Origin of the sequence: Pseudomonas sp. LTGT-11-2Z (genome assembly GCF_003691445.1) — a bacterium.
Lineage (GTDB): Bacteria > Pseudomonadota > Gammaproteobacteria > Pseudomonadales > Pseudomonadaceae > Aquipseudomonas > Aquipseudomonas monteilii.
The window spans coordinates 283,759-341,429 of the sequence record NZ_CP033104.1 but is presented as its reverse complement, the minus strand read 5'-3'; the positions used below and the strand labels follow the sequence as shown (position 1 = coordinate 341,429).

Annotated in this window: 43 protein-coding genes and 2 pseudogenes (1 of these 45 running past the window's edge); 22 read left to right on the top strand and 23 right to left on the bottom strand. The window is 59.8% G+C overall.

The annotated features are described in order from the left end of the window. Positions 1 to 155: 155 nt before the first annotated feature. The 3 genes from sutA to glnK all read right to left on the bottom strand — a co-directional run bounded on the left by sutA (position 156) and on the right by glnK (position 2,632). Entirely contained in the window at positions 156 to 485 is a 330-nt protein-coding gene (gene sutA, locus D8767_RS01595) for a transcriptional regulator SutA (RefSeq protein WP_016712639.1), read from the bottom strand. Positions 486 to 915: 430 nt separating this feature from the next. Then, the gene (locus D8767_RS01590) at positions 916 to 2,247 is read right to left on the bottom strand and encodes an ammonium transporter (protein ID WP_016712640.1); all 1,332 of its coding nucleotides are present in this window, start codon (positions 2,245 to 2,247) and stop codon (positions 916 to 918) included. 46 nt (positions 2,248 to 2,293) lie between these two features. Then, positions 2,294 to 2,632 (bottom strand): P-II family nitrogen regulator, encoded by a 339-nt coding sequence (gene glnK, locus D8767_RS01585; RefSeq protein WP_002555808.1) that lies wholly within the window; start codon positions 2,630 to 2,632, stop codon positions 2,294 to 2,296. A 370-nt stretch (positions 2,633 to 3,002) separates the two neighbouring features. Here glnK and D8767_RS01580 point away from each other — a divergent pair, with 370 nt between their 5' ends. After that, positions 3,003 to 3,269, top strand: coding sequence for an accessory factor UbiK family protein (locus D8767_RS01580; RefSeq protein ID WP_026020301.1), 267 nt, complete (start codon positions 3,003 to 3,005; stop codon positions 3,267 to 3,269). Next, positions 3,270 to 3,623: a gamma-glutamylcyclotransferase family protein gene (locus D8767_RS01575; RefSeq protein ID WP_016712642.1), complete on the top strand. Its 354-nt coding sequence runs from the start codon at positions 3,270 to 3,272 to the stop codon at positions 3,621 to 3,623. 1 nt (position 3,624) lies between these two features. Here D8767_RS01575 and D8767_RS01570 read toward each other — a convergent pair whose 3' ends face one another. Next, entirely contained in the window at positions 3,625 to 5,643 is a 2,019-nt protein-coding gene (locus D8767_RS01570; RefSeq protein ID WP_016712643.1) for a DUF4034 domain-containing protein, read from the bottom strand. A 257-nt stretch (positions 5,644 to 5,900) separates the two neighbouring features. Here D8767_RS01570 and D8767_RS01565 point away from each other — a divergent pair. The 5 genes and pseudogenes from D8767_RS01565 to D8767_RS01550 form a co-directional block, all read left to right on the top strand. Beyond that, a pseudogene (locus D8767_RS01565) lies at positions 5,901 to 6,995 on the top strand (YifB family Mg chelatase-like AAA ATPase); the annotation flags it as partial. A gap of 462 nt (positions 6,996 to 7,457) precedes the next feature. Then, the gene (locus D8767_RS01560) at positions 7,458 to 8,303 is read left to right on the top strand and encodes a site-specific integrase (RefSeq protein ID WP_231115648.1); all 846 of its coding nucleotides are present in this window, start codon (positions 7,458 to 7,460) and stop codon (positions 8,301 to 8,303) included. Then, complete coding sequence (locus D8767_RS28600; RefSeq protein WP_161551515.1) at positions 8,296 to 9,999, top strand: site-specific integrase; 1,704 nt, start codon at positions 8,296 to 8,298, stop codon at positions 9,997 to 9,999. Before D8767_RS01560 ends, D8767_RS28600 begins: the two co-directional genes overlap by 8 nt. Beyond that, positions 9,999 to 12,047 carry a hypothetical protein gene (locus tag D8767_RS01555; protein WP_220460690.1) on the top strand — a complete coding sequence of 683 codons (2,049 nt, stop codon included), beginning with the start codon at positions 9,999 to 10,001 and terminating at the stop codon, positions 12,045 to 12,047. Before D8767_RS28600 ends, D8767_RS01555 begins: the two co-directional genes overlap by 1 nt. Next, the gene (locus D8767_RS01550) at positions 12,028 to 12,465 is read left to right on the top strand and encodes a hypothetical protein (protein ID WP_029380251.1); all 438 of its coding nucleotides are present in this window, start codon (positions 12,028 to 12,030) and stop codon (positions 12,463 to 12,465) included. The genes D8767_RS01555 and D8767_RS01550 overlap by 20 nt, the downstream gene beginning before the upstream one ends. A gap of 233 nt (positions 12,466 to 12,698) precedes the next feature. Here D8767_RS01550 and D8767_RS01545 read toward each other — a convergent pair whose 3' ends face one another. Beyond that, positions 12,699 to 14,129, bottom strand: a complete 1,431-nt coding sequence (locus D8767_RS01545) for a DUF2971 domain-containing protein (RefSeq protein WP_080578091.1) — start codon at positions 14,127 to 14,129, stop codon at positions 12,699 to 12,701. Positions 14,130 to 14,648: 519 nt separating this feature from the next. Between D8767_RS01545 and D8767_RS01540 the strand changes: the two genes are divergently transcribed. The 3 genes and pseudogenes from D8767_RS01540 to D8767_RS01530 form a co-directional block, all read left to right on the top strand. After that, complete coding sequence (locus D8767_RS01540; RefSeq protein WP_016712650.1) at positions 14,649 to 15,668, top strand: hypothetical protein; 1,020 nt, start codon at positions 14,649 to 14,651, stop codon at positions 15,666 to 15,668. Positions 15,669 to 16,049: 381 nt separating this feature from the next. Further along, positions 16,050 to 18,101, top strand: coding sequence for a hypothetical protein (locus tag D8767_RS28595; RefSeq protein ID WP_163002505.1), 2,052 nt, complete (start codon positions 16,050 to 16,052; stop codon positions 18,099 to 18,101). A 216-nt stretch (positions 18,102 to 18,317) separates the two neighbouring features. After that, a pseudogene (locus tag D8767_RS01530) lies at positions 18,318 to 18,773 on the top strand (ATP-binding protein); the annotation flags it as partial. Here D8767_RS01530 and D8767_RS01525 read toward each other — a convergent pair. The 3 genes from D8767_RS01525 to D8767_RS01515 form a co-directional block, all read right to left on the bottom strand. After that, complete coding sequence (locus D8767_RS01525) at positions 18,770 to 19,207, bottom strand: DoxX family protein (protein ID WP_016712654.1); 438 nt, start codon at positions 19,205 to 19,207, stop codon at positions 18,770 to 18,772. The pseudogene D8767_RS01530 and the gene D8767_RS01525 sit on opposite strands and share 4 nt — an antisense overlap. A gap of 141 nt (positions 19,208 to 19,348) precedes the next feature. Beyond that, on the bottom strand, positions 19,349 to 19,717 hold the full coding sequence (locus D8767_RS01520; RefSeq protein WP_174244657.1) for a response regulator transcription factor: 369 nt from the start codon (positions 19,715 to 19,717) through the stop codon (positions 19,349 to 19,351). Continuing rightward, entirely contained in the window at positions 19,714 to 20,706 is a 993-nt protein-coding gene (locus D8767_RS01515; protein ID WP_121757857.1) for a response regulator, read from the bottom strand. Before D8767_RS01515 ends, D8767_RS01520 begins: the two co-directional genes overlap by 4 nt. A gap of 240 nt (positions 20,707 to 20,946) precedes the next feature. On the opposite strand from D8767_RS01515, the gene D8767_RS01510 reads away from it, so the two are divergent. Then, the gene (locus tag D8767_RS01510) at positions 20,947 to 25,992 is read left to right on the top strand and encodes an ATP-binding sensor histidine kinase (protein ID WP_016712657.1); all 5,046 of its coding nucleotides are present in this window, start codon (positions 20,947 to 20,949) and stop codon (positions 25,990 to 25,992) included. A 57-nt stretch (positions 25,993 to 26,049) separates the two neighbouring features. On the opposite strand, the gene ycaC (D8767_RS01505) is transcribed toward D8767_RS01510, so the two are convergent. Both ycaC (D8767_RS01505) and D8767_RS01500 read right to left on the bottom strand, forming a co-directional pair. Further along, a complete protein-coding gene (gene ycaC, locus D8767_RS01505) occupies positions 26,050 to 26,676 on the bottom strand; it encodes an isochorismate family cysteine hydrolase YcaC (RefSeq protein ID WP_016712658.1) in 627 nt (208 codons plus the stop codon). A 72-nt stretch (positions 26,677 to 26,748) separates the two neighbouring features. Beyond that, entirely contained in the window at positions 26,749 to 27,111 is a 363-nt protein-coding gene (locus tag D8767_RS01500; protein ID WP_016712659.1) for an AraC family transcriptional regulator, read from the bottom strand. A 137-nt stretch (positions 27,112 to 27,248) separates the two neighbouring features. On the opposite strand from D8767_RS01500, the gene D8767_RS01495 reads away from it, so the two are divergent. Then, positions 27,249 to 28,220 carry a GlxA family transcriptional regulator gene (locus tag D8767_RS01495; protein ID WP_016712660.1) on the top strand — a complete coding sequence of 324 codons (972 nt, stop codon included), beginning with the start codon at positions 27,249 to 27,251 and terminating at the stop codon, positions 28,218 to 28,220. 156 nt (positions 28,221 to 28,376) lie between these two features. Then, complete coding sequence (locus D8767_RS01490) at positions 28,377 to 30,164, top strand: monovalent cation:proton antiporter-2 (CPA2) family protein (RefSeq protein WP_016712661.1); 1,788 nt, start codon at positions 28,377 to 28,379, stop codon at positions 30,162 to 30,164. A 391-nt stretch (positions 30,165 to 30,555) separates the two neighbouring features. Here D8767_RS01490 and ycaC (D8767_RS01485) read toward each other — a convergent pair whose 3' ends face one another. Beyond that, positions 30,556 to 31,185 carry an isochorismate family cysteine hydrolase YcaC gene (gene ycaC / locus D8767_RS01485; RefSeq protein WP_016712662.1) on the bottom strand — a complete coding sequence of 210 codons (630 nt, stop codon included), beginning with the start codon at positions 31,183 to 31,185 and terminating at the stop codon, positions 30,556 to 30,558. 135 nt (positions 31,186 to 31,320) lie between these two features. On the opposite strand from ycaC (D8767_RS01485), the gene D8767_RS01480 reads away from it, so the two are divergent. The 3 genes from D8767_RS01480 (at position 31,321) to D8767_RS01470 (ending at position 35,188) form a co-directional block, all read left to right on the top strand. After that, entirely contained in the window at positions 31,321 to 32,232 is a 912-nt protein-coding gene (locus tag D8767_RS01480) for a LysR substrate-binding domain-containing protein (protein ID WP_016712663.1), read from the top strand. A 93-nt stretch (positions 32,233 to 32,325) separates the two neighbouring features. Continuing rightward, positions 32,326 to 33,588: an OprD family porin gene (locus D8767_RS01475; protein WP_016712664.1), complete on the top strand. Its 1,263-nt coding sequence runs from the start codon at positions 32,326 to 32,328 to the stop codon at positions 33,586 to 33,588. A 1-nt stretch (position 33,589) separates the two neighbouring features. Further along, a complete protein-coding gene (locus D8767_RS01470) occupies positions 33,590 to 35,188 on the top strand; it encodes an MFS transporter (protein ID WP_025755060.1) in 1,599 nt (532 codons plus the stop codon). Between the two features lie 70 nt (positions 35,189 to 35,258). On the opposite strand, the gene D8767_RS01465 is transcribed toward D8767_RS01470, so the two are convergent. The 4 genes from D8767_RS01465 to ycaC (D8767_RS01450) form a co-directional block, all read right to left on the bottom strand. Next, positions 35,259 to 37,100 (bottom strand): amidohydrolase, encoded by a 1,842-nt coding sequence (locus D8767_RS01465; RefSeq protein WP_162998298.1) that lies wholly within the window; start codon positions 37,098 to 37,100, stop codon positions 35,259 to 35,261. Positions 37,101 to 37,407: 307 nt separating this feature from the next. Further along, positions 37,408 to 38,226, bottom strand: coding sequence for an alpha/beta fold hydrolase (locus tag D8767_RS01460; protein ID WP_016712667.1), 819 nt, complete (start codon positions 38,224 to 38,226; stop codon positions 37,408 to 37,410). Between the two features lie 39 nt (positions 38,227 to 38,265). After that, complete coding sequence (locus tag D8767_RS01455) at positions 38,266 to 38,574, bottom strand: hypothetical protein (RefSeq protein WP_016712668.1); 309 nt, start codon at positions 38,572 to 38,574, stop codon at positions 38,266 to 38,268. A 120-nt stretch (positions 38,575 to 38,694) separates the two neighbouring features. Next, positions 38,695 to 39,324: an isochorismate family cysteine hydrolase YcaC gene (ycaC, locus tag D8767_RS01450; protein WP_016712669.1), complete on the bottom strand. Its 630-nt coding sequence runs from the start codon at positions 39,322 to 39,324 to the stop codon at positions 38,695 to 38,697. Positions 39,325 to 39,526: 202 nt separating this feature from the next. Between ycaC (D8767_RS01450) and D8767_RS01445 the strand changes: the two genes are divergently transcribed. Then, the gene (locus tag D8767_RS01445) at positions 39,527 to 40,954 is read left to right on the top strand and encodes a mechanosensitive ion channel family protein (protein ID WP_028699244.1); all 1,428 of its coding nucleotides are present in this window, start codon (positions 39,527 to 39,529) and stop codon (positions 40,952 to 40,954) included. 45 nt (positions 40,955 to 40,999) lie between these two features. Here the strand turns inward: D8767_RS01445 and D8767_RS01440 are convergent, their stop codons facing one another. Further along, a complete protein-coding gene (locus tag D8767_RS01440) occupies positions 41,000 to 42,286 on the bottom strand; it encodes an FAD-binding oxidoreductase (protein ID WP_016712671.1) in 1,287 nt (428 codons plus the stop codon). A 181-nt stretch (positions 42,287 to 42,467) separates the two neighbouring features. Continuing rightward, positions 42,468 to 43,958 (bottom strand): aldehyde dehydrogenase family protein, encoded by a 1,491-nt coding sequence (locus D8767_RS01435; RefSeq protein WP_016712672.1) that lies wholly within the window; start codon positions 43,956 to 43,958, stop codon positions 42,468 to 42,470. Between the two features lie 136 nt (positions 43,959 to 44,094). On the opposite strand from D8767_RS01435, the gene D8767_RS01430 reads away from it, so the two are divergent. After that, complete coding sequence (locus D8767_RS01430) at positions 44,095 to 44,985, top strand: LysR family transcriptional regulator (protein WP_016712673.1); 891 nt, start codon at positions 44,095 to 44,097, stop codon at positions 44,983 to 44,985. Positions 44,986 to 45,125: 140 nt separating this feature from the next. Further along, entirely contained in the window at positions 45,126 to 46,520 is a 1,395-nt protein-coding gene (locus D8767_RS01425; protein WP_016712674.1) for a VOC family protein, read from the top strand. A gap of 51 nt (positions 46,521 to 46,571) precedes the next feature. Here D8767_RS01425 and D8767_RS01420 read toward each other — a convergent pair whose 3' ends face one another. Further along, positions 46,572 to 47,498 carry a LysR substrate-binding domain-containing protein gene (locus D8767_RS01420; RefSeq protein ID WP_028699247.1) on the bottom strand — a complete coding sequence of 309 codons (927 nt, stop codon included), beginning with the start codon at positions 47,496 to 47,498 and terminating at the stop codon, positions 46,572 to 46,574. A 157-nt stretch (positions 47,499 to 47,655) separates the two neighbouring features. On the opposite strand from D8767_RS01420, the gene D8767_RS01415 reads away from it, so the two are divergent. Next, on the top strand, positions 47,656 to 49,044 hold the full coding sequence (locus D8767_RS01415; RefSeq protein ID WP_016712676.1) for a NorM family multidrug efflux MATE transporter: 1,389 nt from the start codon (positions 47,656 to 47,658) through the stop codon (positions 49,042 to 49,044). A 42-nt stretch (positions 49,045 to 49,086) separates the two neighbouring features. On the opposite strand, the gene D8767_RS01410 is transcribed toward D8767_RS01415, so the two are convergent. Continuing rightward, positions 49,087 to 50,751 (bottom strand): bifunctional diguanylate cyclase/phosphodiesterase, encoded by a 1,665-nt coding sequence (locus tag D8767_RS01410; protein WP_016712677.1) that lies wholly within the window; start codon positions 50,749 to 50,751, stop codon positions 49,087 to 49,089. 296 nt (positions 50,752 to 51,047) lie between these two features. On the opposite strand from D8767_RS01410, the gene rep reads away from it, so the two are divergent. After that, complete coding sequence (gene rep / locus D8767_RS01405; RefSeq protein ID WP_016712678.1) at positions 51,048 to 53,057, top strand: DNA helicase Rep; 2,010 nt, start codon at positions 51,048 to 51,050, stop codon at positions 53,055 to 53,057. A gap of 64 nt (positions 53,058 to 53,121) precedes the next feature. Next, a complete protein-coding gene (locus tag D8767_RS01400; RefSeq protein ID WP_003253535.1) occupies positions 53,122 to 53,694 on the top strand; it encodes a xanthine phosphoribosyltransferase in 573 nt (190 codons plus the stop codon). Between the two features lie 111 nt (positions 53,695 to 53,805). Here the strand turns inward: D8767_RS01400 and D8767_RS01395 are convergent, their stop codons facing one another. The 4 genes from D8767_RS01395 to D8767_RS01375 form a co-directional block, all read right to left on the bottom strand. After that, positions 53,806 to 55,665 carry an acetyl-CoA hydrolase/transferase C-terminal domain-containing protein gene (locus tag D8767_RS01395; RefSeq protein WP_016712679.1) on the bottom strand — a complete coding sequence of 620 codons (1,860 nt, stop codon included), beginning with the start codon at positions 55,663 to 55,665 and terminating at the stop codon, positions 53,806 to 53,808. Positions 55,666 to 55,799: 134 nt separating this feature from the next. Further along, on the bottom strand, positions 55,800 to 56,720 hold the full coding sequence (locus D8767_RS01390; protein ID WP_162998290.1) for an RHS repeat-associated core domain-containing protein: 921 nt from the start codon (positions 56,718 to 56,720) through the stop codon (positions 55,800 to 55,802). Positions 56,721 to 57,027: 307 nt separating this feature from the next. Next, positions 57,028 to 57,432: a cytochrome c5 family protein gene (locus tag D8767_RS01380; protein ID WP_033693936.1), complete on the bottom strand. Its 405-nt coding sequence runs from the start codon at positions 57,430 to 57,432 to the stop codon at positions 57,028 to 57,030. 154 nt (positions 57,433 to 57,586) lie between these two features. Beyond that, positions 57,587 to 57,671 carry the end of a cupin domain-containing protein gene (locus tag D8767_RS01375; RefSeq protein WP_012274808.1) on the bottom strand. It continues 464 nt past the right edge of the window, so the window shows 85 of its 549 coding nt (coding positions 465–549); the start codon falls outside the window, past its right edge; the stop codon is at positions 57,587 to 57,589.

Genomic DNA, 57,671 nt, shown 5'->3' with positions numbered 1-57,671 from the left:
CGGGCACGCCCGCTCCCACAGGGACATCGCAAGGCTTAGGCCTACGGTAATCTTGTGGGAGCTGGCTTGCCGGCGATAGGGCCAGTACAGGCAACCCGAATCTTGCAGACACAAAAAAGCCCGCAGCGACGGCGGGCTTTTTTGCGATCAGCCACTCAAATAGGGCGGCTGCCGTACTTGTTGTCCGGCTTCTTGGGCGGGTCGGCGACCACGTTGGCCTCGACTTCCTGCACCTTGCCACCGCGAGAAAGGAATTCTTCCATCGCCTTGGCCAATGCATCACGCTCTTTCTGCTTGGCTTCCATGCTCGGCATCTCGTCTACCGAGACCGCCGCCTTGGATTTGCCCTTGGCAGTGGGTGCCGGGCTGCTGTCGTCATCGCCAGCGTCTTCGGCGCCGTCGTCAGCTGCCACTTCGAGGCCTTCATCACCCTCGTCTTCGTCGCCTACTTCGAGGTCGTCGTTTTCCAGATCGTCGTCGCTCATGTTCTACCTCATGACTTGCGAAAAGCAGGTTAGTTATAGACCAGTGCAGCCGTAGACCGGCAGCCACCAGTGAAAATTCAACTGGCCGTGGGTTAGGCCACTGCCCTTGGGTCGGCGCTCCTGATGGGAGGCGGCACCCAGCAGGCCCTGCTCCTGGCAGGACCTGACAAAATCCATAAGCCCCTGCTGGCCACACGCTATTGGCAAGCCTAGCAAAGGCTGGAGAAGTGTGTGGACTACTCGTAAAACACCCTTCGGCGCGCATTCTAGCGCGCCCGTGGAAAAAGCAAAGCACCATAAATACCCTACGACTTGTAAGTTTTCTACCTACGTCGCGAACGTGATGGATAAACCGTTTGCCATGCGGGAAATGCTAAAAATCTGGCAAAAAAATGCCCGGCAAGCCGGGCAAATTTTTACCGCGTCGCAGTTACAGGTTGTAGCCGCGTTCGTTGTGTTGAGCCAGGTCGAGGCCGACCGACTCTTCTTCTTCGTTGACCCGCAGGCCCATCACCACATCCAGCACCTTGAGGATCACGTAGGTGACGATGGCGGTGTAGACCACGGTGAAGATCACGCCCTTGGCCTGGATCCAGACCTGCATGCCGATGTCGGTGACAGTACCGAAGCCGCCCAGCGCCGGGGCTGCGAACACGCCGGTGAGAATGGCACCGATGATGCCGCCGATACCGTGCACGCCGAAGGCGTCCAGCGAGTCGTCATAACCCAGCTTGCGCTTGAGGGTAGTCGCGCAGAAGTAGCAGATCACACCCGAAGCCAGGCCGATCACCAGGGCGCCCATCGGGCCCACGGTGCCTGCAGCCGGGGTGATGGCGACCAGGCCGGCAACCACACCCGAGGCAATGCCCAGGGCACTTGGCTTACCGTGGCCGATCCACTCGGCGAACATCCAGCCCAGTGCAGCAGCGGCAGTGGCGATCTGGGTGACCAGCATGGCCATGCCGGCGGTGCCGTTGGCGGCAGCAGCGGAGCCTGCGTTGAAGCCGAACCAGCCGATCCACAGCATGGCCGCGCCCATCAGGGTGTAACCCAGGTTGTGCGGGGCCATCGGGGTGGTCGGGTAGCCCTTGCGCTTACCCAGCACCAGGCAGCAGACCAGGCCTGCGATACCGGCGTTGATGTGCACCACGGTGCCGCCCGCGAAGTCCAGTACGCCCCAGTCCCACATCAGTGCACCGTCACCACTCCACACCATGTGCGCGATCGGCGCGTACACCAGGGTGAACCAGATGCCCATGAACACCAGCATCGCGGAGAACTTCATGCGCTCGGCGAAGGCACCCACGATCAGCGCCGGGGTGATGATGGCGAAGGTCATCTGGAAGGTGATGAACACCGCCTCAGGGAACAGCGCGGTGGCCGACGTCAGGTTCTCGGGCGTGACGCCACTGAGGAAGGCCTTGGAGAAGCCGCCGACGAAGGAGTTGAAGTTGAGCACGCCCTTTTCCATACCGGTGGTATCGAAGGCCATGCTGTAGCCGTAGACGACCCAGAGAATGCTCATCAGGCCGGTGATTGCGAAGCACTGCATCATCACCGACAGCACGTTCTTGGAACGCACCATACCGCCATAGAACAGGGCCAGGCCCGGAATGGTCATGAACAGCACCAGCGCCGTTGCGGTCAGCATCCAGGCGGTGTCGCCGGAGTTCAGCGCTGGGGCAGCTTCCTCTGCCAGGGCAAGCCCGGGCATGACGAGGGACAATAGGGCTCCTAGCCCTGCGATCTTACGCAGAGTCATGTTGTTTTCTCCTGGGGCTTTGGGTTTGGTGAGGCTTTGTTGCTGCTTAGATCGCGTCGGTATCGGTTTCGCCGGTACGGATACGGATCGCCTGCTCCAGATTCACCACGAAAATCTTGCCGTCACCAATCTTGCCGGTGTTGGCTGCCTTGGTGATGGCTTCGATTACCCGATCAAGGTCCTTGTCATCGATGGCGACATCGATCTTCACCTTGGGCAGGAAATCGACCACATATTCAGCACCGCGATACAGCTCGGTGTGGCCCTTCTGGCGACCGAAACCTTTGACTTCGGTGACGGTGATGCCCTGCACGCCGATTTCCGACAGCGACTCGCGCACGTCGTCCAGCTTGAACGGCTTGATGATGGCTGTGACTAGCTTCATGAAACTCTCTCCCGATTTGGTGGACTTGCCCCAGGAAAACAAACCCGTCTCAAGTCTAAGCGCAGCGGTTGGCTTTGTAACGCGTCGTCGGCATCCGGCTCCGCGTGCGCACTGCCTGGTCACAAGGAACTGCATCAGTGCATGGCTCGTACAGGTCTTTGCAGAAACCTTGCCAGTTCCGGCAAAGCACCGAAAAACAGTGAGTTATGCAAATCAGTCGGGATTGGCCAGTCGCCAGCATGGAAAACATGCACATTTTCGGTGCGCGCCAGCAGGGCGCGCTGCGCGAAAAACGTGCAGGCGTGTGGCCCAAGCCGCGTAATGGCCCGTGCTACACTGCCGGCCATTCTCAGTTTCAGTGGACAGCCCCATGCTCGCGCCAAAAGCCCTTCTCGATGCCCTGAGCGACCAGGCCTCCCGCCTGTTCAGCGGCGATACCGCCCAGCCCCGCGCAGAGCTGGAAAGCCAGTTCAAGGTGCTGATGCAAGGTGCCTTCAGCAAGCTGGACTTGGTCAGCCGCGATGAATTCGACAGCCAGATGGTTGTGCTGGCGCGTACCCGCGCACGCCTCGAGGCCCTGGAAAAACAAGTAGCCGAGCTGGAAGCACGGCTGAACCCGACCCCACAGGATGAGTGAATGCAGCCCTCCAGCGCCCACCCGGTATTGCTGTTTTCCTACGGCACCTTGCAGGACAAGGCCGTGCAACTGGCCAACTTCGGCCGTGAGCTGAACGGCCAGGCCGACCGCATGCCGGGCTACCGCCAGGACTGGGTCGAAATCACCGACCCGGCCGTACTGGCGGCCAGCGGCAAGTCCCATCACCCCATCGTGTCACCCAGCAGCCAGGCCGATGACAGCGTGGCCGGCATGGTCTTCCAGATCAGCGAGGAAGAGCTGGCGGCGGCAGACCGCTATGAAGTCGCCGACTACAAGCGTGTCGCCGTCACCCTTGCCTCGGGCCTGACTGCCTGGGTTTATGTGCGCGCCTGAATCAGGCCGAGGCCCGTAGTCGAGGTAGCCGGGACGCCGCTTGTTTCGGCGGTAGCTCACTGGCATGCAGGGTGCCGCGAAACAGGGCCGCACCGCACTGAGTGAACAGGGTTTTCACCCGGTTGTGTGAGTTGAGTATCTCGGCCTGGATATCCTCGATGACCGAGTCCCCTGGCTGCAAAGCGGCCGCACGGTTGGCCCATTCGATGGCGGCAAAACGGCTCTGCTTGCGGGTGCCGCGCCCCTGCATCCAGGCCAACCCCAGTTCGGCGCTGGCACGCCCGGCAATCCACGGGTCCGGGTGCTCGACCAGGCTCGACAGGTAGGCGACCGCTTCGGCCCGTTCCTGTGTTTCGCCAAACTGGCGCAACAGAATCCCCAGGTGCAAGCGCGCGCGTGCATTGGTTTGTGCATTGCCCAGCGCGTCGACCAGCAGGCGCCTGACGGCCAGCATGGCACCGCGCTCGTTGAGGTCCTCATCACCCTCCATGCGCAAGCAGGCCAGGTTGTACTTGGCTTGCCGGCTGCCTGTTTCCACCGCACGCAGCAGCCAGTGCTCTGCCGCCTCGTCATCCAGATAGTGCGCCGGGGTGTTGCCAAGGCCGCCGCTGTGCAGCTCGTACAGTCCCAGGGCAGCCCCCGGCAGGTTCAGCTCGGCACAGCGCTCATACAGGTAACAGGCCAGCTCATGCCGGTTGGCTGCCCACAGCAGCCGCGCCGCCCCAAGCACCTCGAGGCCCGATACCTGGCCCGCGCGCTGGAGTTTCACCGCCACCTGCGACCATACCCTTGCCTGCTCGGCCGAGCGCAGCATCCCCCAGAGGCCGAAACGATGCCCGACAGCACGCAGTGCACAGGCGCCAGCATGCGAGCGACCTTCACACAGGCGCTCGATGGCGGTGCGCAACAGCTGTTGTTCGTCTGGCATGCCATCGCGCAGTATCAGCTCGACCAGACAGCGAAACGGCACGCCCATGGCGCGGATTGCGCCGTGATCGGCGTTGCACGCAAAGCTCGCGGTAAAGTCGCGCATACCACCGACAGGGTCCTGCAAGGCACTGCTGCGCAGCGCGGCTCGCCAAGCCAGCACGACAGCGCGCTCCCTGGGCCTTAGCAGGCGTTGCAACCAGGCGTCGAACAGCTGCTGCCAATCCGCGACGGCCTGCACCTGGTCGCCATGGGGCAGTTTCAGCCGGTCTTCGACGGCCATCCAGCGCAACGCATTACGCAACGCGTCGTCCCACGCCTCGCACAAGGGTCCATTGGCCAATAGCTCCAGCGCATCGAAGCTGGCGCCCCAACGGGGCAGCAAGTATTCGGCGAGGGCCTGGATCGCTTCGAAGCAACCCGGGCGGGCGACCAGCGCATGGCGCAGCCAGTAATAGCGGGGGGCGTCGTTCTCGTGATCGACCCGCCTGCTCAGGCATGCCGGCAATGCCCGTGGCAATTCGGCCAGGGGCAGCAGCCCATGCTTCACCAGCAATGGGGCCGCAGCCTCCTGCACTTCCACATCGGTATGGGCACTGGGCCTGTAGCGGGCGGGCTGCCCCTGGAACAGCTCGACCAACCAGCCGGGCTCGCGCAATTGCGCACTGATGCGCAGCATACCAATGGCCGCTGCCACAGGCTGGGCAGAACGGTCCATGGCGCGGAGCAAGTGCGCCGTCGCGCGTTCACAAATCTGCTCCACGGCCAGCACGCGCGCCGCGTTGCTTTGGCCGCCGCCCTGCACCTGACAGGCGCGGTGGAAGCAATGCAGGCCCATTACCACCTGCGGGTGGTAGGCCTTGGGGCAGGCATCGATCCAGGCTTTGAGCACCTGGCTCAGCGCCCTGTCGCCTTGGCTACCCTGGTCGACCAGCATGTGCCCCTCGAGGGCCGCCATGTAGGCGGGAAACTCGCCGGGCGGGGCTTGGTGCCATTGCGCCTCCAGGCTGTCGAAAAAGCGGGTGAGTTCTATGAATGAATTGGCCTGCACCAGTTCGCGGATAACCTGGCGCGTGCGGGCGAGCGTTTGCACGGCGCAATACCTCAAGTCCATTTGAAAGAAACCGCAGTACCATCCCATGGCAACGGCAGTTGCCCAACAACACTAAGTCATAGCAGGCGCCTGCGCAAAGGCAATTGGATCCATTCTTGCCAATCTGCCTGAAAATACAGGGAAAGTCCCTGCCCTGAAAAACCATGACGCACACTTCTTGCGCCACCCAGGCACGGCGCTGGCTATCCTTGCCCCAGCCGCAGGAAGCGGCCCTTTCCAGCGACAACGGAGCGTCCATGTCCCTAGCCCTCGTCCATAGCCGCGCCCAGGTGGGTGTGCAGGCACCGGCAGTCAGCGTCGAAACCCACCTGGCCAATGGCTTGCCCCATCTCACCCTGGTCGGCTTGCCGGAAACCACCGTCAAGGAAAGCAAGGACCGGGTGCGCAGCGCCATCGTCAACTCCGGGCTGAACTACCCGCAGCGGCGCATTACCCAGAACCTCGCCCCTGCCGACCTGCCCAAGGATGGCGGGCGTTACGACCTGGCCATTGCCTTGGGCATCCTGGCTGCCGACGGCCAGGTGCCGGTTGCCACCCTCGCCGAGGTCGAATGCCTGGGCGAACTGGCGCTGTCAGGCAAACTGCGCCCGGTGCAGGGCGTGCTACCCGCGGCACTGGCAGCGCGAGAGGCAGGCCGGGCGCTGGTGGTACCACGGGAAAATGCCGAGGAAGCCAGCCTGGCGGGTGGACTGGTGGTGTATGCAGTGGGGCACCTGCTGGAGCTGGTCGCCCACCTGAATGGCCAGGTGCCGCTGCCACCGTACGCTGCCAATGGCCTGGTCCTGCATCAACGCCCCTACCCGGACCTGAGCGAAGTGCAGGGCCAACTGGCAGCCAAACGGGCTTTGCTACTGGCAGCGGCCGGGGCACATAACCTGTTGTTCACAGGCCCCCCGGGCACCGGCAAGACCTTGCTCGCCAGCCGCCTGCCCGGTCTGCTGCCGCCGCTGGACGAGCACGAGGCGCTGGAAGTAGCGGCCATTCAGTCGGTCAGCGGGCATGCACCGCTGAACAGCTGGCCACAACGGCCTTTTCGCCATCCTCACCATTCCGCCTCCGGCCCGGCACTGGTCGGAGGCAGCAGCCGGCCGCAACCGGGCGAAATCACCCTGGCCCACCACGGTGTGCTGTTTCTGGATGAGCTACCAGAGTTCGAACGGCGCGTGCTGGAAGTGCTGCGCGAACCGCTTGAGTCGGGCGAAATCGTGATTGCCCGGGCCCGCGACAAGGTGCGCTTCCCGGCACGCTTTCAGCTGGTAGCCGCCATGAACCCCTGCCCTTGCACGGTCGACATGGACGACGTGGACAGACATAGTCTACATTGTGCGCCCCATGGACATTTAGACCCTCACACCTAAATGGCAACCCTAGAAAGAATTCGCTACACCCCCACCCAAATTAAGCTGCTAGACGGTGAGTTGCACAGAACACCAGCGTCAGCTAAGAACATCATCGAGTCACTCCCGCAAATCGTTTGGGCTGACCAGACCCCGTGGAGAGAGGCGAACCTTTGGGCATTCGAGCAGGCGAGCAAAAGTACCGACTCGAAAACTACTTTATCTTCGATCACCCACCTTCATGCTTATGCCAAATGGCTAGAGCGACAAAATGTTCAGTGGTGGCATTTTCCGGCGCGTGAGGCAGATCGATGCTTAGTGAGGTTCCGAGGCGACCTGATCGCGGCTAGAGATTGCGGAGAGCTGGCACCGTCTACGGCGTCTCAACGCATGGCGGCAGTTGTCAGATTCTATAAGTGGTTGGCAGCGTCCCGGTTGCTGTCTACAGAATGGCCCATGTGGACTGACGAGCAAGTCGGCGTCCGGCTGGTGGATGAGTTCGGTTTTGCTAGAACGATGATGGTCGCGACCACAAATTTAGCGATCCCAAATCGCAAGTCTCAGGGAGAAAAGCTTGAAGATGGGCTCATCCCACTTACCGCAGAGGCTGCCAGTCAGGTGGTCAGCTTCGCTTTGATACATGGGAATTATGAGCTCTACCTTATATTGAGACTCGGCTTCGGCACAGGGATGCGGATAGGCACACTATGTGATCTGAGGATCGCCACAATTAAGCGGGCCGTGCCTGATCCCATGTTCCCAGGTTTCAACAAGCTTGCAGTTGGCCCAGGAGCGCACCCGCCAGTACACACTAAGTTTGGTGTTACAGGTCAGATCTGGATCAGCGACGAAGATCTGAAGCTTTTGAATGAATACATTTACTCGACACGAAGGTTAGCCCGCCAGAGCCAGGCTGCCCCTGATAGCCGCGATGTGATCTTCCTGAGTCGTTACGGGAAAGCTTTCGGCCACGGAGATGGCAATGCTAGTCGCGGTATCAGTGTACAACTGGGCAGGCTGCGAAAAGACGGAATTTCAAATGGGATCAGTGCCTTTCGGAACTTCCGATTTCATCAAAGTAGGTGCACTTTCGCAACTGAACTCGCTCGAATTGCATTAAAACACGGCACAGTTAGCACGGCTATTCAACTGGTTAGACAAGCACTGCTACATAAAAGCGAAAAAACCTCCCTCACCTATATTCGCTTCATCGAGAAGATGGAAGTTATGTCAGAAATAGCGGACGCTTTCACACGTGACTTCTTAGGAATAGCCGGCTCGGATGCATTCGGCAATGAGTAAAATTCTAGACCTAACCTTTCCAGCGCTCCCCTATGGCACGCATGAAGCTAAGTTTGACCTCGCTTCTTTGCTCTACATCGGGGCCTCTAAAGCCCCCGCTGACAAGGTTATGAAATTGATTGAGGCTGGCCATTTCGGCCTACCTGACGCTAAGCGATTCCCGCTGGTTCAGGCATTGCATGACGAATTAAGCGCACAGATAGTCCGTGGCGTTCAGCAAGTTACTGTCAAAACCAGAATCCGAACTTTGCGCACATTTTTCTCATGGTGTGACCAGAACACTTCCCAGGCGACTATAGAGCAAGTCGCTGCGTCCTACCAATCTTGGGTAGAACACTTGATCCAGAGAGTGCGGGTCAATCGAGACTTAAAAAATATGACCGCCTACAGGCAGGCAAAAACGATTGACAACCTACTAAAGCCTTGCCTCCGGCTCACTGTCGGCCTTCTAACCACAACTAGGCTTAGGGTGAGCTCAAAAAAAAATAGAGCCTTGGGCACAGAGGCTGACAAACAAAACTTAGAGGAGCTCTTTAGGTTCGGCAGCTTATTAATGGATCTATCAAATAACTTAACGGTAGAAGCGATGACTGGACCTCTGCCGTTATTAATAAAATTAAAATCCGGCGATGTACTTACTGAACAACCGGGGCTGCTAAACAGAAAAATCGAAGATTCCTGCCAAGCCACCTCAGAAAAAAATAGATTTTTAGAGCGCAGAGCGGCAATTCCACCTCATCTGGTTTTTGAAAAGCGGAAATCCCTGGTAAACCTCCGGATAGAGGTCGAGATTTTAATTTTCATATCCCAGACCGGAATGAATCTTTCCCAAGCCGCAAGACTGAAAGTTGGAAGTTTTAGATATAAGACTGATGGGGATGACGTGGTAGTTTACAGAGTCTACAAGGGGCGTCTGGGCGGAGAAGCTGAGTTTGTAATATTCAAAGAATATGTACCACTGTTCAAGAGATACCTAGAATGGGTTAAAATTTTAGGGGTCGCTGACGACGACCGATTGTTCCCCTTTGTGTACTCAAACAAGATACCCGTCGAGGGTAGCTTTCCAACATTTCAGGGTATTATTTCTCGGTGCAGAACACTAGGAATAAAACATTTCCGCCCTATGGCCTTGCGCAAGTCTAGAATCAATTGGTTACTTCGGAAAAGTCGCAGTCCTGACCTCGTGGCTGAAATGGCCCAGCATACAAAAGAAACCTTGCTACATATATATGAGGAGCCACATCACCAAGCAGCGGCTGTAGAGATATCTCGATTCTATCGAATGACCGATCCAGCTGTCGCGTCAGTGGGGCCCGGAATGTGTATAGCACCAGTTCATCCCATCATGTCGGGCACGTTATTGGATGGAGCCTATAAGCCTGATTGCTCAACACCTGCAGGTTGCCTTTTCTGCGAATACCAACGCGATGTAGATAGCGAAGATTACGTGTGGTCCTTAGCTACCTATAAATACCTAAAAGCGTTGGAACTAGATCGTTCTGTTCCTTCCAAAGAAACAAAAAAAGATCACCCCATAACTACACTGATAAACCGCATAGATACAAAGCTTAACCATTTTTCCAAAAGTGGTGAGCCTCGCACATCTTGGGTGCTAGAATCTGAGAACAGAATGAGAGAAGGCCGCTTTCATCGCAACTATGAGGGACTGATACAACTTATGGAGCTAGGGCGGTGATGCCGAGTATGGTTTTTGCTGGCTTGAATATAGTTACAGCCACGGCATCGCCAAGCGACGTGAATTTTATGCCGAGCGCGTGGCCGCCCGCACCTGACTTTCCAATCTGCATATCTACCGAGGGTGAAATAACAGCGAGGTATGGCGATAACGAGTGGGACCTAACACCATGGGCAGGCTTTGTACTAAAGCTAAACTTTGGAGAATCTAAGAGAAAAAGATCCGGAGATATCAGCCCGGAGAACTCTGAAATCTTCAAACGCATTGTAGCATTTTGGATTTACGGCCCTAATCCGTGTAGAGAAATCCGGACTTTAGTGAGTCAATATGAAAATTTTAGACAGATCTTCACATACTGCACAAAGAACAATATTCTAGCGACTGACTTGTATCGATTCCCAAAAGTTATTGAAAGCTTCTCTAAGGTCGTCTGGCCGTCTCAGGCTCGTCGACTTATCGTACTGCTTCATACCTTATGGGAGCAACGCGAGCATTCTGGCGTATACATTCTTGACGCCAAAGGAATAGCCGAATTACAGTCAAAAATCCCTGCACATGAAAAATCACAGACAGCCTATATCCCGCCCCGGATATGGCTGTATCAATTAAGTCGACTCCGTGATTTCCTTGAAGACTTCAGGAATAACTTAGGTGCTTTGGAGGCATGTGCGGAATACTGCCTTCAAGCATATGCTCTAAACGCCGGAAGCTTGGAAGCTTCATGCTCACAACAATTGACAAAATATAACCTCCCCTTTGTATCACTAAACAATCCAGCTTTAAAGTCGAAGTTATTTAGCGGTCATAAATTTGGCCCTTTTTATATCACCGCCGAAAATTTTGGGATATTGGATCTGCTAGAGAAATGGTGTGGAGATGTCCGACATAATGGCGCCACCATCTTGTCGCAGTATTTTTCAATGGCTAGCAATATCGGTAAAGCATACTTACTAAATTTTACGCTAATGCGTATCGATGAAACATCCTCGCTCAGATCCGATTGCTTGGTGATTGAAAAAGACAAGGTTACAAAAGAAGACATTTACCTCCTTAGAGGCTCGACTAACAAAACAGTCGAGGACGATGAAGCATACTGGATCACCTCCCCATCTTCGAACTTGGCCATTGAGGTAATGAACTCAGTTAGCAAATTTAGGACCAGGTGTGCCTCCTTCAACTCAAATATTTCATTGACTGAGGAAGACAAACAAAATCCTTTTCTTGCACTTAGAGCTTACGAGCCATGGCGTAGAAGTACCAGATTTGATACCACCCCCGATATCCGCTGCCATGAACTCCATTACAGTATGTTTCTAAGCAGATATCCAAGATTATTTGATACTAACGAGCTTAAGATCCAGGAAGGCGATTTAGTAGGGGCTCTTTTGATCACTCCAACATTATCCCCTGCAAAATATGCTGTGGGTAAAATCTGGCCGCTTGCATGGCATCAGCTTCGGCGCACGGGGGCGGTTAACATGAGCGCCTCAGGGATTGTGAGCGACCCCTCAGTTCAGTATCAACTGAAGCATGCGAGTCGTGCCATGACTAGGTATTATGGAAATGGGTATTACCATCTCAATGCTAACTTAAATCAAGAAGCGCAGGCTGAGTATATCCGCGCCATGTATGAATCAGTGGCTAGAAGCTTCTCTGCACTCAACACCTCTACCTTCGTAAGCCCACATGGCGAAAAGAGAAAAGACCAAATTTTAAATCTAGTCAGCGTGAAAGATCACAACAAGCTTGTAAAGGCTGCGAAAGATGGCGCGATTGGTTACCGCGAAATTCTTCTAGGAGCATGCGCCAACCCAATGCCCTGCCCCTATGGGGGGATAGATTATGTTGGCAGATGTGGTGGTGGCGATGGCAAACCCCCGTGTCTTGATCTGCTGATTGATAAGGGTAAAAAACAACAAATCCTAAAATTGCGGGACGTCCTTCAAAAGCGTTCGAGAGATGCCGAAGATGGATCTCCATTCCATATATCAATCAACTATCAGCTGCAGGCTGTAGAGAGCGTCTTGGATGTCATCAAAAATTCCTAATTCACCTCGCGGCGGGCGTGCCGAGACAGCATTCCGTGAGGCTTTTGACAGGCTCAAGCGGGGTAAACCGAACCTATTACCTAAAGGAACGCGGGTTACTCAAAATAACGTGGCCAGGGAGGCGGGTTTAGATCCATCGGCTTTGAAAAAAGCCAGGTTTCCCACACTTGTTGAGGAGATCCAGTATTGGATCAACCAGTACGGTGATGAGCAACCCCGCTCTCCATCACAATCAATTTACGCTCAGCGCAATCGCAATAGGACGCTACGGGAGCAAATTGAGGCACTCAAAAGCCAACGGGATAATGCCCTGGCTCTGCTAGTGGAGGCTGACTCAAAAATCCTTGAACTCACGATGGAAAATCAACGGCTCCAAGCAACAAAGCCAAAAAGCAACATTTCCAAGTTAGGCAGGTAAGCCGAGACTTTCTCACCCATTTGCATTTCGGCATGACCAGATATTTCCGACGGATTTGATCATCTGACGTGCTCGCATCTCCACACACATTATTGTCAGCGGGTGAAAGTTCGCCGGGGTTGAAATCGGAAAGGGAATGGAAGCTCGAAGGGTGAGAGGTTTTCAAATCTTGTTTTCTTCGAGCTTCGATGGGATCGCTCTGAGCAGTCACCGTTTCAGATGGTGCTCGGTGCTCAGTCCCTATGAGTTCTAACACCTTGTTTACTAACGTGAGCAATAGGCCGATAACGAATGGCATCCGTGGATGAATCATAGAACGATTGGTAAAATGTGAATTCTTCGCGACCTCTTATCTTACACATCCTTTCTACCATTTCTAAAAGCTTATACTTATCTGAATCCGCTGTTTTTATCCCAAATATAATTCCGTCCAGGTCATCAAAGCTATAACGAAGCTTCCTATCTTCTTCGTTAAGATAGGAGTTAAACTGAGACTTTAGAATAAGCCTGTACTCCTGTTCATTCGACCAGTGCCTTGTTTTCACTGTAAGGCTTTTAAAATTGTCCCTGTGGTAATTATCACGCCATTGTGAATGATTCTCGAAGACATCTGATTTTCTCGAGCTTACATTTCCATTTTTATCGGTATACCATTTATCTATAACTTCCTGTGCACCATATGCAGCTAGGCTACAAAAAAAATCAAGATTAGGGCTCTTTTCTGTATAAGATACTTTAGTGAAATGAAATTTGGTTTGAGTCCACCACTTTATGCCCTGTTTTAATCCGGGTTTCATAAGCGAGATCCCTGGCTGCCCTTCCTCATTGTTTACTTTAAATTTTAGACAAACGCCTTGGTGGTTATTGCCATATGTACCCCAGATTGCCGAGTTCTCACAATTCTCCATAAAACAGCTTACGAACCATTCAGAGGTTGTGAGCCTGATCCTGGATGTCAAAAACTCTTCTGGAAAATCTATGCAAAGCCGTGTCCAATTTTTGGATTCGCCTATTTTAGATCTAGCATAACCTTTTACCAAGTCATCACTTCTTAAAAATGCCAGCGCAGAACTATCGAATTCAACGTTTAACAGCTCGTCACCTAGCCCTTCTAGATAATCTAGAAGGTTGGTTGAAACTGCTAGCAACTCTTCATGCGAAGCGCCATTTATACCGAAGCCTTTTTCAACAAGCTTGTAGGAAACTAACACTTCAGAAATAATATGCATTGCGAAGTATTGAATCGATCGCAGGTGCAGTATTAGCTCGTGTTGATTTACTTCCCGCCCCTTAAAAGCCAAAACTGCGATATGTCTTTTTACATTTGGCGAGTCAAAAAATCTCGATACAAGACCGGCGATCTCTTTGTAATTTTCAGGTGGTACTGCTTGAATGTCATAATTTGGAAATATCGGAAAATCTAAATTTTCAAACTCCCCAGTAAAATATTGAGTATTTCGAATGAGTAAGCAGTCCATGAAGTGCTGGAAGAAATTCTCCCATACGACCGAATCCCCTTTCCATACGATCTCCCGATGTCCTTCCAGTGGGTCGTTGAGCTTTTCCGGTGGCGAGAAGTAGATATAGCACCCTTCCAGCTCGCTTTCTCTGGTACCGCCAAGCAGGCTACTGACAGGGCGAAACCTATAAAGATGATTGAGCACTGCCGTCCCTCCGTGTCTGTTTGAGCTTCTATTTTCACCATGATGGGCATCTGCGCTTAGATCTTCCCGTGAATGCAAGTCACACTGGCAAGATTACGTCAGTTAACGATCGCTTCGGTCCGTTTTTTGCTGATCATGGTCAAAATGTGTGCATGGCAAATCCGGTGGTATCGATGGTGAGCACGAATGCAGAAGACAGGTCCGGTCAGGGCGGCTCAACGGCTTACTCCTGCGCATGGCATCTACCCTGTTGTCGAGCGTCTTAACGGGCTGCTTCAGTTCTGCCAACGCTTTCAGCTACCGTAACGGCTTGAGCCTTGAACTCATCAGTGTAGTTACGGCGAGTGCTCGGGTACATGGCAGTCTCCAACATAGCGATCTAAGTATCGCTTCTTGGCGTTCGTTGTCATGGGACAGGTCCTTTTTCACTCCCATAACAACTGGCCTGTAAACTACTTTTTTTACTTGTAAACCACTATGGTTTACAGTGAAAAAAAGTAGTTTACACGAAGCCAGGACATGCCTGATTTACAAGACGAAGCTAAGACCTACATCGAGTCCGCTCTAGGTGTAAAAGCGCACCTAACGCCGATGCCCCTTCGCGTCCCCTACTCCATCCGGGATAGCTACAAGACCTACGAATTGAGAATGCGGATGGGTAAAAACTCGGCGTTCAATATGATGCTGCTGGTCTCGCGTGATGAGGTTGCTTATCCAGGCATCGTGAGCCTGCAGAAGCACATCGAGCTCGTGCACAAGGTCACCAACCAGGTAGTAGTCTACGTCTGCAGATCATTGACGATTCAAGACCGCCGTAGCCTCATCACGCATCAAGTCAACTTCATCCAACCCAGCTTCCAGATGTTCATACCGGAAATGGCTCTGGACCTGCGCGAACGCTTCCGCCTGCGCCGAGAGCAAAGCGAGGTGGCCTCCCTGCTCCCTGCGGCCCAAGCCATGCTGCTCTCATGCCTGTATGCCGGCAAAACCGACGAAGCCTATTTCACGACAAACGCCCTCCTGGGCGACCTCAATTACAGCCGGGTAACACTCTCGAAGGCTGTGGAACAGCTGACCTCCCGTGAGGTGATTACCCCTGCAAAGAGCGAGCTTCACTGGAAGACCTATGCCTTCAACGGGACACCAGTTGAGGTGTTCCGAAAGGCCAAGCAATACCTACGGTCCCCCGTCAGACAGAAAATTGGCATAACCCGCAACACTCTCCCCATGGCGGCCGGTGTGTGTCTCGCAGGGGAAACTGCCCTGGCCAAATACACGATGTTGGCGGAGCCTAAGCAGGCCGTGTGGGGAATGACCAAGAAAGTGTTCAACGACATGCTGGCGCTTGATGCGTTCGAAGTCATAGATTCGTTGGACAGGATCGAGGAATGGGTAGAGATCTGGGCCTATCCGTCCCTCACCGAAAGACAATACATAGCAGATGCGGCATCGCTGTATCTGAGCCTGGAAGAAAACCCTGACGAACGCATTCAGATTGCATTAGATGAACTCAAGGAGCAAGTCAATTGGCTAGCGTGAAAGGCTTAAAGCGTACACTCGATAGTGTATTGTCTAAGATTAAAAACTTGAAAATTTGTTGCTACTAGACACAGGGGAACTGTCTTGCCTCCAATAATTCAAAACTTAGATCTAGCGAAGCGTATTTTTTTTGAGGAGCACGCTCGCTATCCGAAGTATAGAATTCAGTATTACGTACCCCATTTTAGGGCTGATTGCGAGTCAGCTTCATTTTTTATGGCGTATTGGCCAGGGATACTTTTCTCGGCTGAGTTGTTGGAGCTCTCTTTGATGTTGCCGTGCGACATTCGAGAGATCAAGTGTCAACGTAGACCTGTCGTGGTTTCAAGAGCTGCCGGAATAACATCATTCACAATCATACCTATAACGATCGAGTCTCTGGTGCGCGGCGCAGAAGTAATGAGTGCTGTTACGTATAAGTGTTTATTGTCGAATGATAGGACCTTCGAAGCTGCGCAAGAATTCATGAATGCGAAGGGGGATGGATGGCTGCATGTGTCATTGTCAGGTAAGGTTGATGCGGATATTAGGGATTTCAGCAACGATCGCTTTCTTAAATACATACTACATCGGACCGCTCAACTAAAAGAACGTGGGCAGGCTGATGAGATTTTTACTGATTCAATACATGATTTGCTTAGTCCTAAACGCCCACCCTGGAGCAGGCTGCAGTTTCCAGGGTATGCGCATGGTATAACCCGCCCTAACGAAATTATCGCTGCATCAATAGATTCAAAGATAAGCCTGGAAAAGAGGCTCGCAGTAAACCGAGTTGAGGAGTACGTGCCAGCAGTTGTGAAATCCTGTCGGGCAGTGCTAAGTCTGCGTAGAAAATTGGCAGCAGATGTGCCAGTTGAAAATGAGATTTGTTTGACGGTTGAGCCGATCCTTTGGCATCTGCACAGAGCTGATGTAGATAGAGAGTTATTTGATAAAGCTGATGAATGCAAAGAGGTTATAAGTGCACTTCGCAGGATGGTAAAATCAATAAAGAAACCTGGAGGCTACACAAAACTAAGCATTGCAGATAACGAAAAAGACCTGGTTGGCTTACTCAAAAACAAAACAATATCAGCTTTTTTGAAAGCTTATCAGATGGAGTTGCGAGCATTTGGAACCAGTCTGGCTTTGCTCAACGCCTCCGAACTCACTCCTGTACTTAGACTGGAATCTAGAATAAATAGTATTAAAGGTGACCTTGTAAATTTATCGGCTTGCGCTAGGGGCGGAAATCCCCATGTTAAATTCAAGTCAAGCAAGCTTGCGCAAAAAATTCAAACTACTATGAAGTCGTTAGTGTCATTGGAGCACCATAAATTAATCAACGATACCTTGCCGGAGTTCACAGGCGTGGTGCTCCTTGGAGATATTCCTCTTGAATGGCTGCCCCTCCGAGACTTACCGCTTACATTGAGGTGTGACGTGAGTCGGATCTCAGCCACCCCAGGCAACCTAAGTTTGCAGCAATGCCTAAGAAGTCAATATATCAATGTGGCTCAAGCAGATTTTGAGGAGGTTTTGATAGTTAGGTCTTTTCACGAGGGAGACAGAATTCGCACTGTGTTAGAGGATGCGATAAGCAAGTTGTCAAGCATGCACAAGGCTTTTCCGAAGTGTAAAATAGTAGATGTTGAGAGTGTTGAAGAATTTGTTTTGGCGGTTAACAGCTTTAGCGGCGCCATGATGATATTCGATGGCCACGGAACTATTGCTGACAATACTGGAGTTGGGTCCATAGTTGTTGGTGGCGAAGCGATAGATGTGTGGAAGCTGCGAAACTCTATACGGATGCCACCCATAGTTCTGTTGAGCGCGTGTGATACCCTCCCTTTAGATGGAGGGCATGGCGCATCAGCGAACGGAATGCTGGCGCTGGGTGCGGTTACAGTATTAGGTACAGTTTTGCCAATTGACTCAGGTCGCGCAGCAGGATTTATCGGACGTCTATTATTAAGAGTTCAAGAGTACTTGCCAATAGTACTAAAGCGTTCCAGTTACTTGCCATGGCGCTCATTCATGAGCGGGATGCTTCGCATGACATATTGCACAGAGCTCATAATCTCACTTATTGAAGAAGCAAAAATAATTTCCCCCAAGGATTGGGCTGGAATCCAGGCCAAGGCTAATTTTGCCATTAACTCTCTGAATCCGGATTGGTTTGAGGTGATTGTAGATGAGGTGGCTGCGTGTTCTGGGCTTGAAAGAGGTGTCGTACGTGAAAAGTGTTTGTTCTGGGGCTCATTGGTTGATTCGTTGAAGTATATTCAACTAGGCCGTCCCGAGAAAATTCGACTTCGACCTCACAGCCTTGGAGATGTGATTTCCGCTATGCTGGCTGAAAAGTCTATCCCACAAAGCGTAGTTCCGATGATGGATTTTTACCCTGGCTTGTTCTTACACTCGGAACAATTTATTCCTCAGGACTTTAAATAAAGGTTAATTTTGACTCGAAGCGTAATATTTTTACAACTAGATGCTCCGCGCGGTCAAGTGGAGTGCAATTGCCCAGCCAATGACTAAATCCCATTGCCTATGGACATTTTCGAGTCTGATGTCCACGTTCATTCAAGATATCCATGGACACTTTATGTTCAGTCCAAACCGTTGGTTTAGGCCGCCTTCAGCGCTTGTCCATAGATATTATGTCGACCGTGCATGTGCGGCTACCTGGGCGACCCCACGGGCCGCTGCCGGTGCAGCACCGAGCAGATCGCACGGTACCGCAACAAGCTGTCCGGGCCGCTGCTGGACCGTATCGACCTGCACCTGACCGTGGCCCGCGAAAGCACCACGCTGAACAACCAGCCCTGCGGCGAGACCAGTGCCGATGTGGCCGTCAGGGTGGCTGAAGCACGAGAACTGCAGCACCGGAGACAAGGGTGCGCAAATGCGTTTCTCAACCTCGAGGGATTGCGCCGCCACTGTGAGTTGACTCCAGCAGACCAGGCCTGGCTGGAGGGTGCCTGTGAGCGATTGACCTTATCGTTGCGTGCGGCACACCGCTTGTTGAAGGTGGCACGAACGTTGGCAGACCTGGAGGGTTGCGAGGCGATTGGCCGGGCTCATCTAGCCGAGGCCCTGCAGTACCGGCCGGGGAGCAGTTAGATTGCCGGGGCTGCTTTGCCCCGCCAGAAATACCCGGAAACCGAATACGCCCCAGGCCCAGTCAACGCCAACCCGCCGTAAAGTGCCACCAGCAACCAGGCAAACTGCCCCTGCTCTAGCGTCCAGTCCGGGTGCACCACCACCAGCGCCACCAGCAACACTGCCAGCACCGGCAGGCAAGCCAGGCGCGCGGCAACACCCAAAAGCAGCAACAGTGGGCAAACCACCTCGGCAAAAACCGCCAGCCCCAAGGTCAGCGGTGCGCCCAACCCGAATGGGTCTTCTATGCGCTGCAATTCACCGCTCCAGTCCAGCAGCTTGGGGAGCCCATGGATAAACAGTAATAGCAAGGCGGCCATTACCCGCATGAAGAGCAGGCCGGTGGCGCTCAAGCTTGGGGATTGGGGGTCGAGGAAGGTTTTCAGGCGGGGCATGGCAAGGGGCTCGCTAAACGATTACCACGGGAGCATTGCCCGAATCCCCGGTGATTGATTGCGCAAGTGTGCTGAGATGGATGTTAAGGCTACTGGCCTCTTCGCGGGCGAGCCCGCGAAAGGGCCGGCAAAGGCAGCACATCACTGCCCGCCCGCCAATGCCTCTTCAACCACTCTTAGCAGCACCTCTTCAGAAAAAGGCTTGCCCAGGCAGGCCAATGCCCCAAGGCTCATCGCCGCATGCACCGCGTCATCATCCCAGTGTGCCGACATGCAGATCACCGGCAACCGCCACTGCTGCCAGGCCAGCTCACGCTGCACCGCCAACCCGCTCATCCCAGGCATTTTCAGGTCGAGCAGCACACAGCCCGCCTGCCGCGCCAGCTCCGAACCCAGGAATACATCCCCCGCAGCGAACGACAACGTCTCGAACCCGGCCGAACGCAGCAGGTTGGCCAGGCTTTTGCGCACCGAAGCATCGTCGTCGACGATGCACACCCATCTGCTCATGCGCTGGCCAGGCCCTCTACCCGCGCCTCGATGACGTTGTGCATGGCCACCAGTTCCACCAGCGAGCGGGACTGCATCTTGTTCATGATGTTTTTCTTGTGCACCTTGGTCGTCACTTCGCTGGTGCCGATCTGCCTGGCGATCTGCTTGTGCGACAGGCCATCGACCACCAGCGAGAACACTTGGCGCTCACGCTGGGTCAGGCGTTGGTACTTTGCCTCGACCTGCCGCGCATGGTGCCATTTGCGCCCATCGACCACAGCCCGGGTACGCACGGCCTGCAGCAGCGTCAGCAACTGGTCTTCATCAAATGGCTTGGTCAGGAACTCCACTGCCCCCGCACGCATGGCCTGCACCGTCATCGGGATGGTGCCGAAACCGGTCATGAACACGATCGGCCAAGGCAGCCCCAGCTGGCGGAGGGCGTGCTGCACCTCAAGGCCAGTGGTATCGGGCAGGTGCATGTCGAGCAGCAGGCAGGCGCAGGGGGTTTCCAAGTGGGCTTCGAACAACGCCTCGGCACTGGCGAACAAGTGATGCGGGATATCCTGCGAGCGCAGCAGGCGGCCCAGCGCCGTACGCACCGAGGGGTCATCGTCCACCACCAGCACCGGTACGTTCGCACTGTCTTTCAAGGGTTCAAACATGTCAGCACCGGCACCCAGCGTCGGGTGGCCCGGCGCCAGGCAAGGCACATCAAGGCTTATCTCGGCAGCCAGGCGGTAGCCCCGGCGGGGTACGGTCTGAATCAGCCCACGGTCGCCAAAGGCCTTGCGCAGCAAAGACACCTGCACCTGCAGGTTGTTGTCCTCGACCACCGTGCCGGCCCACACCTGGCTGAGCAGTTCGTCCTTGCCGACCACCCGGCCCTTGGCCTTGATCAACGTGGCCAACACCTCGAATGCGCGGCCACCCAACAGGATCGGCTTGCCGTCTAGAAACACTTCTCGCCGCTCCAGCGACACTTGGGCATTGCCTATTCGGATCATGGCTTCCTCACGCGGGCACGGGCGTTTACGCAGCCCCGGGCAGGCTAGGCCAGCGTACGCGTTCACACAATTATCCCGAGGGATAGGTTGCCCTCAGGACTATACAAAAGCCCGTCTGCCCGCAGGGTGCGATAACGGACAACAGCGTGCCCGTTCCTGCCAGGCAGGCTACAAGCCGCATCCTTACTGGGCCCGCTGCGTATACTCGCGCCTCAGGATGTCGCTAGCAGGGGGTGTTTTATGCTCGATGAACGCCTTGCCCACAGGCCCATCGAATACGACCAGTCGGTCGACGAGGGCTGGCTGAACCGGTGCGACATCAGCGCGCTGGGCCAGGAAGGCGAGCTCAGCTACTTTCGCCTGCGCGACCCGACCACCCATCAGGCCTGGATCGCCGTTCGCGCCCCGCTCGAGGCCCCCGCCGCCTGTCAGCGCCTGGAAAGAGACTACCGCCTGCAACTGGACCCGCAGTGGGCGGTGATCCCGTCTGCGTTCGTGCGTTCGGCCGAAGGCCCGCTGCTGGTGTACCCGGCTGGCCACTCAATCGCCGACCTGATCGCCGAAGGCCCTGCAGCCCTGACGCCATTTCTCGACATCGCGGTAAATGCGGCCAATGCCTTGGCACAGGCTCACGCACGCAATGTGCTGCATGGCGCGCTACAGCCCGAGTACGTGTGCCTGTACGCCAACCAGCGGGTGCGGCTAGGTTGTTTTCGCGCCGACCTCGCGCAACTGATTGGCGAACACGGCGCTCCGCTCGGCAACTGGTCGTACCTGGCACCGGAACAGGTCTGCCCGCACGGCAGCAGCAGCGACCAGCGCAGTGACATCTATGCCCTGGGTGCGATCCTGTACCAGTTGCTGCTGGGTGAACTGCCGCTGGCGGGGCGCGACACTCAGCACTGGCGCCAGCTGCATGCCGGCGTGCAGCCAAGGGCGGCCTGCGAAGTGGACAGCAACGTGCCACAGCCGCTCAGCCGGGTGCTGGCCAAGGCGCTGGCCAAGGAGCCCGACGCCCGCTATCAGAGTGCTCGCGCCCTGGCGGTAGACCTGGCCCACTGCCAGCGGCAATGGGTCGCCAGCAAGACCATTCAGGACTTCGAGCCAGGCTGCGCCGACCCCGTCACGCCTGGCCACGAACGCCTGTATGGCCGCTGCGCCGAACAGAAGGCCATCGCCCTGCTGCTCAAGGCCCCGCGCCGCGACAGCAAGCCGCAAGCCCTGTTCATCAACGGCGCTACCGGCATGGGCAAGTCGACCCTGGTCGAGGCAGCACTCAAAGCCAACGCCCAAGGTTACTGGGCCATCGGCAAGTGCAACGGCGTTGCCCAAACCGTCCCCTACGCACCCTGGGTCGACATTCTCGGTGCGCTGACCACCCAGTTGCTGGCCAAGAACAGCCAGGCCCTCGACAGCCTGCGCCGCGAGATCCTGCGCCGCATCAAAGGCCATGGCCGGCTGCTCGGCAAGCTGGCACCAGACCTGCAACTGATCCTTGGCCCCTTGCCCGAGTTGCCGGCCAAGCCCACGCGCCTGGCACTGCAGAAGGAGCTACGGGCGATCATCGAGTTCTTGCAGGTGTTCAGCCGCCCCGGCCAGCCGCTGGTGCTGTTCTTCGATGACCTGCAGTGGGTCGACCAAGCCAGCCAGCAACTGTTGACGCAACTGCTGACTCACGCACCTGGCAACCTGCTGTTGATCTTCGCCCGGCGCAATGATGCGCCAGCCAGCAGTGCCCCCCTTACCCTACCCACAACGGTGCGCAGCACCACGCTGAACCTGCGGCCTCTGGCTGTGGGCGCCGTGTCCGAGCTGATCGGCGAGCGCTACCACATCGGCCCCGAGGAGGCATTGCCGGTGGCCGTGCTGGTGCACGACAAGACGGCGGGCAACCCGTTCTTCATCCATCAGATCCTCCGGGCCATGGTCGAGGACCAGCTGTTCACCTTCGACACCCAGGCCATGCGCTGGTCATGGTGCCTGCAGGCCGTGGCCCGCCACCGCTATTCCGACAACGTCGCCGACCTGATGATCCACCGCCTGGCTCGCCTGCCGATGCCCCAGCGCGACCTGCTACGGGTGGCCAGCGCGGCGGGCAGCCGCTGCGATGAACGCTTGCTTCAGCAGGTCCTTGCCCAGGCCCCTGGCGAACCGTTGAAAGCCTTGATTGGCGCGGGTTTCCTGCAACAGGGCCAGAACGGCCTGGGCTTTGCCCATGAGCGGGTGATGGAAGCCGCGTACGCGCTAACGCCCATACGCGCGCGTACCCAACTGCATGCACGTATTGCCCTGGCCATGCGACAGGCCTGGCCAAGCCACCTGCACGAAGCACTGTTCGAGCTCGCCAACCAGCTGCAACGCGCCAGCCCCTGCGGGTTTGCAGCGGATGACTGCGAAGCGTTCCTGCAGCTTTTGCGCGAAGCAGCAGCACGCGCACGCGACGGTGGCGCCTTCGAGCAGACCGCAGGCTACCTGCACACCGCCGAGCAGCTTCTGCAGCACGGCGCCACGCTGGAAAGCCGCGCCACACATGGCTTTGCCATCGCCTGCATGGCGGCGGAGTGCGACATGCAACTGTCGCGAATGATCGCAGCCGAAGCCCGGATCACCGAATGCCACCAGCGCGCACGTTCGACGCTGGACCAGGCGCGGGTGTGCCGCCTGCAGGCACTGCTGCATACCTTGCGCGGCGACTATCAGGCGGCCATCGACAGCGCCATATCCGGCCTGGACTTGCTGGGTATAAGCCCGGTACGGGGCATCGACTGGCAACAGGTCGAGGCAAGTCATGCCCATGTGCAGGCCTTGATCGAACAGAAAGGGCGGCACTGCCTGGAGTCGCTGCAGCGCACCGATTCTGAAGAGGTGACGGTTGCCGTCAGCTTGCTGGCCACCCTGTCGTCGTCGTTTTTTGTCAAGGACGACATCTGCTTCCTGCACCTGGCCAAGCTCATGGAGCTGTCGCTGCTGCACGGTGCTGCCCCGGGCAGCACTTATGGCATGGCCTGGTACGGGGTGATGATTGCCGAGCGTTTCGGCGCTTACCATGATGGCCACGCCTGCTGCCTGGCCGCACTCAAGCTGATCGAACGGCACGGCTTCGACGCTGACTTGACCAGCGCGCTGCTGGCCCTGGACCAGGTCAGCGCCTGGACCTCGCCCATGGAGTTCGCCCGCCGTACCGCGCTGGATGCGGTCGATTCAGGGCGCCTGAGCGGCGACCTGGCGATGAGCTGCTACGCCTGCAACCACCTGGTTTCCGACTCGCTGTTCATGGGCCGTTACCTGCCAGACGTAGTCGAGGAATTGGCGCAAGGCCTGGCCACCGTACGTCGCTACGGTTACCGCGACGTCGAGCTGATCCTGCTAGCCCAGCAAGCGTTCGTCACCCGCTTGAGCGGCACGCTCTGCCCAGCCTCGGCCACAGCCTCGAAGTCGCCCACGACGCGGTTCTTCCAGTACCTGTTCGCCGGCATGTGCGACTTCTACCTGGGCAATATCCCACAGGCGATGGGCAACCTGGCACTGGCCGCAGACAACACCTGGGCAGTGCCGGCGCACATCAACCTGGCCGACTTTCACCTGTTCCGCGGCCTGGCCCTGGGCAGCCCCGAGGCCGCTGGCAGCGTTGCCGACAAGCTGCGCGAGCTGCAGGCGCTGCGGGAGCGCTTCGGCCGCTGGGCCGGTTTCAACCCGGCCACCTTCCGCAACAAGCTGTTGCTGATCGAAGGCGTGATCGCCAAGCTCGAAGGCGACGGCCTGACCGCCATCCGCTGCTTTGACCAGGCGCAGATCGCTGCCGCCGCTGCCGGCTTCATCCACGAACAGGCCCTGGCCCATGAACAGCTGGCCGAGGTGTGTATCCCCAGCGGCCTGATTTCCGGTGCCAACCTGCACCTGCGCATTGCCCGCGACTGTTTCCATATCTGGGGGGCGACCGGCAAGGTGCATCAGCTGGAGGCGTTGCACCCCTTCTTGCGCACCCAGCCGATCCAGGAAGCCTGCCACACCGACCACCAGGCCAAGCTGGACCTGGAAGCGGGCATAGAAGCGGCGCGCGCGTTGTCCGAAGAAGTACTGCTCGAAGGCCTGATCGAAACCCTGATGGGCCACCTGACCCAGCATTCAGGTGCCGACCATGGCGCGCTGCTGATCGTCAGCGGTGCCGAATTCCAGATGGCTGCCCTCGCCTACATCGACGATGCCGGGCTGCACGTGAGCATGGACAACTGCCAGAAGTTCATGACCCAGGCACCACTGTCGGTCATCAACGCCACCATGCGCACCCGCAAGCCACTGGTGCTCAACGATGCCCAAAGCGACTGTCCCGAAGCCTTTCGCCATGAGCTGCAGGCGCGCAATGCCCGCTCGGTGCTGTGCCTGCCGCTGGTGATCCAGGGCGTGCTGATCGGCCTGGTGTACCTGGAAAACCGCCTGGTGCCCAACCTGTTCGGCAACCAGCGCCTGGCCATGCTGGAGATCCTCGCCTCGCAGGCGGCGGTGTCGCTGCAAACCGCCAAGTTCTATACGCGCCTGGCCGAAGACAACCAGAGCCGCGCGCAGATGGAGGCCGAGCTGCGCCGCTCTCGTGCGGAGTTGGCCCGCAGTGCCCACCTGCAGGTGATGAACGAGCTGTCGGCGTCGATCGCCCACGAGATCAGCCAGCCGTTACTGGGGATTGCCTCCAACGCCGCCGCCAGCCTGCGCTGGCTCAAACGCGCCAAGCCCGATCTGGAAGAGGCGATTGCCGGCCTGGAGGACATCCGCAACGACAGCGAGCGTGCGGCCAACATCGTGCGCGCGCTGCGTTCGCTGGCCAAGCAATCGCCGGTGCAGCTCAAGGCGGTGAAGCTGGATGAGCTGATCCGTGAGGTCGTGCGCCTGACCTCGGCCGATGCCGCCAAGGGCACGGTGGACGTGCAGACACGGTTGCAGGCAGGGGTGAGTGTGATGGCCGACCCGGTGCAGTTGCAGCAATTGGTGTACAACCTGATCAACAACGGGCTGGAGGCGCTGGCGGGGTATCGCGGTGACGGGGTGCTGCAGATTGCTTCGGCTGTCGTCGGGGATGCGGTGGAGATTTGCGTGGACGACAACGGGCCGGGGATTGCGCCCGAGGAGCGGGAGCAGGTGTTCGGGGCATTCTACACCACCAAGAGCGATGGTATGGGGATGGGGCTGGCGATCTGCAGTTCGGTGGTGCAGGCCCATGGTGGGCAGTTGCAGGCACTGGCATCCGAGCTGGGTGGTTGCCGGATTCGCTTCACTCTGCCGGTGAATCCTTAATAGCCTGTACCGGCCCTTTCGCGGGTAAAACCGCGAAGAGGCCGGTACAGGGTTACATTAACGCGAAGTCAACGCCGCATAGCTGTTCATCAAATTGCGGTAGTTGGGAATACGCTGCGACAGCAGGTTACCCAGCCCTTCGATATCGTTGCGCCAGTCACGGTGCAGCTCACACGCCACCGAGAACCAGTTCATCATCTGCGCGCCTGCCTGGGTCATGCGTACCCACGCCGCTTGCTGCACGGTTTCGTTGAAAGTGCCCGAAGCATCGGTCACCACAAACACCTCAAAGCCTTCAGCCAGCGCCGACAGGGTCGGGAACGCCACGCATACATCGGTCACCACGCCGGCGATGATCAGCTGCTTGCGGCCAGTGGCCTTGATCGCCTTGACGAAGTCTTCGTTGTCCCAAGCGTTGATCTGGCCGGGGCGGGCAATGTACGGCGCGTCCGGGAACATTGCTTTCAGCTCGGGCACCAGCGGGCCGTTCGGGCCTTGCTCGAAGCTGGTGGTGAGGATGGTCGGCAAGCCGAAGAACTTGGCCAGATCACCCAGAGCCAGCACGTTGTTCTTGAACTCATTGGGCGAGAAGTCCTGCACCAGCGAGATCAGGCCGGTCTGGTGGTCTACCAGCAGGACCACGGCGTCGTCTTTGTTCAAGCGCTTGTAATCAGGTTGGCTCATGGGGTGACTCCTTGGGTTGGGATGACGGTCCGGCACTGTCCGCAAGGGGCTATACCGGTGGATAGATACGGCTTAAGAAATGGCCTGCGCCTGTCGCCAGGCCTTGGGCGGCTGGCCAACCAGGCGGCTGAAGGCGCGGGTGAAATGGGCCTGGTCGCAAAAGCCGCATTCCAGGCTCACATGGGTAATCGGTGCTTCGGTGGCGAGCAGGCGCTTGGCCTTTTCCATGCGTGCCAGCAGGCGCCAGGCCTGGGGTGAAAGGCCGGTATTGACCTTGAAGGCACGGGAGAAATGGCTGCGGGTGAGGTTGCACACGCTGGCGATCTCGATGATCGACAGCGAACTGCGCAGCATCAGTTCCTTGGCCTGGCGTAACCGCGCGGGCGTCAGTGCGCCCGGGGGGTGCAGCGGCTCTTGGGGGGTGCCGGGGTGCATGGCGACTCTCCTGTTGAATGCAGAAAGTCTCGCCCCCGGCACATGACAAAGTCCTGAGCCAAACCTGAATTGTTCTTAATTGTGCGCGGGGGTATACCGTAAGATGCACGTTGTATTCAGCTAACGAGCGAAGAAGCATGCAAGTAAACGCTCACCGCACCGTGGCCATGGTGCTTTTCAACGATGTGCTCTTGCTGGATGTGACCGGACCCATGGATGCGTTCGCCATCGCCAACCGTTTTTTGCCGGCAGAGCGGCAATACCGGCTGCTCACCCTGGCCGAAGGGCAAGCAGCGGTGCGCGGCTCCTGTGGGCTGAAAGTGGTGGCCGACCTGCGCCTGGAAGACTTGCCGGACGCCGTCGACCTGTTGCTGGTGCCCGGCGGCCCTGGCGCGTATGACATTGCCGTGCCAGCGCTGGAGCGCTGGTTGCCGCAGGCGGTGCGCAGCGCCAAGCGCTTTGGTGCCATTTGTACCGGGGTGTTCCTGCTGGGCCGGGCGGGGTTGCTGGATGGCTACCGCTGCACCACCCACTGGAATTACGTGGAGCGCCTGGCGCGGGCGTTTCCTCAGGCCAAGGTTGAGACCGAGCAGATCTATGTGATCGACCGCTGCCTGATTACTTCGGGCGGGATCACTGCGGGTATCGACCTGGCGCTGGCGGTGGTGGCCGAGGACCACGGCAAGGCGCTGGCCCTGGAAGTGGCCAAGGTGCTGCTGGTCGCCCGTCATCGCCAAGGCGGGCAGACCCCGTACGGGCCGTTGCTGGCGGCGGTGCCGCGTGATGATTCGCCGATTGCCCGGGTACAGGCGCACATCGTCGACCATATCGAACAGACGTTTACCGTGCAGAAGATGGCCGACCTGGTGGCCATGAGCAGCCGTAATTTCGCCCGCACGTTCCAGCGCGAGGTGGGGATAACGCCGTTGCAGTACCTGCAAAATGCGCGGATCGACCGAGCGCGCAAGCTGCTGGAGGGCAGCGACCTGCCGTTGAAGGTGGTGGCGGCGCAGTGCGGGTTTGGCAGTGACCGGCATATGCGCAAGGTGTTCTGCGAGCGGATTGGCATGACGCCGGCACAGTATCGGGCGCAGTTTGGTGGGGCTTGAGTCAGCCGACTCCCGCCAAGAGGCCAGCACAGGTTGTCTCAGTTTTCAGGACAATCTTTCTCCCTGAAAGCAGATTGTCTACCACCCTCTCATTCCCCAGAATTGTCGGCCAAACTGTTCAAATGCTGCCCCGGCAGCTCATGGAGTACGAGCCAAATGCCACACGAAGGCAGCCTGCTGCAAACCGCCGTCATCTTCCTGCTCGCCGCCGTCCTTGCCGTCCCCCTGGCCAAACGCCTGCAGCTAGGCGCCGTACTTGGCTACCTACTCGCCGGCGTTGTCATTGGCCCGCAGGCACTGGGCCTGATCCGCGACACCGAAAGCGTGGCGCACATTTCCGAACTGGGTGTGGTGCTGCTGCTGTTCATCATCGGCCTTGAACTGTCGCCCAAGCGCCTGTGGCTGATGCGCAAATCGGTGTTCGGCGTCGGCAGCGCCCAGGTACTGCTGACCGGTGCGCTGATCGGTGCCATCGCCCTGTTCGGCTTCAGCCAGACGCTGCCGGCGGCCATCGTGCTCGGCCTGGGCCTGGCGTTGTCGTCCACCGCCCTCGGCCTGCAAAGCCTGGCCGAGAGCAAGCAATTGAACGCCCCGCACGGCCGCCTGGCCTTCGCCATCCTGCTGTTCCAGGACATCGCCGCCATCCCGCTGATTGCCCTGGTTCCGTTGCTGGCCGCCAGTGGCCCAGACACCAGCCACGGCGATAGCCTGCAACATGGCCTGAAGGTATTCGCCAGTATCGCCGTGGTCATCATCGGCGGCCGCTACCTCCTGCGCCCGGTCTTCCGCACCGTAGCCCGCACCGGCCTGCCCGAAGTGTCCACCGCCACCGCGTTGCTGGTGGTGATCGGCACCGCCTGGCTGATGGAAGAAGCCGGTGTGTCCATGGCCTTGGGCGCCTTCCTCGCCGGCCTGCTGCTGGCCGACTCGGAATACCGCCACGAGCTGGAATCGCAGATCGAACCGTTCAAGGGCCTGCTGCTGGGGCTGTTCTTCATCAGCGTCGGCATGGGCGCCAACCTGCGCCTGTTGCTGGAAATGCCGCTGGTGCTGCTGGGTTTGACCCTGCTGCTGGTGGCAGTGAAGCTGGTGTTGCTGATTGGCGTCGGCCGCCTGGTCGGTGGTCTGAACAGTGCCAGCGCCCTGCGCCTGGGCATGGTGCTGGCCGCTGGGGGCGAGTTCGCCTTCGTGGTGTTCAAGCTGGGCAAGGACCAGGGCTTATTCGACACCCAGACCTACGATTTGCTGTTGATGACCATCACCCTGTCCATGGCCATCACCCCACTGATGATGCTGGGCTGCGCCCGCGCCCTCAAGCGCCCGCAGCCTGTGCGGGAAGTGCCTGAGCAGTACAAGCAGATCCAGACTGATACGCCGCGGGTGGTGATCGTCGGCATGGGCCGCATGGGCCAGATCGTCGCGCGTATCCTGCGGGCACAGAAAATCCCGTTCATCGCCCTGGAAACCTCGGTGGACACCATCGAGATGACCCGCATGTTCGAACAGGTGCCGGTGTTCTACGGCGACCCGCTGCGCCCCGAGGTGCTGCATGCGGCCAAGGTGGGTGAGGCGGAGTACTTCATCATCACCATCGATGACCCGGAAGCCGCCATTCATACCGCTGAACGGGTGAAACGCCTGTACCCGCACTTGAAGGTGCTGGCCCGCGCACGTAACCGCCAGCATGTACACAAGTTGGTGGATGTGGGCGCCGAGCCGATTCGCGAGACGTTCTACTCCAGCCTGGAGATGACCCGCCGGGCATTGGTGGGGTTGGGCTTGAGTGATGAACAGGCGGCGGACCGGATTGCGCGGTTTACCCAGCATGACGAAGAGGTGCTGGTGGCCCAGGGGCAGGTGCGTGATGACCGGGCCAAGGTGATGCAGACGGCGAAGGAGGCGCGGGTGGAGTTGGAGCGGTTGTTTGATTCGGATGCGGATTGAGGGTTGCGAGCGCATGACTGTAGAGATGCAGCGCCCTTGAGATCGAGCGCCGCCCGCGCGGCGCTCGGTCTCATAGGCGTCAGAAATCTATCGCCAGGCACCTGGAGGCCATTCTGCAACCTCCCGACGGTCACCTCCCTGACTGTGGCTATAAAGCCCTGGAGCATCTGGATGACACAGGCAAAAGCCTGTTCTGGAGCAACCTGAATGCACTCGAAATGGCAGAAGGGTTGGTTGAGGCATTGCTGGATGGGATTGAGTCACAGCCCATGAATTGATGTTGCCTGTGCCGGCCTCTTCGCGGGTTTACCCGCGAAGGGCCGGTACAGCAAACAAAAAAGGCCGGCTCCCTACAGAGGAAGCCGGCCTTATGCGTACTGCTACTGATTAATCACTTACCCGCAGTCAACGCGTTGTAGCTGGTCATCAGGTTCCGATAATCCGGAATGTGGTTGGAGCACAGCGCCGCCAGCCCTTCGATATCGTTGCGCCAGTCGCGGTGCAGCTCGCACGCCACGCCGAACCAGGTCATCAGCTGGGCACCTGCCCGGCTCATGCGGTCATGGGCAGCATCACGGGTCACTTCGTTGAAAGTGCCGGAAGCATCGGTCACCACGAACACATCGAACTCTTCTTCCAAGGCCGCCAGCGCCGGGAAGGCCACACAAACCTCAGTCACCACACCGGCAATGATCAGTTGCTTCTTGCCAGTGGCCTTCACCGCCTTCACAAAGTCCTCGTTATCCCAGGCATTGATCTGGCCAGGGCGAGCGATGTACGGCGCATCCGGGAACAGGGCTTTCAGCTCTGGCACCAGCGGGCCGTTGGGGCCTTGCTCGAAGCTGGTGGTGAGGATGGTCGGCAGGTTGAAGAACTTGGCCAGGTCAGCCAGGGCCAGCACGTTGTTCTTGAACTTGTCCGGTTCGATGTCACGCACCAGCGACAGCAGACCAGCCTGGTGGTCGACCAGCAGGACGGCGGCGTCGTCTTTGTTCAGGCGGTTGTAGGTGAATTTGCTCATGGTCTGTGCTCCTAAGGTTTATGAATTCTTCAGCTATTTGGGGTGTTTCGCGTTGATGGGCACAGATTAAAATCATCACCTTTGCTGCACTAGACTGCGAAAATCGCCCTTAGCGTTCCGTTTGGAGAACGATCATTGGAAGACCTCAATTCCCTCTATTACTTCACCCAAGTTGTAGAGCACGGGGGTTTCGCCCCGGCAGGCCGAGCGCTGGACATGCCCAAGTCGAAGCTCAGCCGGCGCATCGCCGACCTTGAGGACCGCCTGGGCGTGCGCCTGCTGCACCGCACCAGCCGGCACTGCTCGCTCACCGAAATCGGCCAGGCCTATTACAACCGCTGCCTGGCCATGCGCGTGGAGGCGGAGGGTGCGGCGGAGATCATCGAGCGCAACCGTAGCGAGCCGCGCGGGCTGGTGCGTATCAGTTGCCCTACCACCCTGCTCAACTCGTGGGTCGGGCCGATGCTGACTCGCTACATGCTCAAGTACCCGCAGGTGGAGTTGTTCATTGAAAGTACCAACCGCCGCGTCGACCTGCTGCACGAAGGCTTCGACATTGCGCTGCGGGTGCGCTTTCCACCATTGGAGAACACCGACATGGTGATGAAGGTGCTGAGCAACAGCACCCAGTGCCTGGTGGGCCAGCCGCAGTACCTGGAGCAACTGCCCAAGGGCTTCGATCCGCTGCTGCTCGGCACGCTGCCGAGCCTGCATTGGGGCAGCGCACAGCGTGAGTACCAGTGGGAGCTGTTCCAGGGTGAAGACAGCAGCCGCAGCATTGTCATCCCGCATACGCCGCGCATGGTGACTGACGATTTGTTTGCCCTGCGCCATTTCGTGGTGGCTGGGGTGGGGATTGCGCATTTGCCGCGAGTGGCAGTACGCGAGGACCTGGCGGCGGGGCGGCTGGTGGAGCTGATTCCAGACTGGCACCCGCGCTGTGGCATCGTGCATGCGATTTTCCCTTCGCGGCGGGGGTTGCTGCCTTCGGTGCGGGCGTTGATCGATCATCTGGCTGAGGAATTCGCCATTAGCGACATGGCTTGAGTGTTGAACAGGTAAAACAGATTCCAGCACACCCTTACAAGACCCCTGGCCTATCCTTGCTCCACAGTCCCGGATCATCCCCCGGAGCTCTCCATGATCCGCGCCACACACGGACCAGGCCGCGCCCTGCTCGCCACGCTCGCCCTCTGCCCGGCGCTCAGCCAGGCGGATGAGTCCGGCTGGTCGTTGCTCAGCCGCAACTACTTCCTGCACAGCGACTTTCGCTCGCCCTCTGCCAGCGGCCAGAACTACCGCCAGGAATGGGCACAGGGTTTCATCGGCGAGGTCCGCTCGGGCTTCACGCAAGGCACGGTTGGCGTGGGCATCGATGCCCACGGTTTTCTTGGCCTGAAGCTCGACGGCGGCCGTGGCCATGCCGGCACCGGTTTGCTGCCACGCGACAGCAATGGCCGCGCCGAATCCGACTACTCCAGCGCCGGCGCCGCGCTCAAGCTGCGCCTGGGCAACACCCAGTTGCGCTACGGCGAAATGAACGTGGAAACCCCGGTGTTCGACACTGGCGACAAACGCCTGCACCCGGAATACGCCACCGGCTGGTTCGTGGAAAACACCGACCTGCCCGACTGGCGCCTGCAGGCCGGGCGTTTCACCGCCTTCAACAACCAGGACAACAGCGCCACCCGCGATGATTTCAGCGGCTACGGCGTCACCACCCACAACCGCGCCATCAGCCTGGCCGGCGCCACCTTCGCGCCCACTGGCCCGTTTGGTGGCGCGCTGTATGCCGGGCAACTGCAAGACACCTGGCGCCAGGCCTACCTCAACCTGAACCTGGCCGAAGGTAACTGGCGCGTGGACGGCAATCTCTACAAAACCCGCGACACCGGCAACGCCAGTGGCGGGGCAATCGATACCCTCGCCTACAGCCTGCTGGCCAAGTACAGCTTCGGCGCCCAGGCGCTGAGCCTGGCCTATCAGAAGGTCGAGGGCGACACCCCGTTCGACTTCGTCGGCGGCGATTCCATCTACCTGGCCAACTCGATCAAGTACGCCGACTTCAACGGCCCGGGCGAGCGTTCGTGGCAACTGCGCTACGACCTCAACTTCGCCACCCTCGGCCTTCCCGGCCTGAGCGTGATGGGCCGCTACGTCAGCGGCCGGGGCATCGACGGCAGCCATGCACCAGCCAGCGGCGCCTACGTTGGCCAGTACGGCGACGGCGGCAAGCACTGGGAGCGCGACATCGACCTGAAATACGTGGTGCAGTCAGGCGCCGCCAAGGACCTGAGCCTGTCGTTCTCCCACGTAAGCCATCGCGCCAACCAGGCCCAGGCCGGCGATGACATCGACCGTATCTACCTGATCATCGAATACCCACTCAAAGGCAGCTTCTGACATGAGCACATCCCCTTCAGGCGCCTGGAGCCCGTTGCGCAACACAACCTTCCGCATGCTATGGATCGCCACCATCGCCTCCAATATCGGCACCTGGATGCACGAGGTGGGCGCCGGCTGGTTGATGACCACACTGTCGGCCAGCCCGCTGCACGTGGCGCTGATCCAGGTGGCCGGCTCGCTGCCGATGTTCTTCCTGGCCCTGCCAGCGGGCGCAGCGGCGGATATCGTCGACAAGCGCCGCTACCTGTTGCTGGTGCAGCTGTGGATGTCTGCCGTGGCCGTGGTGCTGGCAGCCCTGACCCTGCTTGGGCTGATGAACGTGACCTTGCTGCTGGTGCTGACCCTGGCACTGGGTATCGGGACGGCGTTGATGATGCCGGCCTGGAGCGCACTGACACCGGAGTTGGTGGGCAAGGAAGACCTGGCCAACGCGGTGGCCATTTCCAGTGTGGGCATCAACGTGTCTCGCGCCATTGGCCCGGCCTTGGCCGGCGTGGTGGTGAGCATGGTCGGCCCATGGCTGACCTTTGCCTTGAACGCGATTTCGTTTGCCGGGGTGATCCTGGTGTTGTTCCTGTGGAAACGCGAGGTGAAGGAGCCACTGCTGCCAGCCGAGCGCTTCGTGGGCGCCATGCGCACCGGCCTGCGCTTCGCGCGCAGTGCCAAACCCTTGCAGGCCGTGCTGCTGCGGGCCGTGGCGTTCTTCTTCTGTGCCAGCGCCGGCACCTCGCTGCTGCCGCTGATCGTGCGCGGCGAAATGCACGGCACTGCTGCCGACTTCGGCTTGCTGCTGGCGGCCATCGGCATTGGCGCGGTGGCCGGCGCCACCCTGCTGCCGCGCCTGCGCGAACGCATCAGCCGCGACCGCCTGGTGCTGTTCGCCAGCCTGCTGTATGCGCTGTTCCTGCTGGCGCTGGCGCTCGTGCGCAACTTCTATGTGCTGCTGCCGGCGATGCTGCTCAGCGGGGCGGCGTGGATCGCGGTGCTGTCCAACCTGCAGGTGGCGGCGCAAACCTCGGTGCCGGCCTGGGTGCGGGCGCGGGCGTTGTCGGTGTACATCCTGATCTTCTTTGGTGCCATGGCGTGTGGCGGGTTGCTGTGGGGCACGCTGGCCAGCCATGCGTCGATCACCTTGAGCCTGCTGCTGGCGTCGGGTGGTCTGGCCCTGGGCACGTTGCTGACCTGCAAGGTAACCCTGCCGGAAACCGAAGCCGAAGAACTGACACCGTCGTTGCACTGGCCTGTTCCGGTGCTGGGCGATGACATGGACAAGGAAAGCGGGCCGGTAATGGTGACGGTGGAGTATCACATCGACCCGACCAAGGCCGAGGCGTTTCAGCTGGCGACGCGGGAGCTGGAAGCCATGCGCAAGCGCAATGGGGCACTGTCCTGGGGATTGATGCGCGACAGTGCAGACCGGGCGTTGTGGCTGGAGTTTTTCTTCGAAGAGTCGTGGCTGGAGCATTTGCGGCATCACCATCGGGTGACCCGAGGGGAGCTGAAGATCGAGGCGCGGGTGCGGATGCTGCAGACGGAGGGGGTGGAGGTGAAGATTCGGCATTTGTTGGCGGGTGGTGAGCACAAGGCTCACCCTTGATGCCGGCGATAGGGCCAGGACAAGCAACACAAAAAAGGGGCCAAAAAACTGGCCCCTTATTCACATCAGCTCAGAAAGCAAAGCACGAACAACCCAACGCGCCCCAGAAGCCCTGGAAGTCGTTGACTGGCACACTCGACTGCCGGGCCTTTTCATGGCTGTGCGCATGCACCCCGCAAGGCCCGACGCACTGGTGCGCCATTGCCGCCAGCGACGGCGTACCCACGCGCCAGTGCCCCGGCACCTTGGCCACCGGCGACCATTCCGGCAGTACCGGCACCTGTGGTGGACCAAGGCGATCAAATTCGCCGGCAGCGTACACAATTTTGCCATCGACAATCGTCAGCACCGACTCGATACCCTTGATCGCCTCTTCATCAACACTGAAGAAGTCCAGCGACAGTGCAGCCAGGTCGGCCAGCTGGCCCACCTTGATCTGGCCTTTCTTGCCCTGCTCGCTGGAGAACCAGGCGCTGCCTTGGGTGAACAGTTGCAGCGCGGTGTCGCGGCTGAGGCCTTCGGGGTACAGCTCCAGGCCGCCAACGGTCTTGCCGCTGACCAGCCAGTACAGCGAGGTCCATGGGTTGTAGCTGGACACGCGGGTGGCGTCGGTACCGGCACCTACCGGCACGCCCATGTCGAGCATGCGCTTGATCGGCGGCGTCTGTTCTGCCGCCTTGGCGCCGTAACGGTCGACGAAGTATTCACCTTGGAAGGCCATGCGGTCCTGAATGGCGATACCACCGCCCAGGGCACGCACGCGCTCGATGTTCTGTGGGGTGATGGTTTCGGCGTGGTCGAAGAACCACGGCAGGCCGTTGAACGGGATGTCGCGGTTGACCTTCTCGAACACGTCGAGCATGCGCGTGATCGATTCGTTGTAGGTGGCGTGCAGGCGGAACGGCCAGCGCTGCTCGACCAGGTGGCGCACCACCGGTTCCAGTTCTTCTTCCATGGTTTGCGGCAGGTCCGGGCGCGGTTCGAGGAAGTCCTCGAAGTCGGCAGCGGAGAACACCAGCATTTCACCCGCGCCGTTGTGGCGCAGGAAGTCGGTGCCGCTGTGCAGCTTGACGCTGGAGGTCCACTTCTTGAAGTCGTCCAGCTCTTCTTTGGGCTTCTGGGTGAACAGGTTGTAGGCGATGCGCACGGTCAGCTGGTTATTGTCGGCCAGCTCCTGGATCACCGAGTAGTCGTCGGGGAAATTCTGGTAGCCGCCGCCAGCGTCGATGGCGCTGGTCAGGCCCAGGCGGTTGAGTTCACGCATGAACTGGCGGGTGGAGTTGACCTGGTATTCCAGCGGCAGCTTCGGCCCTTTGGCCAGGGTGGCGTAGAGGATCATCGCGTTGGGGCGGGCGATGAGCATGCCGGTCGGGTTGCCGAACTTGTCGCGCTGGATCTCGCCACCCGGCGGGTTCGGCGTTTCCTTGGTGTAGCCGACGGCCTTGAGCGCGGCGCGGTTGAGCAGCGCGCGGTCATACAGGTGCAGTAGAAACACCGGGGTATCGGGCGCGGCCTGGTTGATTTCTTCCAGGGTGGGCATGCGCTTTTCGGCGAACTGGAATTCGTTCCAGCCACCCACCACACGCACCCACTGCGGGGTCGGCGTGCGCGCGGCCTGGTCCTTGAGCATGCGCAGGGCATCGGCCACCGATGGCACGCCTTCCCAGCGCAGTTCCAGGTTGTAGTTCAGGCCACCGCGGATCAGGTGCAGGTGCGAGTCGTTCAGGCCGGGGATGACCGTGCGCTGCTTGAGGTCGACGATTTGCGTGGTGGCGCCCTTGTGGGCCATGGCCTCGGCGTCGTTGCCCACGGCGATGAAGCGGCCATCCTTGATGGCGACGGCGGTCGCAGTAGGCTTTTCGCGGTCAACGGTGTGCAGTTTGCCGTTGAACAGAATCAGGTCGGCGGTCATGGAACCTCCTTGGGTGGATGCGTGAGCGGAACCGGCTTGGCCGGTGAAGGGCAATGCGGACCAGAGCGCGCCTGCTGCACCGAGCACGGTGCTGGTGGCGAGGAACTGGCGACGGGTCTTGTCGTTGCGGTCCTGGGACATGAGCTTCTCCGACTGGGGCCGGCAGGGGCGACTGCGAAGCATGCCGGTTGATGCAAGGTCAGGGCTTGGATGGATGTGCGGTGGGTTGAAGAAGGTTAGCCCTGATCAACATTTGTGCTGCCTGGGCTGGCCAGTTCGCGGGCAAGCCCGCGAATGCCTCCCACAGTTACTGCTGGAGGAACGCCAGCAAATCCTCATTCAGCTGCTGCGCATGGGTCACCGCAAACCCGTGCGGCGCACCGGCATACACCTTCAGCTCAGCCCCGCGAATCAGCTCTGCCGCCCGCTTGCCAGTGGTTTCGAACGGCACGATCTGGTCGTCGTCGCCATGAATCACCAGCGTCGGCACATCGACCTTGGCCATGTCCGGGCGGAAGTCGGTTTCGGAGAACGCCGTCACGCAATCCAGGGTGCCCTTGATCGAGGCCATCAGCGCGATGTTCAGGGTTTGCGTCTGCACGCCCTGGGACACCTGCTGCCCATGGTTCAGGCCATAGAACGGCGTGGCAAAGTCGGCGATGAACTGGGCGCGGTCGGCACGCAGGCCGGCACGGATACCCTCGAACACTGACAGGTCGACACCCTCAGGGTTGTCGTCACGCTTGCCGAATACTGGCGTCACAGCCCCCAGCAACACCAGCCCGGCCACACGCTCGCTGCCGTGGCGGGCGATGTAGCGGCTGACATCACCGCCACCCATCGAGAAGCCCACCAGGGTGACGTCGCGCAGGTCGAGGTGTTCGATCAGCTGGGCAATGTCATCGGCAAAGGTGTCGTAGTCGTAACCGTTCCACGGCTGGCTCGAACGGCCGAAGCCCCGGCGGTCGAAGGCGATGGTGCGGTAGCCGCGGCTGGCCAGGAACTCCATCTGCGAATCCCACATGTCGGCATCCAGCGGCCAGCCGTGGCTGAACAGCACGGGCTTGCCGCTGCCCCAGTCCTTGAAATAGATCGAAGTGCCATCGCGGGTAACGAAGGTGCTCATAACGGTATCTCCTTGAAAGTGTCGAGGTGAAGGCGTGGCTCAGCCGCGCAGCCAGTTGGCGCAGCAGCGGGTTACCCAAGGCATGATGTAGAACACCACGGGCAGGATGACGAACAGGTTGACGATGAGGTTGCCGGTGATCGGGCCGCCCAGCTGCGGGAAGCGTGCGAACAGCGGCGCCAGCAGTTGCGGAATGACCATGGTCATCGGGCAGATCACCAGGTAGGTCAGCAGCGCCTGCTTCCAGCGCGGGGGTTGTGCAACCGGGGTGCTCGAAGCGGTGTCGATCACCTGGTGTTGCAGGCATACGGTCACCACGTCGCGGTTGTCTTGGGTTGCGGTGTTCATCGGCGTTCCTTGGGATGAGCTTGCCCGCATCCACTGTGCAACGGCGGACGGGCGGAGGATTGGATGGGTGTGCTGCCCTGCGCGGGCACCGACTTGCGGTGCCCGGGGCGGCGGTTTGGCTTACTTGCCGGCGTTGAAGGCGTTGTAGCTGGTCATCAGGTTGCGGTAGTCCGGGATGTGGTTGGAGCACAGCGCCGCCAGCCCTTCGATATCGTTGCGCCAGTCGCGGTGCAGCTCACAGGCCACGCCGAACCAGGTCATCAACTGCGCGCCTGCCTGGCTCATGCGGTCGTGGGCAGCGTCACGGGTCATGGCGTTGAAGGTGCCGGAGGCATCGGTGACCACGAATACGTCGAACTCTTCTTCCAGGGCGGCCAGGGCCGGGAAGGCTACGCACACCTCAGTCACGACGCCGGCGATGATCAGTTGCTTCTTGCCGGTGGCCTTCACGGCCTTGACGAAATCTTCGTTGTCCCAGGCGTTGATCTGGCCTGGGCGGGCGATGTACGGGGCATCCGGGAACAGCGCTTTCAGTTCGGGCACCAGTGGACCGTTGGGGCCTTGTTCGAAGCTGGTGGTGAGAATGGTCGGCAGGTTGAAGAACTTGGCCAGGTCGGCCAGGGCCAGCACGTTGTTCTTGAATGCGTCCGGCTCGATGTCGCGGACCAGAGACAGCAGGCCGGCCTGGTGGTCGACCAGCAGGACAGCGGCGTCGTCTTTGTTCAGGCGGTTGTATTTGAAGTTGGTCATGGTCGTTGCTCCTAAGGGTTTTGATGTTCAGTAAGTGGGGTGTTTCGCGTTGATGGGAGAAGATTAAAACCATCACCTTTGGAGCGGTAGATAGCTGATTTTGGCTTTAGCGTTCTATTTAAGGAACGACAAATTGGCAGTGGATTTGCTGGGCTACCTGCTCTATTACTACCCACAGCCCTTCCCCCACCCCGAGACCACCATGCTGGCGTTCATCCAGTCGTCCCCGTTGTTGCTCGGTACTGCCCTGCTCCTGCTGGATCTCGTGCTCTGGCAACTCATCCCCATCCAGCGCCGCGCCTGGCGCATCGGCACGCGCTTGGTGATATTCCTGCTGTTCAGCTCGGTGCTGGTGGCCGCTGGCATGAGCCCGCTGCAACCGCCGCCCTGGCCCGACGATGTATCGCGCAACCTCATGGCCACGGTATTGGCGATCGGCTGGTGGCTGTTTGGCGCCCGCACGGTCACGGTGGTGTTTGGCCTGCTGTTGGTGGCCCGTGGCAGCCATGGCGGGCGGTTGCTGCAGGATGTGCTGGGGGCGTTGATCTTCCTCGCCGCTGTGGTGGCTGCCGCCGGCTATGTGATGCAGCTGCCGGTCAAAGGCCTGCTGGCTACCTCCGGGGTGATGGCCATCGTCATCGGCCTGGCGTTGCAAAGCACCCTGGCCGACGTATTCAGCGGCATCGTGCTGAACACCACGCGGCCCTACCAGATTGGTGACTCCATCTCCATCGACGGCACAGAAGGCAAGGTGCTGGACATCGACTGGCGCGCCACACGCCTGCTGACCGGCACTGGCAGCCTGGCGGTGATCCCCAATTCGGTGGCGGCCAAGGCCCGGCTGCTCAACCACAGCCGCCCGGCCGATGTGCATGGGGTGTCGATCAGCGTGGTGGTGCCGGCCAAGGTGCGGCCCAAACGGGTGTTCGATGCACTGGAAAAGGCCCTGCAGGGCGTCAGTGCCATTCTTGAGACCCCAAAGCCGAAAGTGACGGTGAAGGCCTCGACACTGGAATCCGTGGAGTACGAGGCCAGCGGCTTTGTGGCCGACGCAGGCGCGAAGGGCGACGCGCGCAACCAGCTGTTCGACCTTGCGCACCGCCACCTGGAGGCCAGCGGGGTGATGTGGAACGTGGACCTGGCCCTGCCGCCGCGCAGCCGCCAGCGCGAAGTACTGGACGAAGTGCGGGTGTTCCGCTCGCTAAGCGATGAAGAGCGTGATGCGCTGAGCCAGCGCATGACAGCGGTGGAGTACCTGGCGGATCAGGTGATCCTGGGCGTTGGCGAGCATTCCGATCACCTGTTGGTGATTGGCAGCGGGGTCATCTCGGCATCGGTGCGCGATGGCGACAAGTTGGTCGAAGCCGGGCGCATGGGGCCGGGTGAGGTGCTGGGGATCGAGGGCATCATCGATGAAGAGGATTCGCTGGCCGAGTTCCGCACGCTGACCAGTTGCGTGCTGTACCGGATCGACAAGGAACAGGTGAAGAGCTGCTTGCAGCAGCGTGGCGAGGTGCAGACGGCGCTGAGCAAGTTGCAGCGGTTCCGGCGCCAGAGCCGGGAGTCGTTGTTGCTGCAGAAGCCGGCCCTGATCAAGAAAGGCGGCTTCCTTAGCTGGTTGCACAAGTAAGCCTGACCGGCCTCTTCGCGGGCTCGCCCGCGAAGAGGCCAGAACTTACAACACAACTCTCAAGCACTGCCCCGCGTGGTACAGCGAGAAGCCAGACTCATAGAACGCGGTGCGCAGCGATGGCGCGCTCACACCGGTCATCGGCGAGAACGGAATCGGCAGGCTATCCGCCTCCCCCTTCAGCAGGAACTCGGCAAACGCCCGGCCAATCACGGTGCCGGTGGTGTTACCCCGCCCGTTATAACCGGTCACCGCCACCAGCCCCGGCGCCGGCTCAAACAGGCGCATCAGGTGATCGGGGGTGAAGTCGATGCAGCCCGTCCAGTGCATTTCCCACTCGACCTTGCCCAGCTCCGGGTAGTAGTGGCTCTGGATCCGGTCTGCCCAACTGCGCACAAACCACGCCGGCTTGTTGTCGACCCGGCCCAGGCTGCCGAGCAACAGGCGGCCTTGGTCGTCACGGCGGATGCTGCTAAGCACGGTGCGGGTGTCCCACGAGCCTTGGCCGTGCGGCAGCACCTTGTCGGCTGCTGCGCCCTGCAACGGCTTGGACGCCACTTGGTAGTAGTATCCACGGAAGAACTGCTTCTGCAGGTTGCTCCAGTCGCCTTCGGTATAGGCACCGGTGGAAATCACCACCTTGTCGGCGCGCACCGAGCCGCGTGCGGTCTTCACCCGCCAGGCATCGCCGTCACGCTCCAGGCCTTCGACCGAAGACTGCTGGAACAGTTTGCCGCCCAGGCGCGCCACGGCAGCCGCCAGGCCCTGGGTGTAACCCATGGGGTTGATGGTGCCGGCGCGGCGGTCGAGCAGCGCGGCAGAAATCTTGTTGGTACCGCAGTATTCCTGGCACTGGGCGCCGGTCAACAGCTCTACGTCGGCACCGCGGCGGCGCCATTGTTCGTGACGGGCCTCAAGGTCGGCGATGCCGGTGGCGTTGTGCGCCATGTGCAGCGTGCCTTTGTGCTGGGCCTGGCAGTCGATGCCCAGGCGCTCGATCATGGCGAACACTTCAGCCGGGGCTTCGCCGAGCACTTTGTTCAGGCGGCTGCCTTGCTTCTGGCCGAGGGTGGCCTCGACGTCGTCAGGGCGGATCCAGGTGCCGGCGTTGACCAAGCCCACGTTGCGCCCGGAGCCGCCGTGACCGACCTTCCAGGCCTCCAGCAGAATCACCGACTTGCCCTGTTCGAGCAGGTGGATGGCTGTAGACAGGCCGGTAATGCCGCCACCGATCACGCAGACATCGGCCTTGTGCTCACCGGCCAGGGCCTGGGCGGCAACGGTCGGTTTGCTGACGAATTCCCACAAGCATTCTTGACGCAGTTCGGACATGGCCCGGCTCCAGCAGTGTTGTTCTTATTGCAGGTGCATCTGACTATTTGGGGCCGCTTTGCGGCCCATTCGCGGGACTAGCCCGCTCCCACAGGGACCACACAAGCCTGAAAGGCAGCGGGGATCCTGTGGGAGCGGGCTTGCCCCGCGAACCGGGGGCAACGCCCCCGGCCATGCAGCATCAGTCGAACACAATACCCTGCGCCAGCGGCAGCTCACGCGAGTAGTTCACGGTGTTGGTCTGACGACGCATGTAGCCTTTCCAGGCATCCGAACCCGACTCACGACCACCGCCGGTTTCCTTCTCGCCACCAAACGCACCGCCGATCTCGGCGCCGCTGGTGCCGATGTTGACGTTGGCGATGCCGCAGTCGCTGCCCGAAGCACTCTGGAAGCGCTCGGCCTCACGAATATCGGTGGTGAAGATGCACGACGACAGGCCTTGTGGCACTTCGTTGTTCAGGCGCAGGGCCTCTTCAAAGTCGTCGTAGGCCAGCACGTACAGGATCGGGGCGAAGGTTTCGTGGCGCACCACGTCGCTCTGCGCCGGCATTTCGGCAATGGCAGGCGACACGTAGTAGGCGTTCGGGTACTGGTCGGCCAACTGACGCTCGCCACCAAACACCTGACCACCTTCGTCGCGGGCCTTGGCCAGCGCGCCCTGCATGGCATCGAACGACAGCTTGTCGATCAGCGGGCCGACCAGGTTGTCCTTGCGTGGGTCGCCGATGCGCACTTTGCCGTAGGCGGCTTTGACACGGGCAACCACTTCGTCCTTGATCGAGCGGTGCACGATCAGGCGGCGCAGGGTAGTGCAACGCTGGCCGGCGGTGCCGACAGCCGAGAACAGGATGCCGCGCACGGCCAGGTCCAGGTCGGCGCTCGGGGCCAGGATCATGGCGTTGTTGCCACCCAGCTCGAGGATGCTGCGGCCAAAGCGGGCAGCAACACGTGGGCCCACTTCGCGGCCCATGCGGGTGCTGCCGGTGGCGCTGACCAGCGGTACGCGCGGGTCGTCGACCATGGCTTCGCCAGCTTCGCGGCCACCGATGACCAGTTGCGCCAGGCCAGCCGGGGCATCGCCGAAGGCTTTCAGGGCTTTTTCGAACAGCGCCTGGCAAGCCAGGGCGGTGAGCGGGGTCTTCTCAGACGGTTTCCACACCACCGAGTTACCGGCCACCAGGGCCAGGGCGGTGTTCCAGGCCCACACGGCGACCGGGAAGTTGAAGGCGCTGATCACGCCGACCACACCCAGCGGGTGCCAGGTTTCACGCATATGGTGGCCCGGGCGCTCGGAGGCAATGGTCAGGCCGTACAGCTGACGCGACAGGCCAACGGCGAAGTCGCAGATGTCGATCATTTCCTGTACTTCGCCCAGGCCTTCCTGGGTGATCTTGCCGGCTTCGATCGATACCAGCTCGCCCAGGTCGGCCTTGTGCTCACGCAGCACTTCGCCAAACAGGCGCACCAGTTCGCCACGGCGCGGGGCCGGCACAGTGCGCCAGGCTTCGAAGGCGCTTTGGGCCTGGTCGATGCGGGCGATGGTCTCGGCCTTGCCGAGCAGTTTCACCGAGGCGATCTGGCTGCCGTCGATCGGCGTGTGAACAGGGTAGTCGCCCTGGGTGTAAGCCTCGGCAGCAACGCCAAGGCGCTCGAGCAATCCAGCAACCATTTGTGCTTCTCCTACATCGGGTGATGGGGTGGAAAAATGATGTGGATCAGTATTAATCCGATCACATAGGTACAACAAACGACCTTTATTCCGCATATCATTCCGTCAGGTAATGATTTGAGCCGCAGAGAACGCTATGTCCAAACGCCTGGTGCCCTCCATGACCGCCCTGCAGTGCTTTGAAGCTGCAGCCCGCCATTTGAGCTTTACCCGTGCCGCCGAAGAGCTGCACCTGACCCAGAGCGCGGTCAGCAAGCAGGTGGCGCAGCTTGAAGACATGCTGCGCCACCACCTGTTTCTGCGCATTCGCAGGCGCCTGCAATTGACCCCGGCCGGCAGCCTGTACCTGGCCGAGGTCAACAAGATCCTCACCCAGGTGGACATGTCCAGCCGCTACGTACTCACCTACGGCGAGCAGACCGAGATATTGAAGGTAGCCACTCAACCGAGTTTTGGCGTGCGCTGGCTGATCCCGCACCTGAAGGGTTTTGGTAAGCGGCACAGCAATATTCACCTCGATATCCGCAACGAGATGGAGCCGTTTGCCCTGTTGCAGGGCTCGGCGGACGTGGTGTTTTTCTACGGCCAGGGCACCTGGCCGGGGGCCACCTGCGTGGAGCTGTTCCGCGAAGAGGTGGTGCCGGTGTGCGCGCCGGAGCTACTGGCCGGGCGCACACTGGGCGATGCCGCAGAGCTTGCCGACCTGGTGCTGTTGCAGAGCACGTCGCGGCCGGAGGCGTGGCATGAGTGGTTCCTGGAGCAGGACCTGCAGAGCGTCAGCGCTTACCACGGGCCACGCTTCGATACGTTCTATATGGCCTTGAGCGCGGCGCAGGCCGGGTGCGGGGTGGCGCTGGTGCCACGTTACCTGGCAGCGAAGGAGCTGGCCGAGGGGAGTCTGGTGGTGCCTTGGAACCATGCGATGCGCAGTGCCGGAGCGCATTATCTAGCGTATGCCGAGCATGCGGCGGAGGTGCCCAAGGTCAGGGCATTGGTGGAGTGGATTCGCGAGCAGCTTCAGGCTTGAGGGCCTCTTCGCGGGTTAACCCGCGAAAGGGCCCTGAAGGTCGATCAAAAAAGGAATGACACACTCACTTTTTTTCGCTTGTGAGCCAAGTGCATTCCCAGCTTTCATGTAAGCGTCCGAACCCAACCAGGAAGCTAGCGATGCCCGCCCACGATTTCGTCAGCCCAGACAGCATTCGCGCGCAGTTCTCTGCCGCCATGTCGCTCATGTACAAACAGGAAGTGCCCCTGTACGGCACGCTGCTGGAGCTGGTGAGCGAAATCAACCAGCAGGTCATGGCCCAGCAGCCCAAGGTTGCCGAGGCCCTGCGCTGGACCGGGGAAATCGAGCGACTGGACCAGGAGCGCCATGGCGCCATCCGCGTTGGCACCGCCGAAGAGCTGGCCACCATCGCCCGCCTGTTTGCCGTCATGGGCATGGAGCCGGTCGGCTACTACGACCTGAGCTCCGCTGGCGTGCCGGTGCACTCCACCGCCTTCCGTGCCGTGCATGAACAGTCGCTGCATGTCAGCCCGTTCCGTGTGTTCACCTCGCTGCTACGCCTGGAGCTGATCGACAACCCGCAACTGCGCGAGCTGGCACAGGACATCCTGGCCAAGCGCCAGATCTTCACCAACCGCGCCCTCGAACTGATCGCCCAAAGCGAGCGCGATGGCGGGCTGAACGCCGCAGATGCCGCGGCGTTCGTGCAGGAAGCGTTGCACACCTTCCGCTGGCACCATGACGCCACCGTCACCGCCGAGCAGTACCAGCAGTTGCACGACCAGCACCGCCTGATCGCCGATGTGGTGGCCTTCAAGGGCCCGCACATCAACCACCTGACCCCACGTACCCTGGACATCGATGCGATCCAGGTCGGCATGCCGGCCAAAGGCATCCCGCCGAAGGCCGTGGTCGAAGGCCCGCCTACCCGTCGCCACCCGATCCTGCTGCGCCAGACCAGCTTCAAGGCTTTGCAGGAAAAGGTCGCGTTCAGCGACCAGCAGGGTAGCGAAGGCAGCCACACCGCCCGTTTCGGCGAGATCGAACAACGCGGTGCGGCGCTGACGCCGAAGGGTCGCCAGCTGTACGACAAGCTGCTCGATGCCACCCGCGCTGCCCTGGGTGGCGCACCGGCCGAGGCGAACGCCGAGCGCTACATGTCGCTGCTGAAAGAAACCTTTGCAGCATTCCCGGACGACCTGGCGCAGATGCGGGAACAGGGCCTGGCATACTTCCGCTACTTCGCCACCGAGAAAGGCCTGGCTGCGCGTGACCAGGAAGGCCGCCCGACCACCCTGCAAGGGCTGATCGACGCAGGCCATGTGCACTTCGAGGCGCTGGTGTACGAGGACTTCCTGCCGGTGAGCGCGGCGGGCATCTTCCAGTCCAACCTGGGCGACGATGCGCAGGCCGAATATGGCAGCAACGCCAACCGCGATGCCTTTGAAGCGGCGTTGGGGTTGCAGGTGCAGGATGAGCTGGCGCTGTATGCGCAAAGTGAACGCCGGTCGCTGCAAGCCTGTGCGCAGGCGTTGAACCTGGGTTCGATGTAAGGCATTGCGGCCTCTCCCCGGGTTTACCCGCGAAGAGGCCGGTACAGGCGATCAAAGGGGCGGCAGGATTTCCACATTCGGCAAGTCCATCGCCGCCACCTCGTCTTCCAGAAAAGCACTCAGCCGCCGCAACCGCTCCCCCCCTGGCCGGGTACGCGGCCACACCAGGTAATAATCCATCCCACTGGGCACCGCCGTCGGCCAAGGCAGGCTCAAGCGCCCCTGCGCCACATCCTCGGCCACCATCAGCAAATCGCCCATGGAAATCCCATAGCCACGCGCCGCCGCAATCATGCCCAGCTCCAGGGTATCGAACACCTGCCCGCCCTTGAGCGAAACCTTGTCGCTCAACCCCATGCGCTCCAGCCACTCCCGCCAGTCGCGCTTGTCCACCGTGGGGTGCAGCAGCTCGATAGAGGCCAGCCGGCGCTCGTCCCACGGCCCTTTTTCCAGCAGGTCTGGCGCCCCCACGGGTATCAACAACTCCGGGAACAGCTTGCGCACTTCCCAGTCCGGCGGGAACACCCCGTCGCTGAGCAACACCGCGCAATCGAACGGTTCCTGGTTGAAGTCCACATGGTCAACGTCCATCCAGGCGCTGGTCAGCTGTACTTCATTGCCTGGCTGCAGGTGACGGAAACGGCTCAAGCACGCCAGCAACCAGCGCATGGTCAGGGTCGAGGGGGCCTTCATGCGCAGGATGTCGTCTTCACCGCGTAAGGTATCGCAAGCCCGCTCCAGCGCCGCGAAGCCTTCGCGAACGCCTGGCAGCAATACCCGTGCGGCCTCGGTCAGTTGCAGGTTGCGGCCACTGCGCACGAACAGGCGGCAGGCGAAGTGATCCTCCAGCGTGCGGATATGCCGGCTGACCGCGCTCTGAGTGATCGACAGTTCCTCACCGGCACGGGTGAAGGAACTTAGCCGTGCGGCGGCTTCGAATGCGCGAAGGGCATACAACGGAGGAAGCTGACGGGACATGAGGCACCTGCCATACGGGGCTGTGGAGCGGATCACCAAGAAGCATATATACATGAGTCAGACTCATGCCAATGATCGCTTTTATCCTTTTGTGCAAAGTTGACCAAAGCCTCAGAATCGCCCTTCGTTCATCACCTCAGGAAGAAGGACAGCCCTCATGCACGTCGCGCCCACCACAGAACTCAAGGCTTTGCTGCGCCTGGCCGGGCCGCTGATTGCCTCGCAGTTGGCGCACATGCTGATGGTGCTGACCGACACCCTGATGATGGCCCGCATCAGCCCGCAGGCCCTGGCCGGTGGCGGTCTAGGTGCAGCCAGCTACTCGTTCGTGTCGATCTTCTGCCTGGGTGTGATCGCCGCAGTCGGCACCCTGGTGGCGATTCGCAAGGGTGCCAACGATATCGAAGGCGCGACCCGACTGGCGCAGAGCGGCCTGTGGCTGGCCTGGGGCCTGGCACTGTTCGCCGCGCTGGTGCTGTGGAACCTGGAGCCGGTGCTGCTACTGTTCGGGCAAAAGCCCGAGAACGTGGCCTCGGCGGCCGAATTCCTCACGCTGCTGCCACTGGCACTGCCCGGCTACCTGACGTTCATGGCGTTGCGCGGTTTCACCAGTGCGCTGGGGCGCTCGACCCCGGTGATGGTCATCAGCCTGGCCGGCACGGTGCTCAACTACCTGTTCAACGTGGCGCTGATCGAGGGCATGTTCGGCCTGCCCAAGCTGGGCCTGATGGGCATCGGCCTGGTCACCGCAGTGGTGTCGATGGGCATGGCTATCGCGCTGGCGCTGTATATCCGCTGGCACTCGGCCTATGCCGCCTACCCGCTGCGCAAGGGCCTGTCGCGCCCGTCGCTACCAGCACTGCGCGAGCTGTGGCGTCTGGGGCTGCCAATTGGCGGTACCTACATGGTGGAAGTGGGCCTGTTCGCCTTCGCCGCGCTGTGCATGGGCGTGCTGGGCAGTACCGAACTGGCCGCGCACCAGATCGCCCTGCAGATCGTGTCCACGGCATTCATGGTGCCGACGGGGCTGTCGTATGCAGTGACCATGCGGGTGGGTTTGTATTACGGCGCTGGCAACCTGCTGGCGGCGCGCAGCGCCGGGCGCGTGGGCATTGGCTTCGGGGCGATGATCATGTTTGCCTTCGCCGCGCTGTTCCTGCTGCTGCCCGAGGCGCTGGTGGGACTGTTTATCGACCGTAACGACCCGGCCTTTGCCGCGATCTTCCAGGTGGCCGTGCAGTTGCTGATGGTGGCAGCGTGGTTCGAGCTGTTCGATGGCATGCAGACGATTGCCATGGGCTCGATCCGCGGGCTGAAGGATGCCAAGACCACCTTCCTGATCGGGCTGGTGTGCTACTGGCTGGTGGGGGCGCCGAGTGCGTGGCTGTTCGCGTTCAACCTGGGCGCCGGCGCGGTTGGGATCTGGTGGGGCTTGGCGCTGGGGCTGGCGTGTGCGGCGGTGGCGCTGACGTTTGGCTTTGAGTGGCGGATGAAGCGGCTGCTGGGGAAGGCCGGTTCACCTGACAGGTCTGTGGTGTCTGTTTGATTGTTGGGCCGCGAAAGGAGGGCGAAGCCCTCCCCTGCTATCTCAAACGCTAACCAGCTTCGGCCTGCTGCAATCCAGCAAAAATTCGATCAATTCCCCCACCGGCAGCGGCTTGCTGACCAGAAAGCCCTGCACCTGATCGCACCCAAACCCTCGCAACAAGGCCAGTTGCGCTTCACTCTCCACCCCCTCGGCCACCACCTCCAGGTTGAGGTTGTGCGCCAGGTTGATCATGGCATGCACCAGCTTGCGGTTTTCCTCGCGCATTTCCATTTCGGCCACAAAGCTGCGGTCTACCTTGAGCAAGGTGATCGGCAGGCTGTTGAGGTGCACGAACGAAGAGAACCCGGTGCCAAAATCGTCGAGCGAGAAGCGCACACCCAGGCGGCCAAGGGCGTCCATGGTCTGGCGCACCAGTTCGTTGCGGCGCATCACTGCCGTTTCGGTCAGCTCGAACTCCAGCCAACGGGCATCCACACCATGCTCGATGATCAGGCGGCTCAGAGTGGCCAGCAGCTGGCTGTCCTGGAACTGGCGGAAGCTGAGGTTAACCGCCATGTGCAGCGGTTCCAGGCCGCGCTCGCACAGCGCCTGCATGTCGCGCAGCGCCCGGGAAATCACCCAGTAACCCAGCGGCACGATCAGGCCACTTTGCTCGGCCAACGGCACGAACTCGCTGGGCGGCAGCAGCCCGCGCTCGGCATGGCGCCAGCGCACCAGCGCCTCCAGGCCAACGATGCGCCCGTCCGCCAGGTCAAGCCGTGGCTGATAGTGCAGCTCCAGCTCATCACGGCGCAGGGCGCGGCGTAGCTCGCTTTCCAGGTCGGCCAGGCTACGGGCGTTGCGGTTGATGCGCTCGTTGAACACATGGAAGGTGCAGCCTTGGCTACCCTTGGCCTGGCGCATGGCGATGTGGGCGTGCCACATCAAAGGGTCGGCCCCCGCTTGGGCGCGGGCATGGGCCAGGCCCAGGCTGCAGCCCAGCAGCAGGCTTTCGCCGTCGATGAAGTAGGGTTCGGCCAAGGCTTCGACGATACGCTCGGCAATCCATTCGGCGCGGTTGGCGTCGCGGCGGGTGTCGATCAGCAGGGCAAACTCGTCGCTGCCCAGGCGGGCCAGCTGGTCACCCGCCTCCAGCTGGTTTTGCAGCCGCGCCACCACCTGCAAAATCAGCCGGTCGCCGCTCTGGTGGCCGAGGGCATCGTTGACGTGGCGGAAGTTGTCTAGGTCCAGGTGGCCCAAGGCAACGCCACGGCCTTCGTTTTCGGCCAGGCGCGCAGTCAGCAAGGCCTGGAAACCTTGGCGGTTGGCGATGCCGGTCAGGGGGTCCTGCTCAGCCAGGCGCTGCAAGGTGGCCACCAGCACACCACGCTCACGTACATGACGCAGCGAGCGGCGCAAGGTATCGGCATTGAGCTGGCCGCGTACCAGCCAGTCGCTGACGGCCGTAGGCGCCACCTCGGGCTCGTGGTCGAGCAGCAGGATGGTCGGCAGGTCGCAGCGCCCGGGCACGGGCTGCAGGGCCGGCGTTGCCAGCACCACAGCCTGGCGATCATTGCTGAACAGGCTGTCGACGGATTCCCAGTTCGGGGCGGTGAGCAGCACGGCGCTGCCGCTCAGGGCAGGCATGCAAGCGTGCAACAAGGCGGCCCATTCCGGCTCATCAGCCAACAGCAGCAAACGCAAAGGTTCGACAGGCGTGGACAAGCGGACTCCTTAGGGCTTCACGGTGCAACGATAACTGGCGGGTATGCTACTGCATTTAATGAAAATGATTTTCACTTTTATACATGTTTTTACGGGCGTAGCATCCCGACGTATTTTGTCGTGCATCCTGCTCGAAACGAGCCGAACCGGCAAATATGATTTTTTCAGGTGCTAGGATTAGTCCCGCTAATAGTAGGCCGGATAAAAGTCTGACTCAGACGTCAGACGGTCGCGCCATAACGGCCCCATGCCTGTTAGAATGCGCGGCTATTTTCTGGCGACCCCCGGTTTCTAGCATGTCCCGACTCAATCCCCGGCAGCAGGAAGCCCGTGACTACGTCGGCGGCCCTCTTTTGGTGCTCGCCGGTGCAGGTTCGGGCAAGACCAGCGTGATCACGCGCAAGATTGCCCACCTGATCCAGAACTGCGGCATCCGTGCCCAGTACATCGTGGCGATGACCTTTACCAACAAGGCCGCGCGCGAGATGAAGGAACGTGTCGGCACCTTGCTGCGCCCGGGGGAAGGCCGCGGCCTTACGGTGTGTACCTTCCACAACTTGGGCCTGAACATCATCCGCAAGGAGCACGAGCGCCTGGGGTACAAGCCGGGCTTCTCGATCTTCGACGAGTCCGACATCAAGGCGTTGCTGTCGGACATCATGCAGAAGGAATACTCCGGCGACGACGGCATCGACGAGATCAAGAACATGATCGGTGCCTGGAAGAACGACCTGATCCTGCCGCCCGAAGCCCTGGAAAAGGCGCGCAACCCGCGCGAGCAGACCGCCGCCATCGTCTACACCCACTACCAGCGCACGCTCAAAGCGTTCAACGCGGTGGACTTCGACGACCTGATCCTGCAGCCGGTCAAGCTGTTCCAGGAGCATCCCGAGGTGCTGGAACGCTGGCAGAACCGCGTGCGCTACCTGCTGGTGGACGAATACCAGGACACCAACGCCAGCCAGTACCTGCTGGTGAAGATGCTGATCGGCATGCGCAACCAGTTCACCGTGGTAGGCGACGACGACCAGTCGATCTATGCCTGGCGCGGTGCCCGCCCCGAGAACCTGATGCTGCTCAAGGAGGACTACCCCTCCCTGAAGATCGTCATGCTGGAGCAGAACTACCGCTCCACCAGCCGCATCCTGCGCTGTGCCAACGTGCTGATCGCCAACAACCCGCACGCGTTCGAGAAGCAACTGTGGAGCGAGATGGGCGTGGGCGACGAGATCCGCGTGATCCGTTGCAAGAACGAGGAAGCCGAGGCCGAGCGCGTGGCCATGGAAATCCTCACCTTGCACCTGCGCACCAACCGCCCGTACAGCGACTTCGCCATCCTTTACCGTGGCAACTACCAGGCCAAGCTGATCGAGCTGAAGCTGCAGCACCACCAGGTGCCGTATCGCCTGTCGGGCGGCAACAGCTTCTTCGGTCGCCAGGAGGTCAAGGACCTGATGGCGTACCTGCGCCTGCTGGTGAACCCGGACGATGACAACGCCTACCTGCGCGTCATCAACGTACCGCGCCGGGAAATCGGCTCCACCACCCTGGAAAAGCTCGGCAACTATTCCACCGAGCGCGGCATCTCGATGTACGCTGCCAGCGAGGAGCTGGGCCTGGGCGAGCACCTGGATGCCCGCTACACCGAGCGTTTGCAGCGCTTCAAGCACTGGCTGGACGGGGTACGCCAAAAGGTTGCCCTGGAAGACCCGATTGCCGCGCTGCACGAGATGATCCGCGACATCGACTACGAGAACTGGATTCGCCAGCAGACCGCCAGTGACAAAGCTGCCGATTTCCGCATCAGCAACGTCTGGTTCCTGGTCGAAGCGCTGAAGAACACCCTCGAGAAGGATGAAGAGGGTGACATGACCATCGAGGACGCCATCGGCAAGCTGGTGCTGCGCGACATGCTCGAGCGCCAGCAGGAAGAGGAAGAGAACGCCGAAGGCGTGCAGATGATGACCCTGCACGCCTCCAAGGGCCTGGAGTTCCCCTACGTGTTCATCATGGGCATGGAAGAGGAAATCCTCCCGCACCGCTCCAGCATCGAGGCCGACACCATCGAAGAGGAACGCCGCCTGGCCTACGTGGGCATCACCCGCGCACGCCAGACGCTGGCCTTCACCTTCGCTGCCAAGCGCAAGCAGTACGGTGAAATCATCGACTGCACGCCCAGCCGGTTCCTCGACGAACTGCCACCGGACGACCTGGCCTGGGAGGGCCTGGACGATGCACCGGTCGAGGTGAAGGCCGCTCGCGGCAACAACGCCTTGGCCGATATCCGGGCAATGCTCAAACGCTGATCAACCATTACTCTTAAACTTTGCCGCTATTTGCGGCCACCTTTGCTACATCGAGGAAAACAAAGTGGAAGCACTGCATCAGAAGATTCGCGAAGAAGGCATCGTGCTTTCCGACCAGGTTCTTAAAGTCGACGCGTTTCTCAACCACCAGATCGATCCGGCGCTGATGCAGCTGATCGGTGACGAGTTCGCCCGCCTGTTCGCTGATGCGGGCGTGACCAAGATCGTCACCATCGAGGCCTCGGGCATTGCCCCGGCGGTGATGACTGGCCTGAAGCTGGGCGTGCCGGTGATTTTTGCCCGCAAGCACCAGTCGCTGACCCTGACCGAGAACCTGCTGACCGCCTCGGTGTATTCCTTCACCAAGCAGACCGAAAACACCGTGGCCATCTCGCCGCGCCACCTCAACAGCAGCGACCGTGTGCTGGTGATCGACGACTTCCTGGCCAACGGCAAGGCGTCGCAGGCGCTGATCTCGATCATCAAGCAGGCCGGCGCCACCGTGGCGGGGCTGGGTATCGTGATCGAGAAGTCGTTCCAGGGCGGCCGTGCCGAGCTGGACAGCCAGGGCTACCGCGTTGAATCGCTGGCCCGGGTGAAGTCGCTGGAAGGTGGTGTGGTGTCCTTCATCGAATAAGGCCGCTACGCGACCCCTGTGGGAGCGGGTTTACCCACGAATGCGATGGCGCATCCGAAATCGCATTCGCGGGTGAACCCGCTCCCACAGAGTGCCAGTGTTTCCCAGCGTTTATTTGGCAGCCTGCAAGCCCGCCAGCAGCAGCCGCTGATAGAGCTCTTCCTTCAGTCCTTGTGGTTGATCCAGTTGCATCCGTTTCAGGTGCCCCTCATACCCCTCCGGCCCCGGCGCATCCAGCGCTGCCTTGCCCAACTCCAGCACCTCGCTCAGCTTGAACTTGCTCTTCAACCAGGTCAGCGCCCGCAACAGCTCCCGCTCTTCGGCCGTAAAATCCGTCCCCATCGGATACTCCGGAAACAACCGCGCATGGCGCGCCCGGATTGCCTCCAGACGCTGTGGCGTATTATCGGTAAAGCGCGCATCCAGCTGAAAATCCCTGGGCAGCTTGCCGGCCTCTTTCGCCTGCTCGGTCAGCCCCTGCTGGAACCGCGAATCGCACACTGCCAGTAACCGCGCAATCACCTCGCTGTCGGTCTGCCCGCGAAGGTCGGCAATGCCGTACTCGGTCACCACGATATCGCGCAGGTGCCGGGGGATGGTGCAGTGGCCATAGGTCCAGAACAGGTTCGAGGTCACCTCCCCGCCCGATTCACGCCAGCTGCGCAGCAGCAACATCGAGCGCCCCCCCTCCAGTGCATGAGCCTGGGCGACGAAGTTGTACTGCCCACCCACGCCGCTGAGCACACGGCCATCTTCCAGCTGATCGGCCACCCCGGCACCGAGCAGCGTCATGCCGAACGCCGTGTTGATGAAGCGCGCATCGCGCCGCTGGTGCCGCTTGAGTTCTTCCTGCCCGTACAGCTCGTTGATGAAGCTGATACGGGTCATGGCAAACCGTGCGCGCTGCTCAAGCGGCATCTCCCTCAGCCGCTGGTAGAACGCTTGAGGCCCGAGGAAAAAGCCACCATGCAACACCGGCCCCTGCTCATCGGCCGAGCGCCGTAGCAAGCCCGCTTCGGCCAGCACCAACAGGCCGTTAACGAACATTTCGCTGCAGCCGTACAGGCCTTCGGCAAAAGTCTCCAGCCCCCCTTCCCGCTCAATCAGCGCCTGCCACGGGCCGATATCCAGCTCGTCGAGCAGGGCCCGGTAGCCCGCGTTGTCGCCCTGGCGCGCCAGCAACGCTGCAGCGACTGCATCGCCCATGGCACCGATACCGATCTGCAAGGTGCCGCCGTCACGCACCAGCGTGCTGGCGTGCAAACCAATACAGTGGTCCTGGGTGTTGACCGGCATGTTCGGCGTGGAGAACAACCGGCGCTGCTCGGCTTCATCGATCAGCAGGTCGAACGCATCAATGGGCAATTCCGCATCGCCGGGCATGTACGGCAGTTCGGTATGTACCTGGCCAAGCATCAAGATGGTTTCGCCGGCCGCACGGCGCTTGGCGATCATCGGCAGCAGGTCGAGGGTGATGTCGGGGTTACAGGCCAGGCTGAGGTGGACGGGCTTCTCGGGAGTGGCAGCGACCAGTTGCGCGATCAGGTTCAGGCCCTTGGCGTTGATGTCACGGGCGGCGTGGCTGTAGTTGCTGCTGATGTAGTCCTGCTGGGCCGATTCGCTGTGCAGCAGGCTGCCGGGCTGCATGAAAAACTGCTCTACGCGGATGTTTGGCGGCAGGCTGTCGTTGCGCAGGTCAGCGAGGTAGGTGAGGTCTTCGTAGTCAGCGAAGACGCGCTCGACGAAGGGTTCGAGAAAACGCCGTTGCAAGCCATCTCCAAGCGGCGGACGGCCCAGGGACAGCGCCGTGTAGATAGTCAGCTGCCGTTCAGGCAGCTCGCTTACCCGGGCGTAGAGGGCGTTTACAAAGGCATTGGGCTTCCCCAGGCCCAAGGGCAGGCCCATGTGGATATGGGCTGGCAGGCGCGAAAGGACTTGTTCGACAGCCTGGTCGATGGAGCAGAGGTGCATCGGGGCCTCCTGAGACATCCATGGGTTCAGGGGTTGGACATGGCTCTAGCGAGTTGGTTGCCTGAGCCGGCCTGTTCGCGGTAAGCCTCTACAGAGAGTACAGCATCCCGAAATGCCTTTACCTTTTGGGACGACTACATGTTGGAGGAAGACCATAAACGCCAGTTTTCGTCCGGCGGAGACTTCATAAACTCTTCAAATGCATCGCTGAGCACTATTGGAAATTTCACTTCGCGCCGCACAATGACATTTTTATAGGCTGACGTATCAATCACCATCTCCTCCCTGTTCGGCAGTGTAAAGTGCTTCCCGTAAATCCATTTATCAAAATTCTTTGCGTAAACTCCGTATATCCTGCCATATTTTCCAGTCATGGGATTCTTACCAGCATAAGTGCTTGCGACCTTTGCATACGGCGAAACATAAAAGCCACGACCATACCACATCACCGTCCCATGACGTGAATCAAGCCCGGAAAGCAGTGTTGCGCTGGCATTAGGACGGTTACTACCGTGATATCCGATCAAGACATAGTCTGCGGGAATTATCGCTGACTGATCAATTGATATTTTGTTGACCGCTGGAGAAAAATTTTCCTCGATTTTGGTGTGAACAGTAGTTTCCGTTATGTAGCCTGCACCATATGATTTTACTTGCTCCGGGCCCTTTTTCTTACGCTGGAAAATCCTTCTTGATAACCTTGAAGCTGAGCCTTTAATGGAGAAACTTCCAAGCGGATCTTGACGATTTATAGGGTCGCACAAACAATAAGCGTATGAGTTCAATCCACCTGCTGCGAACGGGCTCATGGTGTCCGAGCTAATAAAACGCATCAATGACGGGTTGAATGCTCGACGGCCATTACCTAGTAGATAATTTCCCTTAACAGGATCCAGCAGGCCACCATTAAAACCAAGAATGGATTGGAGAGACGGGTGATAGCCATAGGGCGAATACCCCAGACGCCCACCGGCACTGCCGAGGTTTGGCAATGGCGGTTGCATCCGGTTCGCTGGATGCTTCGGATGCTTATGACCCACTGTTCCAGAATCCATTGCTACCTACCCAGCACCTAAATCAGTAGCTTGAGTGTTCTCTCTACACTCGAAAAATAAAACTGGTAAAAATGCTAGTAGCCCCAGGAAAGTCTCCTGAGTCGTCCACGGGTTCAGGGATTAGTTTGGGGGAGATGAATGCCTGTGCCGGCCTCTTCGCGGCTAAAGCCGCTCCCACAGGAATCTCACAGCCCTTGAATCCAGTGCAGTACCTGTGGGAGCGGCTTTAGCCGCGAAAGGGCCGGCACAGGCAATACAAAAACAAAGCCCGCCATCAACGGCGGGCCTCGTGCAATTCAGCTGTGGCTCAAAGCCCAGACATTTTCTTGATCGCCCCTTTCAGGTCGTCATCCGAGCAGTCCGCGCAGGTGCCTTTCGGCGGCATGGCGTTGATGCCGGTAATGGCCTTGGCCAGGATGCCATCCAGCCCGCCCTGGTGGTCGGCGCGTTCTTTCCACGCGGCGGTGTCGCCAATTTTCGGCGCGCCGAGCAGGCCGGTGCCATGGCAGGCATTGCAGTGCTTGGCGATGATGTCATCCGGCGTTTTGGCGCCCCCGCCCCCCGCCGCTGCAGCCACTTCCATGCCTTTGCATTCCTGGCCCTGGACACACACCTGGCCGACCGGCTCCAGGCGCTTGGCAATGTCGTCGTTGGTCGCAGCGGTTGCGCTCATTGCCCAGAGGGCGAATACGGCTGCTGGTACGGCCAGCATCTTCTTGATTTGGTTCACGCGAACACCCTCATGGTGGCTAATCACGCTCGCGGCCACGAAACGGCGAGCGTTGAAAAGTATAGCGGGAACCCAGAGGCCGTGAAACGACCCTACACGGGAAAGGGGTATTGCCGAATCAATGCACTGCGCTGGATCAAAAGTTTGAAGGCGTCGCTGCGCTGATCAACCGCGCGGGCTGGTCGAAGGGGTTGCGAAAACGGTGCGGGCGGGTGCTTTCG

Bases quoted from the DNA above. Each gene is read 5' to 3' on its own strand.
- D8767_RS01550 (WP_029380251.1), top strand. From the start codon at position 12,028: ATGTCATCAAAAATTCCTAATTCACCTCGCGGCGGGCGTGCCGAGACA.
- glnK (WP_002555808.1), bottom strand. From the start codon at position 2,632: ATGAAGCTAGTCACAGCCATCATCAAGCCGTTCAAGCTGGACGACGTG.
- D8767_RS01435 (WP_016712672.1), bottom strand. From the start codon at position 43,958: ATGGTTGCTGGATTGCTCGAGCGCCTTGGCGTTGCTGCCGAGGCTTAC.
- D8767_RS01395 (WP_016712679.1), bottom strand. From the start codon at position 55,665: ATGCACCTCTGCTCCATCGACCAGGCTGTCGAACAAGTCCTTTCGCGC.
- D8767_RS01425 (WP_016712674.1), top strand. From the start codon at position 45,126: ATGCCCGCCCACGATTTCGTCAGCCCAGACAGCATTCGCGCGCAGTTC.
- D8767_RS01520 (WP_174244657.1), bottom strand. From the start codon at position 19,717: ATGAGCAGATGGGTGTGCATCGTCGACGACGATGCTTCGGTGCGCAAA.
- D8767_RS01495 (WP_016712660.1), top strand. From the start codon at position 27,249: ATGCAAGTAAACGCTCACCGCACCGTGGCCATGGTGCTTTTCAACGAT.
- rep (WP_016712678.1), top strand. From the start codon at position 51,048: ATGTCCCGACTCAATCCCCGGCAGCAGGAAGCCCGTGACTACGTCGGC.
- ycaC (WP_016712658.1), bottom strand. From the start codon at position 26,676: ATGAGCCAACCTGATTACAAGCGCTTGAACAAAGACGACGCCGTGGTC.
- D8767_RS01490 (WP_016712661.1), top strand. From the start codon at position 28,377: ATGCCACACGAAGGCAGCCTGCTGCAAACCGCCGTCATCTTCCTGCTC.
- D8767_RS01415 (WP_016712676.1), top strand. From the start codon at position 47,656: ATGCACGTCGCGCCCACCACAGAACTCAAGGCTTTGCTGCGCCTGGCC.
- D8767_RS01525 (WP_016712654.1), bottom strand. From the start codon at position 19,207: ATGCCCCGCCTGAAAACCTTCCTCGACCCCCAATCCCCAAGCTTGAGC.
- D8767_RS01445 (WP_028699244.1), top strand. From the start codon at position 39,527: ATGCTGGCGTTCATCCAGTCGTCCCCGTTGTTGCTCGGTACTGCCCTG.
- D8767_RS01465 (WP_162998298.1), bottom strand. From the start codon at position 37,100: ATGACCGCCGACCTGATTCTGTTCAACGGCAAACTGCACACCGTTGAC.
- D8767_RS01560 (WP_231115648.1), top strand. From the start codon at position 7,458: ATGTGGACTGACGAGCAAGTCGGCGTCCGGCTGGTGGATGAGTTCGGT.
- D8767_RS01455 (WP_016712668.1), bottom strand. From the start codon at position 38,574: ATGAACACCGCAACCCAAGACAACCGCGACGTGGTGACCGTATGCCTG.
- D8767_RS01475 (WP_016712664.1), top strand. From the start codon at position 32,326: ATGATCCGCGCCACACACGGACCAGGCCGCGCCCTGCTCGCCACGCTC.
- D8767_RS01510 (WP_016712657.1), top strand. From the start codon at position 20,947: ATGCTCGATGAACGCCTTGCCCACAGGCCCATCGAATACGACCAGTCG.
- D8767_RS01430 (WP_016712673.1), top strand. From the start codon at position 44,095: ATGTCCAAACGCCTGGTGCCCTCCATGACCGCCCTGCAGTGCTTTGAA.
- sutA (WP_016712639.1), bottom strand. From the start codon at position 485: ATGAGCGACGACGATCTGGAAAACGACGACCTCGAAGTAGGCGACGAA.
- D8767_RS28600 (WP_161551515.1), top strand. From the start codon at position 8,296: ATGAGTAAAATTCTAGACCTAACCTTTCCAGCGCTCCCCTATGGCACG.
- D8767_RS01575 (WP_016712642.1), top strand. From the start codon at position 3,270: ATGCAGCCCTCCAGCGCCCACCCGGTATTGCTGTTTTCCTACGGCACC.
- ycaC (WP_016712662.1), bottom strand. From the start codon at position 31,185: ATGAGCAAATTCACCTACAACCGCCTGAACAAAGACGACGCCGCCGTC.
- D8767_RS01440 (WP_016712671.1), bottom strand. From the start codon at position 42,286: ATGTCCGAACTGCGTCAAGAATGCTTGTGGGAATTCGTCAGCAAACCG.
- D8767_RS01460 (WP_016712667.1), bottom strand. From the start codon at position 38,226: ATGAGCACCTTCGTTACCCGCGATGGCACTTCGATCTATTTCAAGGAC.
- D8767_RS01380 (WP_033693936.1), bottom strand. From the start codon at position 57,432: ATGCTGGCCGTACCAGCAGCCGTATTCGCCCTCTGGGCAATGAGCGCA.
- D8767_RS01420 (WP_028699247.1), bottom strand. From the start codon at position 47,498: ATGTCCCGTCAGCTTCCTCCGTTGTATGCCCTTCGCGCATTCGAAGCC.
- D8767_RS01580 (WP_026020301.1), top strand. From the start codon at position 3,003: ATGCTCGCGCCAAAAGCCCTTCTCGATGCCCTGAGCGACCAGGCCTCC.
- D8767_RS01390 (WP_162998290.1), bottom strand. From the start codon at position 56,720: ATGGATTCTGGAACAGTGGGTCATAAGCATCCGAAGCATCCAGCGAAC.
- D8767_RS01590 (WP_016712640.1), bottom strand. From the start codon at position 2,247: ATGACTCTGCGTAAGATCGCAGGGCTAGGAGCCCTATTGTCCCTCGTC.
- D8767_RS01515 (WP_121757857.1), bottom strand. From the start codon at position 20,706: ATGATCCGAATAGGCAATGCCCAAGTGTCGCTGGAGCGGCGAGAAGTG.
- D8767_RS01555 (WP_220460690.1), top strand. From the start codon at position 9,999: ATGCCGAGTATGGTTTTTGCTGGCTTGAATATAGTTACAGCCACGGCA.
- D8767_RS01500 (WP_016712659.1), bottom strand. From the start codon at position 27,111: ATGCACCCCGGCACCCCCCAAGAGCCGCTGCACCCCCCGGGCGCACTG.
- ycaC (WP_016712669.1), bottom strand. From the start codon at position 39,324: ATGACCAACTTCAAATACAACCGCCTGAACAAAGACGACGCCGCTGTC.
- D8767_RS01540 (WP_016712650.1), top strand. From the start codon at position 14,649: ATGCCTGATTTACAAGACGAAGCTAAGACCTACATCGAGTCCGCTCTA.
- D8767_RS01470 (WP_025755060.1), top strand. From the start codon at position 33,590: ATGAGCACATCCCCTTCAGGCGCCTGGAGCCCGTTGCGCAACACAACC.